This window comes from Paractinoplanes aksuensis (assembly GCF_024137025.1).
GTDB lineage: Bacteria > Actinomycetota > Actinomycetes > Mycobacteriales > Micromonosporaceae > Actinoplanes > Actinoplanes aksuensis.
Window position 1 is genome coordinate 1 of sequence record NZ_JAMYJR010000022.1, and the last position, 48,857, is coordinate 48,857.

Below are 48,857 nucleotides of genomic sequence, written 5' to 3' on the forward strand. Positions count from 1 at the left end.
CGACGCACGGCGAGACCGCACAAAGCGGCGCGACATACGGCGACGCGACATACGGCGCAGCGACGCGCGGCGAGAACACGCACAGCGAGACCACGCACGGTATAGACAGTGGGCCGGCTGAGGACGTGGAGACGACGCGGTCGTTGAGTGCGCCCGACCCGGATCGGACGCAGGCGATCGTCGTACGGGAATTGGCGGCGCCCCTCGATCTGCTGCCGCCGGAGCCGGCCGTTGACCTCGCGGATCATCCGGGGCGGGCGGCGGGGCAGAACACCGCCACGCTCAGCCACACCGGGGACATCGGTGGTGACGAGACCCAGGTGATCCGGCTCGATCCGGACCGTACGCAGGTGATCCGGCCGGGGACGGTCGAGCCGCCGGGTGAGCGGACCGAGATCATGCGGATCCCGGCCAAGGGCAAGGCCACCGTCCCGGCGCGTACCGCCGAGGACGGCACGATCTCCGTCCTGAGGGCCGAGGATGAGATCCCGGCCCAGCGTGAACCCAGTTGACCAGGGCAAAATCGTACAGATGATCGAAGAATGTAGTATCATCCGTCCATGTCTACGGACGGCGTGCCCCTGAGCAAGCGTCAACGGCAGATCCACTCGATGATCCGCGAGTGGATCGACCAGCATGGCTATCCACCGACCATCCGCGAGATCGGCGCCGCCGTCGGGCTCGAGTCGCCGTCGTCGGTGGCCCACCAGCTCAAGGTTCTCGAAGATCGGGGTTACATCCGGCGCGGCGCCCGCGGCTCGCGGGCGATCGATGTGCGCACCCCGGGTGAGCAGGCCAATGTGCCCGTTCCCGTGCTGGGCACGATCGCCGCCGGCACGCCGATCCTGGCCGACGAGCATGTCGACGAAGAGCTGAATCTGCCGTTGAGCCTGGTCGGCCACGGCACGCTGTTCGCCCTGAAGGTCAAGGGTGATTCGATGATCGAGGCGGCGATCTGCGACGGCGACACCGTTGTGGTGCGTCAGCAGCAGGTGGCCGACAACGGCGACATCGTGGCCGCGATGATCGACGGGGAGGCCACCGTCAAGGTCTTCCAGCGCAACGGCGGCCACATCGAACTGCAACCCCGCAACGCGGCGTACGAGATCATCCCGGGCGACGACGCCGTCATCCTCGGCAAAGTGGTGACGGTGCTACGCAGGGTATAAAAACGCGCTCGGGCCGCATCGTGGTTGATGCGGCCCGAGCACCGGGGTGGTTCTTGGTGCGAGATCGAGAGCGTGGACGGAACTCTCGACCCCGCTACCGGTCGATCGGGAAGGCTCCGGCCGCAACGGTTCGGGGCGTCGCGCCCGCGGAGCTTTCCGGGTGTTGCGCTACCGGAACGACCGGTCAGCGACGGTGGTGCCCGCCGTGGTGACCGTGCCCACCGTGACCGCGGCCGCCGCCGTGGCCCCAGTGGCCGCCGCCGCGCCAGTTCTGCTCGACCTCGAGGGCCCACAGGCCGCGCTTGAAGCCGAAGCGAACCCGGTCGCAGTCGTAGTCGTCCCAGCGGTCACGCCACTCACCGATGCGGCCGGCCTGCTCGCAGGCGCCCCGCGTCCGGAAGTAGCCGACGACCCGGTCCCGGTCCCCGTGCTTCTGGACCTTGGTCGTGGTCGCGGGCTTGGCGGCCGGCGCGTCCGCGGCGCCCGCAGCGAGCGCCGGGCCGGCGGCCATGGTCGCGCCCGCCATCAGGCCCAGGCCCATCATGGTGAACATCCGAGCTACCTTGCTCATCTCAACCTCCAAGTGGTTGCTGCCTTACGCCACAGATCGTGGCATATCGGACGCAAAGGACACCGTGAGGCTTATACGTACTTTCGGCTGATCTTGCCTGACCGTTTGTGTTGGCGGTCACATCCCCCGCAGGTGATATGAGCGCTACCGAGCGGCCAGCGCCACGGCCAGTGCGGTGGTGAAGTCGCTCAGCGTCTCGGGGCCCGGGGCATGGTCGGGGTTGATCTCGGTGACGACCACCGCGGCCAGGCGCGGGCTGCGGGCGAAGATCGACACGCTGGTCATCGCCTCGTGCAGCGACAGGCCGATCGGGTCGCCACCGGAGTCGGGAACGTCGGCGATCGGCATGTCGGCGAAGCGCAGCACGTCCACGTCGAAATGCAGGACGAAGGATTCGCCGGAGGCCGCAGCCAGCGCCGATGCCGCGGCCGCATGGGCGTCACGGTGTACGTCGCGGGCCGTGACACGGGTGATGGCCAACTCCCGCAGCAGGTCCAGTTCGACGTCGGGGCCCTCCTCGGGCAGAGCGTCCCCATAGGACACGACGCGGTCCGGCGTGATCGGCGGACCGGCCGCGGCCACCTCGGGCAGGTGGCCGGGCAGCCGCAGCAGGTGGGCCAGGCCCATCGCGTCCAGGTTGCCGTTCGCCCTGGTCGCGGGCGTGAACAGGTCGGGCCCGCCGTCCATGTAGAGCAGGGCCGGATCCCGTGCGGCGCGGGCGAACCCGGCCATCACGCCGACGGTGATGCTGCAGTCGCCGCCCACGACCAGCGGCGTACGGCCCTGGGCCAGAACGACCGCCACGGCCGCTGCCACGTCATCGGCGACGGCGGCCACCGCCGGAGCGTTCTGGCCGTTCTGGTGTTGCGGGTCGGGGCGCCACCGGAAGCCCGGCACGTCACCGTGGTCGTCGACGTCGAGCCCGGCCGCCCGCAGATCGCTGAGCAGCCCGGCCGCCCGCAACGCGGCCGGCCCCTGCTCCACGCCGGGCGTGTGGGCCCCGGCGCTCGACGGAACTCCCAGCACGGACCATTGACGGCTCATGGCCCCATTCTGGCAAGAAGATCACGGCTCCGGGTACCGGGCCAGCCGCAGCCGCCACTGGAAGACGGCCCAAGTGCCGCCGGCACAGATCAGCCAGGTGACGCCCGCGTGGGCCAGCCCGTGGCCCACCATGTCGAGACTGCCCCCGTCCACGGCGTACGTGCCGATCTCGCGGGCCGACCAGAACGGCATCAGCTTGGCCGTGAGACCCGCGGGGTCGGCCAGCATCTGCACCGCCACCACGCTGAACAGGGCCAGCGCGCCCTCGAGCTCGCGGGGCAGCAGCGCGCCGATCAGGCTGCCCAGCGGGGCCGCGACGACGGCCGAGACCAGCATCATCAGCGCGGCCGCCCACGGGTGCAAGACGTCCTGATCGACCCAGGTCAGCGCCCAGTAACCGGCGGCCAGCGCGACGCCGACCCCGGTCATCGCCAGCAGCCGGCCGCCGATGATGCTGAGCACCGACGCGCCGGTGAGGCGCAGCCGCGGATCGACGCTGCGGGAGGCGTTGACGACGAACAGGGTCAGCGTCGAGATCGCCCAGCCGATGCCGAGCGTCAGCATGCGCATGGACTGACCGGTGGCGTCCCGGCGTACCAGGTAGAACCAGAACGGCAGGGCGATCACCAGGGCCAGCGCGGCCCAGCGCCGCCCCACCTCACGGGCCGAGAGCGTGGCCACCACGAGTGTCGTCATCGCTCCCCCAGATCGAGCACGTGGTCGACGTTCTGCAGGTCGTGCAGCAGGTGGGTGACCACCACGACGGCCCGGCCGGCGTCGCGCCAGGCGAAGACCTGCTGCCAGAAGTCCACATAGGTGCCTTGATCGAAGCCCTGGTAGGGCTCGTCGAGCAGCAGCAGATCGGGCGCGTGGAGTTCGCCCAGCACGAGGTTGAGCTTCTGCCGCGTGCCACCGGACATGTGCTGGACGCGCTGGGCCGCCGGCCGCCAGGCCAGGCGGGTGGCCAGGTGGACGCCGGTGGACTGGGCCCGGCCCGGCACCATGCCCGCGGCCGCGCCGAACAGGGTGAAATGCTCCTCGGCGGTCAGCCAGCCCGCGGTCCCGCCGTCCTGCGGCACGAAGCCGACCCGCCTGGTGCGCTTCACGGTGCCGCCGCTGGGCCTGGTCAGGCCGGCACAGATGCGCAGCAGGGTGGACTTGCCGCAGCCGTTGGCGCCGACGATGGCGGCCACCTCGCCGCCGCGCACGGTCAGGTCGACACCGGTGAAAACCGTCTGGCGGCGATAGCGCTTACTGACGCCGGTCAGGCTCAGCAGCACCGGTCCGGCCTCGAATTTCGTACGCGGGGAGGCCGCCACCGGCGCGCTGAGCTCAGCCACCAGATGGCGGGCGTAGAGATGCGCGGGCCCGAACACCTCCCCCGGCGCGGTGGCGGTCTCGGCCGCCTGCTGGGACGTGTCGTCGGCGAGGCGGCGGGCCCGGGCCGGCTGCACACCGAGACGCAACAGCTCGGCCTCGAACGCGGAGGGCCAGTCAGTCATGCGGCACCTCGCTCGCGCTCAACAGCGAGTCGACGCCGTCACGGAACCGCCGCCAGTCGTCGGCCTGCCCGTCGAGCAGCTCGCGACCGGCGTCGGTGATCGCGTAGTACTTGCGGCGGGGCCCGGCCTCGGACGGTGCCCAACTAGGCGTGGCGAGGCCTTGCTCCTCGAGCCGGAGCAGCGCCGGGTACAGCGTGCCCCCGGGCACGTCGGCGACGCCGGCCGACGCGAGCCGCTGCGACAGCCCGTACCCGTAATCGGGTCTCTCCCGCAGCATCGCCAGCAGACAGAGGTCTAGGAAGCCGTGCAGCCACGGCCGTGGAGTCATGGCTAGGCAGGCTACCTGGTTAGTAGACAGGCTGACTACCAGGCTCTGCGGTGAGGACCACACTTGCCTTCACATCGATGTGAATGTTGGAGCCTGGCTGGGTGAACAACACCACGAGCACAGCCCTGGAGTCGATCAAGGTCGATGTCTGGTCCGACATCGCCTGCCCCTGGTGCTACATCGGGAAGAAGAAGTTCGAGGTGACCCCGGCTAACGGTTCTCCACAGCCTCCGGATAGGCATCAAGAGCCTGCGGATTCCGAGTCAGAGCCTCGGCCCGGGTCGCCATCCGATCCCTAGCTACGTTGGCCGGACCAAGCCTGCCACAGGACGGCGTACGGGCCGGGCTCGTCGACCAGGGCCGCGTGCGGCCCGTTCTGAACGACGCGGCCGTTCTCGAGGACGACCACGCGGTCGGCGGTGACGGCCTGGGTCAGGCGGTGGGCGACGATCACGGCGGTCCGGCCCTCGAGGGCGGCCGCGGCCACGCGTTCCAGCAGGCGGGCCCCGGCGCTGCCGGCTTCGGCCGTGGCCTCGTCGAGGATGGCCACCGGCGGGTCGGCCAGGATCAGGCGGGCGAAGGCCAGCTGCTGCGACTGCGCGGCCGTCAACGTGTGGCCGCCCGCGCCGACCTCGGTGTCCAGGCCCTCGGGCAGCTGGGCGGCCCAGTCCAGCGCGTCCACGGCGGCCAGCGCCGCTTCCAGCTCTTGCTCGGTGGCGCCGGGGCGGGCCAGCCGCAGGTCCTCGGCCAGGGGGCCGGCGAAGACGTGGACCTCCTGGGTGATCAGGGCCACCTCGCCGGCCGGGACCGTGACCGTGCCGCGGTCGGGGTCGTGGACGCCGGCTATCACCTTGGCCAGGCTGGTCTTTCCGGCGCCGGTCGAGCCGACCACGGCCACCCGCTCGCCGCGGGCCACGGTCAGGTCCACCTCGTGCAGCACCGGGCGGGCGGGGTCGTAGCCGAACACGAGGCCGCGGACCTCGATGGCCGACGGCGCATCAGACACCGCATGCAAAGAGCGGGCCGGGGTGGTCAGCGAGGCCACGCCGACCAGGCGGTTCAGGCCCGAGGCGGCGGCCTGGGCGTCGTCGACCAGGGCCAGGGCCACGTTGACCGGATTGAACAAGCCGTGGAAGTACAACGCGGCGGCAGTGGCCGTGCCGATGCTGACGGCGTCCCCGCGTACGAGGAAGAAGCCGGTGGCCAGCACGGCCGCGAGACCCGCGAATTCGGCGACGTGGAGCCGGGCGTAGAAGCGGGTCTGCAACGCCACACCCTGGAGCAGCAGGTCGACGGCCTGCTGCGAGCGGGCGGCCACGCGACCGCTGTGTTCGCCGGCGACGCGGAAGGCGCGGATCGTCGGCGCGCCGTCGATGGTGGCCAGCAGATGGTGCTGCTGGGCGCCGACGGCCACCCGCTGCTTGGCATAGAGCGGCACGGCCCGGCGCGCGTACCAGCGGACCGTGTACGCCTGCACCGGCACCGCGATCAGCGCCGCCACCAGGAAGCGCCAGTCGAGCACGGCCAGGCCACCGAGGGTCAGCACGATGGTCAGCAGGGCGCGGGTGAACTCGGGCAGCGCGGTGCGGGCGGCCTCGGCCACCACTGACACGTCGTTGGTGACGCGGGACGTGAGGTCGCCCGCGCCCGCCTTCTCGACCTGTTCCAGCGGCAGCCGCAACGCCGATTCGACGAACCGTTCGCGCAGGCGGGCCAGGGTGTCCTCGCCGACCTGGGCCAGCAGGGCGACGCCGAGGCCGGCCAGGGCCGCTTCGAGCAGGGCGGCGGCGACCAGGCCGACGCCGGCCAGCACGAAGTCGCCGGTGCTGCCGCCGCGGGTCGCGAGGTCGACGATGTGGCCGAGCAGCGGGGGCGCGACCAGGCCGGCGATCGTGCCCGCGACCAGCAGCGTGAGCGCGCCGGCGAGCCGGGCCCGCTGCGGGCGGAGGAAACCGAGGACGACCGAGCGCGTACGGGCTCCGGTCGCGATCGGGAGCAGGGTGGTCGTCATGCCAGCACCGTCTCCCGGTACGTCGCGTCGGCCGCGGCCAGGTCGCCGTGCGTGCCGTCGGCGCGGACCGCGCCCTCGTGCAGGAACACCACCCGGTCGGTGACCGCGAGCAGGGCCGGGCTGGTGGTGACCAGGATCGTCGTGCGTCCGTCGCGCATCGCGCGCAGCCGGGTGGCGATCCGGGCCTCGGTCACGGCGTCGACGGCCGTGGTCGGGTCGTGCAGCACGAGCACCGGCGCCTCGGTGGCCAGGGCCCGGGCCAGCGCGATCCGCTGCCGCTGGCCGCCGGACAGGGTGCGGGCGCCGTCGCCCAGCACCGCGTCGAGGCCGTCGGGCAGGGTGCGGGCCACCTCGTCGGCGTCGGCCGCGGCCATCGCGGCGTCGACCGTGCCCGGGTCGGCCCGGTCGAGCGAGACGGCCGCGCGCAGGGTGCCGTCGAACAGGTCGGTGTGGTGCTCGACGGCCAGGACGGCGGCGCGCAGGTCTTCCGGTTCGAGCGCGGCCAGCGTCACGCCGTCGAGTTCGACCACGCCGTCGGCCGGGTCGGACGACCGGCCGAGCAACTGCAGCAGTTCGGCCGCGGCGGCCGCGTCGGTGGCGACGATCCCGACGGTTTCGCCGGGGGCGATTTTGACGGTCACATCCCGTACGCGCAGATCGATCTGGCCTTTGACCGGAGTGACCGGAACGGCATCACCGCCGGTGACCGCCACCGGCGCCGACAGCACCGCCTCGATGCGCCGGGACGACGCGCGGGCCTGGGCGAAGTCGGCGCCGACCCAGCCGAAGGTCGACAGTGGACCGACCAGGAACTGCGCGAGCCCGACGGACGAGATCAGCTGGCCCACGGTGATGTCGCCGCGCACGGCCAGGATGCCGCCGACGACAGCTATCACGGCCAGGAAGAGTCCACTGACGGTGAGAACCACGCCTTGGTAGGCCGCCTCGGTGCGGGCGGCCCGCACGGTGGCCGTCAGCGCGACCTGACTGCGCTGCCGGTAACGGGAGACCGCGGCCTCCTCGGCCCGCAGGCCCTTGACCACACGCAGCCCCTCGACCAGGTCGGCCGCGACCCCGGAGGCCTCGGCCGCGTGTTCCTGCTCGGTCTCGCTGCGCTCCTCCAGCGGCTGGCCGATGCGCTGGCCCAGCCACATCAGCGGCGGCAGGCCGAGCAGCACCAGCAGGCCGAGCGGGATCGAGATCCAGAGCAGCAGCACGGCGGTGAAGACGACGGCGACCACGGCCGCGGTGCCGTAGACGATGGCCACCGCGACCCCACCGACCCGGGCCGTGTCGCTGGTGGCGATCGAGACCAGGGCGCCGGGCAGCCGGCCCTCCTCGGCCCCGCCGCGGTTGTGCAGCACCCGGCGGGTCACTTGCAGGCGCAGGTCGTGGGCGGCCTGTTCGGAGGCGCGGGCGCCGGCCCGCGCGCCGTAACGGAAGCTGTAGCTGAGTCCGATGTAGACGCCGCCGAGCACGCCGAGCCACAGGAACAGGTCGCCGACACCGCCGTCGACCGCGCGGTCGATGATGACGCCGATCAGGAACGGGACGGACACCTCGCCCGCCTGGTGCAGGGTGGCCAGCAGCGCGCCGGTGCCGATCAGGCGACGCTGCCTCGTGAGCGCTGCCTTCACGCGCGGGCTGCTTCCGGCGTACGGGAACCGCGCCGGCGCTGCCGGTCGGCCGGAACCACCATCGGGGTTCCGGTCTCGGGGTCGTCGATGACCCGGCACGGCATCGCGAAGACGTCCTCGACGCACTGGGCCGTCATCACCTCGGCCGGCGGGCCCTGGGCCACGACCTCACCGGCTTTCATCACGATGAGCTCGGTCGCATAACGGCAGGCGTGATTGAGGTCGTGCAGCACGGCTACGATCGTGCGGCCCTGCTCGTGCAGTTCGGCACAAAGGTCGAGCACCTCGAACTGGTGCGACAGGTCGAGGAACGTGGTCGGCTCGTCGAGCAGCAGGATCGGCGTCTGCTGGGCCAGGGCCATGGCCAGCCAGACCCGCTGCCGCTGACCGCCGGAGAGCTCGTCGACGAACCGGTCGGCCAGGTCGGCCACCTCGGTCAGCCGCATCGCCTCGGTCACCGCGACCTCGTCCTCGGGCGACCACTGCCGCAGCAGGCGCTGGTGGGCGAAGCGGCCGCGGGCGACCAGTTCCTCGACCACGATGCCGCCGGGCACGATCGGCGACTGCGGCAGCATGCCCAGCTGCTTCGCGACCTGCTTGGACGGGTACGAGGCGATCGCCTGCCCGTCCAGCCAGACCGCCCCGGCCTGCGGCTTGAGCACCCGCGCGAGGGCCTTGAGCAGTGTCGACTTGCCGCACGCGTTGGGGCCGACGATGACCGTGAACGAGCCATCGGTGATCCCGACGTCGAGTTTCTCGGCCACGACCCGCTTGTCGTAGGCGAGTGTCAGGTCCTCGGCCCGCAGGCGGGGATCGGTCATCGTCTCGCTCCTCGTTCGCGGAACAGCAACCAGGTCAGATAGACGCCGCCGAGCGCCGCGGTGATCACGCCGACCGGGATGTCGTTGCCGGGCAGGGCGTTCTGCGCGGCCCAGTCGCCGGCCGACAGCAGCATCGCGCCCATCATGGCCGCGGGCAGGATGCCGGCGTTGGGCGAACGGCTCAACCGGGCGGCCAGCGGCGGCGCGGCCAGGGCCACGAAGGCGATCGGGCCGGCGGCGGCGGTCGCCCCGGCCGACAGCCCGACGGCGGCCAGGGCCAGGATGGCCCGGCTGCGCTCGACCGGAACCCCCTGCAGGACGGCCATCTCGTCGCCCAGGGCCAGCAGCTTGAGGTGCCGTCCGAAGTAGACGACAGTGGGCAGCAGCAGGACCACGGTGACGCCGGCGATGATCACCTCGGTCCAGCCCCGGCCGTTCACGCTGCCGATCAGCCACACCTGCGCGGCGATGGCCTCGTTGAGGCGGGCGCGATAGATCAGGTACGAGTTCAGGGCCTCGAGCAGCGCCGAGACGCCGATTCCCATGAGTACGAGCCGGAACGGCTGCACACCGCGGCGGAACGCCAGCAGATAAATGACCACGGCGGTGATCACACAGCCGACGATCGCGCCCACGCCGACCTGCGCCCCGCCGCCGCCGGCGATGAGCATCACGATGAGCGCGCCGCTGGCCGCGCCGGTGGTCAGGCCGATGAAGTCGGGGCTGCCGAGCGGGTTGCGGGTGAGGCTCTGGAACACCGCTCCGCTCGCGCCCAGGGCCGCGCCGACCAGCAGGGTGACCAGCACTCGGGGCAGGCGCAGCTCGTAGACGATGAAGTCGGTGCCGGCGTCGCCTTTACCGGCCAGGCTCTTCAACACGTCGGCCACCGGCACCGGGAAGTCGCCCGTGGTCAGGTTGACCAGCGCGACGGCGAGCGCGGCGGCGAGCAGCAGCACGCCGACGATCAGGGCGCGCGGGTAGATCCGCACCGAGAGGCCGGCGCCTCGGACCACTGTCCTCACAGTGAACTCAACCGGCGTCGGCGGCACAGCGCGATGAACAACGGCGCGCCCAGGAAAGCGGTGACCACGCCGACCGGGAGCTCGGCCGGGGTCACCAGCACCCGGCCCAGCACGTCGGCCCCCAGGATCAGGGCGGGACCGATGATCACGGCATAGGCCAGGATCCAGCGGTAGTCGGAGCCGACGATCATGCGGGCCGCGTACGGCACGGCCAGCCCGAGGAACCAGATCGGACCGGCGGCGGCCGTGGCGGCCCCGCACAGCAGGGTCACGGCCAGCAGGCCGAGGGCCCGGATGCGTACGGGATGGGCCCCGACCGCGGTGGCCGAGTCGTCGCCCAGGCTGAGCGCGTTGAGCTGCCGCCCCAGGATCAGCGCGAGCACGATGCCGACCGCGAGGAAGGGCAGGATCCGCAGGACAGTGCCCGAGTCGCGGTCGGAGAACGAGCCGACGTCCCAGTGCCGGTAGCGGTCGAACGCCTCACGGCGCAGCACCAGGATCACCCAGACGAACGCGCCGAGCACCGCCGTGATCGAGACCCCGGCCAGAATCTGCCGCTCGGGGGTCGGATGCCGCCCGGCCCCGCCCAGCGCGAAGACGGCGGCCGAGGTGAGCGCGGCCCCGAGGAAGGCGAACCAGACGTAGCCGGAGGCGGTGGTCACACCGAGGAAAGCGATCGCGACGACCACGAGGGTCGAGGCGCCCATGTTCACGCCGAGCAGCCCCGGTTCGGCCAAGGGGTTGCGGGTGAGCGCCTGCATGACCGTGCCGGCCAGCCCCAGCGCGGCGCCGACCCCGAGCCCGAGCAGCGTCCGGGGTAGACGCAGGTCATGGACGATGGCCGATTCCGGCGAGTTGTCGGGGTGCCACAGCACCTGCCACACCGTCGACAGCTCGATCGTGCGGCTGCCGATCGCGATGCTCACAGCTATCACGACAAATAGGACAGCCAGGGCCGCCACGAAGCCGATCCAGCGCCGCTTCGCCCGATTCTGGTGCGCGCTGGAGGGCGGGGCCGCAATGACGGCGGTCAACGTGGGCTCCATGGGTTCTGCGTTTAGGTGAGGCTAACCTACACTCGCGGTCGAGGTCACCCGTCCCGGGGCCCTCGCGTTTTTCAGAAGGGAACAGCCCGTGCGGCTCATCAATATCCGGCGGACTGCCACTGTGGCGGCGGCCGGGCTCCTCCTCGCGCTGACCGCGTGCGGACCGAACAGCGAGAACGACGAGCCGGCCACCGCCGGCAGCGCCTCGGCCGGCGTCGACGCCGCCGCCTTCCCCGTGTCCATCGCCCACAAGTTCGGCACGGCCGAGATCAAGGCCGAGCCCAAGCGGATCGTCACCGTCGGCCTGGTCGAGCAGGACGCCCTGCTCGCGCTGGGTGTCGTCCCGGTCGCGACCACCGAGTGGTTCGGCGAGAAGCCGGGCGCGATCTGGCCCTGGGCCACCGCCGCGCTGGGCTCGGCCGAGAAGCCGCAGGTGCTGACGTTCACCGACGGCATCCAGTTCGAGAAGGTCGCGGCGCTCAAGCCCGACCTCATCCTGGCCGTCTACTCCGGTCTGACCACCGAGGACTACGCCAAGCTGTCGAAGATGGCGCCGACCGTGGCCCAGCCCAAGGACCAGGTCGACTACGGCGTGAGCTGGCAGGAGTTGACCCGTACGGTCGGCGAGTCGGTCGGCCGCAAGGCGCAGGCCGAGAAGCTGGTCACCGACACCGAGGCCCTGTTCACCAAGGTCAAGGCGGACCACCCCGAGTTCGCGGGCAAGACCGGTCTGATGGCCACCACGTACGAGGGCTACTGGGTCTACGGCACGCAAGACCCCCGCGGACGCCTGCTCACCGACCTCGGCTTCACGCTGCCGGCCGGCCTCGACGAGATCACCGGCAAGGAGTTCGGCGCCAACCTGTCCAAGGAGCGCACCGACCTGCTCGACGTCGACATGCTGGTCTGGATCGTCGACAAGCACGACGCCGACAAGGCGAAGGTGCAGGCCGACCCGCTCTACAGCAAGCTGAAGGTCAAGACCGAGGCCCGCGACCTCTACGTCGAGAACCTCGAGCAGGTCGGCGCGGCCACCTCGTTCATCTCGGTGCTGAGCCTGCCCTACCTGCTCGACAAGCTGGTGCCCCAGATCGCCGCCGCCGTCGACGGCGACCCGGCCACCGCGGTCGTCCGCGCTTCCTGAGAAACGCTGTGGCCCGTCAGTCCTTGAGCAGCTGGCGGGCCATGACGACACGCTGCACCTGGTTGGTGCCCTCGTAGATCTGGGTGATCTTGGCGTCGCGCATCATGCGCTCGACCGGGTAGTCACGGGTGTAGCCGTACCCACCCAGCAGCTGGACGGCGTCGGTGGTGATCTCCATCGCGGCGTCGGAGGCGAAGCACTTGGCGGCGGCGCCGAAGTAGGTCAGGTCGGCGTCGCCGCGCTCGCTCTTGCCGGCCGCGACGTAGGTGAGCTGCCGCGCCGCCTCGAGCTTCATGCCCATGTCGGCCAGCATGAACTGAACGCCTTGGAAGTCGGCCACCGGCTTGCCGAACTGCTTGCGCTCCTTCACATAGCCCTTCGCGAAGTCGAGCGCGCCCTGGGCGATGCCCAGCGCCTGGGCCGCGATCGTGACGCGGGTGTGGTCGAGCGTCTTCATCGCCGTCGCGAAGCCGGTGCCCTCGTCGCCGATCATGCGGTCGGCCGGGATGCGGACGTTGTCGAAGTAGACCTCGCGGGTCGGCGAGCCCTTGATGCCGAGCTTCTTCTCGGGCGCGCCGAAGCTGACCCCGGCGTCGGACTTCTCGACCACGAAGGCCGAGATGCCCTTGGAGCGCTTGGTCGGGTCGGTGACCGCGAAGACCGTGTAGTACTCCGAAACGCCCGCGTTGGTGATCCAGCGCTTGACGCCGTTGAGCACCCAGTGATCACCGTCACGTACGGCCTTGGTCGTCATCGACGCCGCGTCCGAACCGGCCTCGGGCTCGGACAGGCAGTACGAGAACATGGCCTCACCCGAGGCGACCTTGGGCAGGTACTTCCGCTTCAGCTCTTCCGAGGCGGCGATCAGCAGCGGCATCGTGCCCAGCTTGTTGACCGCGGGGATCAGCGAGGACGAGCCGCAGGCGCGGGCCACCTCCTCGATCACGATGGCGGTGGCCAGGGCGTCGGCGCCGGCCCCGCCGTACTCGACCGGGATGTGCGGCGCGTGGAAATCACTGCTGCGCAGGGCGTCGTACGAAGCCTTGGGGAATTCCCCGGTCTCGTCGGCCTCGGCCGCATTCGGCGCCACCCGCGCGTCGCACACCTCGCGCACCGCGGCGCGGATGGTCTCGTGGTCCTCCGGCAGCTGGTAGACGTCGAACTCGCTCATAGCCTGGCCCCTTCACTCCAACAGTCCCGCCGCTATGTTACTGGCGCGTAGCGTACGCCGACCAGAGGCTGAGCGGCCGCGGGCGTTTTCTATAGATGTCGGCCCCCGTGAGCCTGTTCTAATGAGGTGTCGGACCGGCATGCTCTAGGCAAGGCGTGGCGGCAGGTCGAGGAGGTTCCGTGGCGCAGGCTGAACAGCCCGACAGCTACGACGATGAGCTGTCCCGCATCGAGGCCTCGATCGCGGACCTCAAGATCCGTGACATGGCCGCGGCCAAGGAGCGCACGCAGATCGCCGCCAAGATCCAGGCGGCGCAGTTCCAGCGCGACATCCTGGCCCACGCCAACACCAAGAAAAAGGCCACCAAACCCACCAAGAGCCGTCGCGTACGCCGTCGCGAGCCCGACGAGTTCCCGCCGCCGCCCCCGCCGACCGGCGGCCCCGCCGAAGAGCCGCCACCGCCCCCACCGCCCTCTTCGAAGCGCACCGGGCCGCGACCCGACTGGGCGCCACCCGGGTCGGCCCACACCGGCCCGCCCGGGGTCGCCACCGACGGCGTGACCATGCTCGTCGACGACCCGCCGCCGACCGAGCGGGTCGCCCCGCCGCCGCGCCGCTCGGCCGGGTTCACCGGGGCCGAGCACCACCCGCCCGAGGCGTCCTCCCAGTCGGTGCAGAACATCCTGCTCGCGCTGGGCGCCCTGCTCATCGGCGTGGCCGCGGTGGTCTTCGCCGGGGTCGCGGTCAGCAACCCGTTCGCCCGGGCCCTGATCCTGGCCCTGGCCACCACGACCGCCCTGGTCGCCGCGCCCGGCATCGCCCGGCGCGGCCTCAGCTCGACCGGCGAGACCGTGGCCTGGGTCGGCCTCATCCTTCTTCCGCTCACCCTGTTCGCCCTGCACGGCAGCGAGCTGACCGGCGGCGCGAGCGTGCCCGTCCCGCTCTATCTGGGCATCACCTTCGCCATCACGGCGGTGGCCAGCTTCGCGTACGCCGGGGCCACCCGCCTCGCCGCGCCGCGTTACGCCACCGTCGTGGCCGCGCAGCCGGTGCCACTGCTGCTGGCCGAGCCGATGATCCAGAGCCCGGCCGGCTGGGGCATGGCGCTGACCGTGGTCGCCGTGCTCGACCTGCTGCTGCTGACCACCGTCATCCGCCGGGGCCGGCTGGTGCCGCAGTGGCCGTGGGGCCGCCCGGTGGCCGCCGACCGCGAGCACCAGGATCCGGTGCTGCTGGCCGAGGACGCCCCGGAGCGCCCGGAATCGGCCCGCGAGGAGCCCGACCTCATCCTGCACGGCACCACCGAACGACGGCGCAAGGGCTGGTTGCGCACCCGCATCTTCCCCGGCCCGCGCCCGGCCGGCGCCCCCGCCGCCGGTTCGGTCCCGATCGCGCCCCCGGCCGCCCCGCCGTCGGCCGATTGGCTGCGCGAGCTGACGTTCGCGCTGCTGTGCGTGGCCAGCGCGGGCGCCCTGCTCTATTCGTCGGTGGCGTTGCTGCAGGCCCGGGTGCTGCCCGACGCGCTGCGGTCCGGGCTGGTGCTGGTGCTGGCCGCGCTCACCGCGTTCGCCGCGGCCTGGCTGCTCGACAACCTGACCGCCCGCAACATCGCCGGCGCCGTGCTGGCCCTGTCCGTGATCGGCGCGACGGCCCGCATCGCCGACGTCGTGTCGCCACCCTGGACGCTGGCCGTGGCGGCCGCCGCGATCGCGGTCACCGGCGCCGTCGTGACCCTGGTGCCGCCCGAGGTGCGCCGGGGCCCGCAGATCGCCTCGGCCGTCGCGCTCGCCCTGATCAGCCTGATCCTGGTGCTCGACTGCCTGCGCGCCGCCTTCCTGCCGCTGCAGGCGGCCCGGCCCGTCTGGCACGCCGACCCGGCGGTCTACACCCAGCGGATGGCCGAGGCCGCCGGCGACCTGGGCTGGCTGCTGGCCTTCAGCGCGCTGCTGGTCACGATCGCCGCCGCGCTCGCCCTGCCGCCCAGCGTGCGGCACGAGGGCGCGGTCGCCGGCATCGCGCTGACCGCCCTGGCCGTGCCCGCCTCGCTCGGCCTGGGCTGGTCCGGGGCGCCGTGGCCGCTGGTCATCGCCGCCGTCGGCATCGGCGCCGCCGGGCTGGCCGCCACCACCCGCCGCATCGCGATCGTGCACGTGGCCGCGGCCGGTGTGGTCGGCCTGTTCGGGGCGGGCGCCGCGCTGGGCGCGGCCTGGCTGACCGCCGCCGTGCTGACCGCGATCGCCGGGGCCGGCGTGATGATCGCCGTGGCCGCCCGGCAGATCCCCATCCGTCTCTACGCCTGGCTGGTCGGCGACTGGGCGTCCGGCGCGGCCGCGCTGGCCCTGCCCGGCGCCGTGGTGACGGCCGCGCTCGCCGTCGCCGACCAGGGCCAGGGCCCACCGGCCACCGAGGCGGTCACCGTGCCCGCGCTGGCCGTCGGCTTCCTGGCCGTGGCGGCCACGCTCAGCTACGCCGCGGTGTTCCAGGTGGCCCGGCGCGACATCAGCCTGCCGCTGACCGTCGGCACCGGCCTGGGCGCCATCGCCCTGGCGTTGGCCGCTCTGCTCGCCCCGGGGGCCACTGCGCCCGACGTCTGGGTCGGCGCGCTGCTGCTGGTCGCGGCCGGGCTGCTGTTCTTCTCGAAATCGATCGACAACGGGCGCCGCAGCGACCGGGTGCTCGACGGTCCCGACATCGCCGCCGCGGCCGCCACCGTCGCGATCTGCGGCGCGCTGGCCCGCGTGTTCGCGCTCGCCTTCCCGGCGGCCCCGCTGGCCGTGGCCGGTGTGGTGGTGCTCATCGTGGCGCTCGGCGTGGCCGTGCTGCCCGAGGAGTGGAGCCGCGGCCCCAACCGCGGCCTGGCCGTGGCCGGCGTGGTCGTCGGCGCGATCGCCGGTTACCTGGCCCTGGCCGGCGCGATCCGCATGCTGGGCGTCTCGGCCGACCTGTGGGACGCCGACCTGAGCCGCTTCCCGGCGCCCGCTCCGGGGGCCTGGCAGGCGCCGTTCGCCCTGGTCGTGGTGTCGATCGCGGCGGCCCTGGCGGCCCCGCGCCCGTGGTCGCACCTGTTCTCGGCCATCGCCGGGGCGGCGGCCGCGATCGGCGCGCCGTTCGCGCTCGGACTGCCCTGGTGGTCGCCCCTGCTGATCGGGGGTGCGGTCGCCATTGCGTACGCGATGGCCGCCGTCGCCGCCCTCGAGCCCGCCGCCGCGCTGTGCCGGGCCGGCGCGGCCGCCGCCGTCCTGCTCCACGCTGTCCTGTCGTCGTTGGCCCGGCCCTGGTCGACCGCACTGGCCCTGCTGCTCGTGGTGATGATCGGCGCACTGACCGCGGTCATGGCCCGTACGCCGGTGGCCACCATCGAAAGCCCGCCGCCCGGCACTCCCCTGCCCCTGCCCGGCCGGTTCTGGTCGCCGTCGACCGTCTCCGAGGCCGACCTGGCCCGCGACGACACCGGCATGCCCCGCCACCGGGCCCAGATCGGCGGGGCCGCCACCGGCGCGATCATGCTGGCCCTGCCCGGCGTGCTGGCCTCGGTCGCGGCCGACCAGGGGCACGGGGCCCAGGTGTTGCTGACGGCCGCGCTCGCCGCGTCCAGCCTCAGCCTGGCCCTGCTCGCGCTGACCGGCCGCTACATCGCCCAGTTCCTGCCATGGGCCACGGTCGGCCTGGTCCTCGGCGCGACCATCACCGCCTTCGCGTCCATTCCCACCCCGTACCCGACCGCCCTCTACGCGGCCGCCGCGGCCCTGCTCGGCGTGCTGGCCGAGCTGCTGCGCGGCTCGATCCCCGCGCCCGGCATCACGCTGGCCCGCGAGGGCGTGTTCACCGGGGCCGGCCGCTACCCGGTCCGCCGCTGGACCACGGCCCGCCCACTGGGCCTGACCGGCCGCTGGCTGGTCGACCCGGCCACCAGCGCGGTCGTCCTGGCCCTGGTGCCGACGATCCTGGCCCTGTTCTCGATCGCCCCCGCGCTCAAGGCGGCGCTGGTCGACCCGCTGGGTCAGCTCTCGCGCATCTGGGACGGCCCGATCGCGGCGCTGGCCCAGCCCTCGTCGGGCAATGTCGACGGCACCAGCGTCCTCGCGATCGTGCTGCTCACCGGGGCGGCCGCGCTGGCCGCGGTCGGTTTCGGGGGCAAGGCGTCCGAGGCCGTGCCGGTGATCCTGCCCGGCCTGGCCATCACCATCCTGATCGCCCCGATCGCTCTGCACGCGTCCTACCCGACGGCCACCACGGCCGCCCTGGTCGTGTTCACGATCTCGATGCTCGGCCTGGCCCTGACCCCGCCGCCGGCCGGCCGCCGCTCGTCGCTGCTCGGCACGACCCGCACGATCGTCTTCGTGATCGGGCTGCTGGCCGGCAACGCGGGCCTGGCCGGCAGCCTCGCCCAGCAGCGGCTCACGCTGTTCACGCTGGGCAGCGCGATCCTGGTCGGGCTGGTCGCCGCGCTCGGCGGCCGCAGCCGCTTCGCCCGCATCCTGGGCTGGATCTTCGCCGCCGTGATGGGCCAGTTCTTCGTGCTGACCGCGGCCATCGCGGCCGGGGTCGAGCGTCCCTGGGCCGCGTTCGGGGTGCTGGCCGTCGGGGCCGCGCTGCTGATCCTCGAGGCCACGGTGCCCCGCCTCGGCCTGCCGCAATACCGCGCCGAGGCGTCCACTGTCGAATGGAGCGGCTACGCGTCGGCGCTGCTGGCCGGCGTGATGGCGTTCGACTCCCCCGCCCACCTGGCCGCGATGCTGGCCGCCTGGGGCGCCGTCCTCGGGCTGGCCGCGGCCCGTCTCGGCCGCCCGGCCAGCCAGCGGCGGGCGCTGTTCTGGACGGCGGTCGCCTTCGAGATCGTCGGCGTGTGGCTGTTCGTGGCGCTGGCCGACGTCGCGCTGCCCGAGGCGTACACGTTGCCGTTCGCCGCGCTGGCCCTGCTGGTCGGGGTCATCGAGTCGCGCGACCGCCCCGATCTGAGCAGTTGGGCCGCGTACGGTCCGGCCCTGCTGGCCGCGTTCGTGCCGACGATCGGCATCGTGCTGGCCGGCAACGGTGGCGAGCTGCGCGAGGTGCTGTTGTTGCTGGCCGCGGTGGCCACCCTGATCGTCGGTTCACGCAACCGCCAGCAGGCCCCGGTCGTCGTGGGCGCGGTGGCCACGATCTTCGCCGCCATCCACTTCGCCAGCACGCTGGTCGGCCCGTGGCTGGTGCTGGTGCCGCTCGGCGTGATCCTGCTCTGGGTCGGCGCCACCAACGAGAACCGCCGCCGCACCCGCGAAGGGTTGCGCGGGCGCCTGGCCGAGATGCGGTAGCGACACCGCGGCGGCCGTACATTAGCGGCGTGAGAATCATCCATGTCGTGACGCATCCCGAGGCGACCCACCACGTCGACGGGCTGGTCGGCGGCTGGTACGACTCCGACCTCACCCCACGTGGGCTGGCTCAGGCCGCGCGGATCGCTTCGCTGCTGGCTTCCGTGGCCCCGAAGCCTGAGATCTACTCGTCGGATCTGCTGCGCACGCGCCGTACGGCCGAGGTCATCGCGGCGAAGCTGGGCACGGTCGTGACACTCGACAGCGACCTGCGCGAGAAATCGTTCGGCGAGGCCGGCGGGAAACCGCAGTCCTGGTTGGACGAACGCTTCGTGCCCCCGCCCGAGTTCGGCGAGCGCATGCGCCACGACGAGGGCCTACCCGGCGCCGAGACGAAGTGGGACCTGGCCGTCCGCGTCTACGCGGCGGTGGAGCGCATCCTGAAGTCGGACGCGCCCCACCAGGTGATCGTCACGCACGGCATGGCCGCCACTTTTGTGCTGGCGGCCTGGATCGAGATGCCGCTGGAATCAGCGGGCCGGATGGCGTTCCGCTTCTCCCCCGGCGGCATCACGACCCTGCGCGAGGACGACCTGTTCCACAACCACGCGATCGTCGCGCTGAACGACGTCACGCATCTTTAGGACGAACACTCCCCAGCCCAGATAGCGGCGCTGGTAGCGGACGTAGTCGAGCGGAGCCGTGACACTCTGGGGCCAGCTCGTCGTCCGGGTTGGCGTCCAGCCAGGTGCGGATGGTCATCCACTGCGCCGCGACATAGCGGTCCCAGCTGTCCTCGTCGGCCAGCACCATCTCGACCAGATCCCAGCCCAGCCGCCCGAACAACTCGACCAGCCCGGGCAGGTCATGGAAGTCGGACCTGGCCTGCGCGTGACAGCCCCGGACGGCCTCGTCGCTGGGCGGATCCTCCCGCCAGAAGGGCTCGCCGACCAGCACCAGCCCACCCGGCCGCAGGCTACGAGCCAGAAGATCCAGAGTTCCCGGTACGCCACCACCGATCCAGGTCGCGCCGACGCACGCGGCGATGTCGACCGGCTCGGGCGCAACAAACCCGGCCGCGTCATCGTGCACAAAAGCGACGCGTTCGCCGACGCCCAACTCGCTTGCTCGCCGCCGGGCCTGCTCGCCGAAGACCGTACTGATGTCGACACCGAGACCGGTGATGCCGTGATCCCGGCTCCAGGTGCTCACCATCTCGCCGGTGCCACAGGCCAGATCGAGCATGCTCGCGCCGGCCGTCAGACGCAGCGCCCGCCCGAGGTCAGCCAGCTTGACCTCGGACAACGGATTGTGAATACGGTGATGCTGCTCGCGAACAACAAAACTACGTGGAAGATCCACTTCTGCTACCCCTCAGGCCGAAAACTCGAACAGTCCAAAGAATTCGACGAGAACCGGCATGTGAAGCACCTCCACAAAACGACACGAGACCCGGACCGTGCGCCGCGCCACGAACCATCACCATGGATTTCTCGCGGCCGTGGGCACAGTCCGACAGCGCGGCTGGCCGAACGCGGCAATCGGCTTGACCACCATCACCGGCGTCACCGCAGCAGCGATCCAGGCCCGCTCCACGGACGAGGCCGAGGCGATCGCGATCGGTCGACCCACCGCCCTTCGTCCGGGCCGTCGCGGCCCAGGTCAAGGCACGCGTGGTGCCGGTCTGGGCGCCGGTCTGGCCGCCCTGACCAACCGTGGAAATGGCTCGGTAGCTGAAGCCCTCTGGTTCACCGACCTGGTCGCTCGAGCCAAGACCGCCGTCCAGAAGTAGATGACAGACCCATTCACCCTGGGAGCGCGTCGTTCGCGCCCGGGTAGTTCGCCCACCACTTGTCGCGTCGGTGCTTGGTGAGGACGCCGTTCAGCCGGGACAGCAGCAGGATGTCGCCGTTGAAAGAGAACGCGGCATCCTCCGCTCCGGTCGCCAGCACGCGCCGGACGACCGTGAGCATGTTCGTCACCTGCCAGGCGACGTCGGGCACCTCTTTGTCCATGCGGAAACCGACCGAGGCGGCCGGTTCCGGTTCCCACTCCCACGAGCCTTGATCGGTCAGCACCTCGACGTACCGGCTGCCGCCGGACCTGATGGTGGCGGCAAAGCCGTACCGCTCGTTCACCACCGCCACAAGGAGTGGTCCGGGGCCATCCGGGCGTTCGTCGTGCTCGGGGAACGCCCGCGCCGCCACCTGCTCAGCGGGCGTGTCCCCGGCGAGAATCAAGTCGTACTCGATCGCCATGCTCACGCTCTCATTCGACTGTCGAGGGAAGATCAAGTTGAAGGATGCGGCCGTCGGCCGTGATGACCTTGGCTTCTTTGAGTCCCTCCATGGGCCAGCCGGCGAACTGCGCCTTCAACGCGGAGAGGTCGCCTCGCCAGTCCTCCAGATTGATTACCACTCGCTGGGTCTGGAGGGCGTCTATTTTCTCCTCCTGCACGAATCTCCAAATACCACGCGGCGTCTTCATTTCATTCGTCGGTGAGTAGCAGTCGAACACCCGGCCTTCGAGAAGAAAGTCCGGCTCCTTGAGCGGAGAACCTCGATCTCCGGCCTCCTGACGGGCGCGGGCAACCTCGTCGCTCGTCGGGTTCTGTTTGATCTGCCATCCCTTCGCCGCCAGTATGTCGGCGGCGGAGTTCTCCATCTCCAAGGACCGCCGGCCGCTCTCGTCGAGCCCTGGCCGAAGAACGGTTCGCCGCCCCTCGGGAGTGGCTCCCTCGGCACCCGAGCGATGGGTGATCAGATCGTCGTTCTGCATTCGGGCCGCGCCCACCCGGCCGGCGGGCATTGCCTTGGCGACGATCTCTTGTCCTTCGCGCACGCTCCGCGGAGGCTGCCTTTCGCCGTCGCCCCGTCTTCGCTTCGCCACAGCGCCGCTATTCGCCGCGCCGGCTCAAGTCGTCCACCACGGACCACTCCTCCCGCCGGGTGAGCCTTTCAGTTAAATCGACGAAGGCAAATCCCGGGTCAGGGGCGGGGTTCGGGGTGGCAGAGTTGGGGGTTGGCCAGTTCGGCGCAGGGGCGGTCGCCCTGGGCTCGGATGATGTCGGCGCCGTCCTGGGTGGTCAGGTAGCGCAGGAAGTCCGCCGCCACCTAGTGGGCGTCCGGGTCGCCGTGGGTGTAGCCGAGTTCGGTTTCCCACAACGGGTAGGTGCCGTGGTCGGCGTCGGGCACGGTGGCGGGGCGGCCGTCGATGCTGACCAGGGCCAGGCCCTCACGGTCCGTGGCGGCTCCCAGTTCGCTGTAACCGAGCGCGCCCGGCATGTCCGCCACGGCGCGTAGCACGTCGTCGGTGGAGTTGCGGGCGCAGCGCACGACGCCGGTCGGGGCACCCGGATCACGGTCGCGGCAGTTGTCGGAGTTGCTGCCGGGTTCGCGGGCGCCGCCGAGCACCCGGCGCTGGACCGCCGCTCTCGTGCCCGAGCCGGGGTTGCGGCTGATCAGGCGGACCGGCACGTCGCGACCGCCGATCTCTTCCCAATTGGTGATCTCGCCGCCGTACAGGCGCCGGAGCTGCGACGTGGTCAGGTCGCGGACGCCGGTGTCGGGGTTGACCACCAGTGTGAACAGCACGAATGCGGTTGGCCGGGCGACCAGGCCGGGTATGCCGTCCGGTTTGTCGCCGTCGGAGAAGGCCAGCACGGCCGCGTTCTCGCCGGCCCGGTCGAGCGCCAGCAGACCCTCGCCGCTGCCGCGCATCTCGAAGCTGAACGTCGCGTCGGTACAAACGTCCTGGTAGGACTGGGCGGCCTCGCGCACGACCGGTTCGAACGCGGTCGTGCCGGTCAGGGTCAGCGCTCCGGTCGCGCAGTCGATCGGTGTGCCGGTGTCGCTGCGGAAGAAGACCACCGACTGGGCGACGACCATCAGCGCCAGGAACGCGATCAAGGCCATCGCCCGTTTCGAGGATCCCGTACGGCTGCGGGTCTCGATGATCCGGCCGTCGCCCACGCCGCCCTTGATGGTGCCGACCACGATCGGATCGGGGTACGGCCCGTCGATCTTCCTGGTGCCGTCGGTGCTGTCCGGCGCGGCCAGCACCTTGTAGTGGTCGGCGCGGTTCATCGGCACTTTGGGCAGCTCGACCAGGTCGTCGCGCACGGTGAGACCGGCCAGGCTGGAGCGCAGGTTCTCGTCGCTGAGCTCGGTCACCACGAGTCCGACCACGCGCCGGCCGGGGAAGCTGACCCGGATGCCGGCCTTGTCGTCGTCGCCCACGGCGTAGTCGTGCTCGTCGATGTTCGTACGCCCGGTGTTCTCTTTTCCGCTGCAGCACGATGCTCGGATCCACGAGGGGGACGCCGTTGTTGCTCAGTTCACCGAGCGCGCCCGGCGCGGCGATCTCGCCGACGTCGTTGGCCGTGGTGTCCATCTGGACGCGGTAGCCGAGCCGCTTGCGCCCCTTGAACAGGAACTCGTAGATGGCCGCGATCGTGGGCACGCCCACACCCAGGGTCGCGAGCGCCATACTCCACCAGAAGTCGATGTCCCGAACTTAGGCGCGCCGTTTGAACGCTCAGTGAAGGTTTCGCACCAGCTGTGGTGAAGGGTTCACAAAGGACTCGTCGACGGTCACGACCGTGGGCACGGTCTCGTTGCCGTCGGCCACCGTCCGCACGGACGCTGCGCCGTCAGGGTCGCTCCAGATGTCGACCCAGTGGTAGCGGCCGGCCTGCCGGGCCAGCGAACCGCGCAGCCGCAGGCAGAACGGGCACCCCGGCCGCCAGTAGATGATGGGCCGGCCGTCGGCCGCTTGAGCGGCGCGCGCCTCGGCGTCGGTGACCGAGCGCGGGAAGGCGCGCGGCGAGACGATCGCCGCGGCCACGACCAGGACCACGAAGAACGCCAGACCGGGCAGCGAGCCGATCCAGAACCCGCCCAGGACGCCGACCGCGACCAGGAAGGCCGTCGGTTGCCAGCGCCGCGTCATCACCCCAGCAGTTTCTCACGTAGCGCGGCGTCCTTCTCGGCCACGAGTTGCTCGAGGCTCGCCTGGAAGTTCGCCATCTTCGTACGCAACAGAGGGTTGGCCGCGCCGAGGATGCGCACGGCGAGCAGGCCGGCGTTGCGCGCGCCGCCGATCGACACGGTCGCCACCGGCACCCCGGCCGGCATCTGCACGATCGAGAGCAGCGAGTCCATGCCGTCGAGGTGCTTGAGCGGCACCGGCACCCCGATCACCGGCAGCGGGGTCAGCGCGGCCACCATGCCCGGCAGGTGGGCGGCGCCCCCGGCCCCGGCGATGATCGCCTGCAGGCCCCGGCCGGCCGCGCTCTCGGCGTAGTCGACCATCTTGCGGACCGTACGGTGGGCCGAAACGACGCCGACCTCGAACGGCACCTCGAACTCGGCGAGGGCCAGCGCCGCCGCCTCCATCGTGGGCCAGTCCGAATCGCTGCCCATGATGATCCCGACGAGCGGTGCCATTTACCGGCCCTCCTGAAGCCATTGCGCGGCCCGAGCGGCGCGGGCGCGGACCGAAGTCATGTCGTCGCCGAGCACCGTGACGTGCCCGATCTTGCGGCCCGGGCGGACCAGCTTGCCGTACAGGTGCACGCGGGCGCCGGGGTCGGCCGCGAACAGGTGGTGCAGACGCTCGTCGATCGAGATGCCGCCCGGTTCGCCGCCGAGCACGTTGGCCATCACGACGGCGGGCGCGGTGAGCGACGTCTCACCCATCGGGTAGTCGAGCACGGCCCGCAGGTGCTGCTCGAACTGCGACGTCCGGGCGCCCTCGATGGTCCAGTGGCCGGAGTTGTGCGGACGCATGGCCAGCTCGTTGACCACGATGCCGTCGACGGTCTCGAACAGCTCGACGGCCAGCAGGCCGACCACGCCGAGCTCGTTCGCCAGGTCGATCGCGAGCTGCTGGGCCTTCAGGGCCAGCGCCTCGTTCAGGCCGGGCGCGGGCGCGAGCACCTCGACGCAGATGCCGTCCTTCTGCACCGTCTCGACCACCGGGTACGCCGCGACCTGCCCGAACGGCGAGCGCGCGACCAGGGCGGCCAGCTCGCGGCGCAGCGGCACGCGTTCCTCGACGATCAGCGGCGTGCCGGTGGCCACCAGCGCGGCCGCCTCGTCGGGCCCGGCCAGCATCCAGACGCCCTTGCCGTCGTACCCGCCGCGGGTGGCCTTGGCCACGACCGGCCAGACGCCGCCGGCGAAGGTCTCGACGTCCTCGGCCGACTCGACCCGGCCCCAGCGCGGCACCGGGGCGCCCAGCTCGGCCAAGCGCTCGCGCATAAGACCCTTGTCCTGCGCGAAGACCAGCGCCTTGGACCCGGGATAGATCTTGACGCCCTCGGCCTCGAGCGCCTTGATGTGCCCGGTCGGCACGTGCTCGTGGTCGAAGGTGACGGCCTCGCAGCCCTTGGCGAACTCGCGCAGCGCGGCCAGATCGGTATGGGTGCCGATCCGGACGTCGGCCGCGACCAGCGCGGCACTGTCATCGGGCGACACGCTCAGCACACGCAGTGACTGACCGAGAGAAATAGCAGCCTGGTGGGTCATGCGGGCCAGTTGGCCCCCGCCCACCATGCCGACCACAGGCAGACCGGTTCGGGTATCCATCGCCCGCCCAGCCTACCGACCGAGGCGCGCCACCAGATCGTCCGGGCTGGTCACCGGGCGGTCACAGACGAAACCCCGGCACACGTACGCCGTGGGGACGCCCGACTGCAGGGGCCGGTCGGCCAGCAGCGGAACGCCGGGCCGGTCGGGCTCGCCGGCCACGATGACCGTCCCCGGCGGCGCGTGGCGATGGGCCGCGGCCAGCAGCGGAGCCTCCAGCCCGGCCGGGGCCGCGATGGCGATCTCGTACGGTCCGGAGATCGCCGCCTCGGCCACCGCCGCCGAGTAGCCGGCGAACCTTGGGTGACCGCCGATCACCGGACCGGCCGTGGCCAGGGCCGCGTCGGCCGCCTCGCGATAGCTCGGCTCGCCGCTCAGGGCCGCGTACGCCACCAGCGCCGCACAGATCGCCGACAACCCCGACGGCGTGGCGTTGTCGGTGGGGTCGGCCGGCCGCGTGACCAGGCGTTCGGCGTCATCGGCGGTGTCGTAGAAGCCGCCCTCGCCGGTGCCGAAGTGGGCCAGCGCCACGTCGACCACCTCGCGGGCCCGCTCGAGCCACCCGCCGTCGGTGGTGAGCTGGTGCACGGCCAGGAACGCCTCGGCGACACAGCCGTAGTCGTCGAGCACGCCGGCCGGCTCCCCCACCACGCCGTCACGCGAGACCCGGCGCAGCCGCCCGTCGACCACGTGCCGTTCGGCCAGCACGGTGGCGATCTCGATCGCGGCCACCCGGGACGACTCGGCGCCGGTCAGGATGCCGTGCTCGGCCAGCGCGGTCACGGCCAGGCCGTTCCACGCGGCGACCACTTTGTCGTCGCGGGCCGGCTGCGGGCGCTCGGCCCGGGCCGCCAGCAACCTTTCCCGTACGTCACGCCAGCGCGCCACCAGGGCCGGGTCGGCGGCGTCGATGTCGCGGGCCAGCACCAGCACGCTGCGGCCGTGCTCGAACGTGCCGGCGGGGGTGACCGCGAACAGGTCGGCCGCCCACGCCCCGTCGTCGCCGAGGGCCGCGGTGAGCTCCTCGGGCTTCCAGGCGTACGTCAGACCTTCGACACCGGCCGCGTCGGCGTCCAGGGCCGAGGCCAGCCCACCGGCCGGGGTGCCCAGGTCACGCAGCAGGAACGCGGCCGTCTCGTCGGCGATCCGCCGGGCGAACGGGTCGTCGGTGAGCCGCCAGAGCTGCGTGTAGACCCGGAGCAGCAGGGCGTTGTCGTAGAGCATCTTCTCGAAGTGCGGCACCGTCCAGGTCGCGTCGACCGAGTACCGCGCGAACCCGCCCGCGAGCTGGTCGTAGAGGCCGCCCCGCCCCATCCGCTCGGCCGCGAACCGCACGGCCTCGAGAGCTTCCTCGGAGCCCGTACGCTGGAAATGGCGCAACAAGAAAAGCAGGCTCATGTGCGGCGGAAACTTCGGAGCGCCCCCGAAGCCGCCGTTGGTCGTGTCCTGCTCCTTGAGCAGCCCGGCGGCCGCCGCGGCCAGCAACTCGGCCGAGATCGGCGCCTTGGGCCCACCGACGAGCTGAGCCCCGCCGATCGCCTCGACCACGCTCGCCCCCTGCTGGACGACCTGTTCCCGCTGGTCACGCCAGGCGGTGGTGACCGAGTCGAGCAGGCGGGCGAAGTTGGCCCGGGGAAAATAGGTGCCGCAGAAGAACGGGTCACCGTCGGGCGTGGCAAAAACGGTCATCGGCCACCCGCCCTGCCCGGTCATGGCCTGGGTGGCGGTCATGTAGACGGCATCGACGTCGGGCCGTTCCTCGCGGTCGACCTTGATCGCCACGAACCCGTCGTTCATGAGCTTGGCCACAGCCTCGTCCTCGAAGGACTCGTGCGCCATCACGTGACACCAGTGGCAGGCCGCATAGCCGACCGAGATCAGCACCGGCACATCCCGCCGCTTCGCCTCGGCGAACGCCTCTTGCGACCACTCCCACCAGTCGACGGGATTGTCAGCATGCTGAAGCAGGTAGGGCGACGTAGCCCCGGCAAGACGGTTGGCCATGCCTCCACCTTCTCACCTACCCCCGCCCCCGGCCCGCGGGCAGGCCGATGTTGTGGACAACCCCGTCGAAGCATCCCCAAGCGGCTGACAGCGGGTGCTCCGAGGCCGGTCAAGCCGACTGCGTCGGGGACTTGCGAGAAGTTCTGAATAAGTTCAGAGTTGATCTGTGGATGGGACAAGGGAAGTGCAGTGGAGTGAGCTGCAGCGTGACCCCAAGAGCGTGGCGGCTCTGGCCGATGCCGGTGATGTCCGCGTTCGCCGCCGCGACGGCGCCGATCTTCTGCTGACCCGGGAAGATCGAGTGGCCGCCGCCGGCGAGGGGGCGATCGCGACGGTCCGCGCGCTACGCAACCTCTTGGCGCACGTGCCTGCGGAGACAGCTGAGGCGGCGTTGAACGAGGAGTTCCCCTGGCTCAGCCTCCTGCCTGCTGACGCTGTCGTCCAGTTCGTTGCCGAGTTCGTCAAGGCCGCACGGATCTCCGCGGAGCTGGGCCAGTGGTCGGTGCTGGCAGAGTTGCTCAGAGGCTGGAAGGCGACGGCCGTGGTCTACACCGATCCCGACCTTCTGCGTCAGCTGAGCGGCCCGTTGAACGACGATTTCGGGCCCGTCCCCGCGCCGGTGGAGGACGAGCCCTGATGGCCGCCAAGCGCGGCGACCGAGTCGCCCCGCCGGGGAAGCCCAGCGGGTGGGAGGCGAGGTTCGCCACCTCCGAGGCTGCGAAGGGCTGGGAGAGTCTGTGCCATACGGCCCGATCCAACACCTGGGAGGCATGGATCGTTCTGACCGAACGGCCGGCCACGCCGGTGAACCGCCGCATCGTATGGGTCGTCGCCGCGGCACCGTCGCACCCCAAAGCGACCGATTGATTCGAGCACGCCCCTCAGGAGGCGTCGTCGGCGCGGAGGGGGTGGATGTTGGCGGGGGCGGCTTCGGCCAGGGCGGTCAGGGCCTGCACGATCTTGTCGGCGGGCATGGGCTTGCAGAAGTGGTAGCCCTGGGCCGTGGGGCACTTGAGGGCGATGAGGGCGGCCCGCTGCTCCGTCGTCTCGACACCCTCGGCCACGACCCGGACGCCCAGGCGGGCGCCCAGTTCGACCGCGCCGCGGACCACGGCCTCGGCCGCCGAGGATTCGATCATGTCGTCGACGAAGGAGCGGTCGATCTTGATCTCGTCGACCGGGACGCGGGTGACGATGGCCAGCGAGGAGTAGCCGGTGCCGAAGTCGTCCAGGGAGAGCTGGACGCCCATGTCGCGCAGTTCGGCCAGCACCTCGTCCACGATGCGTTCCTGGCTGACCGCGACCGACTCGGTGATCTCGAGGACGAGATAGGAAGCGGGCGCACGGTGACGGCGCAGGGCCTCGCTGACCTGGCCCGGGAAGCCGGGGTCGAGCAGGCTGCGGGCCGACACGTTGACCGAGACCGGCACGTCGACGCCGGCCGCGTGCCAGCTGCACGCGGCGTCGAGGGCCAGGTCGAGCACCCGCGCCGTGAACGCTGTCTGCAACTCGGCCGAGTGCTCGACCGCGGGCACGAAATCGCCCGGTGACAGCTGGCCGCGGCGGGGGTGGCGCCAGCGTACGAGGGCCTCGACGCCCGTCGGCGCGGCCGTGATCAGGTCGACCGCGGGCTGCAGGTGCAGCAGGATCTGATCGTCGGCGGCCAGGGCGTCCTGCAGCTCGGCCAGTAGGGCGAGCGCGTCGGTGGTGACCGCGTCCAGGCCGGAGTCGAACGCGCTGACCGCCAGCTGCTGCCTCTTGGCCTGGTTGAGGGCGAGCGAGGCCCGGCGGATGAGCTCGCCCAGGTCGACCCGGCCGGCCGGGCTGACCGCGACCCCGACCGCCACCTCGACGGCGAGCCGCACCCCGGACACCTCCATCGGCCGGATGAGATGCTCGACCAGCTCGCGGGCCCGGCGCAGGGCCGCCGGCAGCGGGCTGGGCTGCTCGTGGGCCGGCGCGGCCGAGTCGGTGAGCGCGGCCACGGTCGGCACGAGCAGGGCGAACTCGTCGTCGCCGGTGCGGGCCACCAGTTCGCCGTCGCGGGCCAGCTCGGTCAGCCGCTCGGCCACGACCCGCAGCACCTCGTCGCCGTGGCGGTGCCCGAGGGTGCCGTTGACCTCGCGGAAGTCGTTGATGTCGAGCAGCAGCAGCGCCACCGGCCGGGTCCGGTCGAAGGAGCGCAGCAGCCGGTCGCCGTCGGTCAGCAGGGTGCTGCGGTTGAGCAAACCGGTCAGCCTGTCCTTGGTGAGGTCGTGGGTGATCTGCTGTTCGAGCCCGGCCACCCGGCTGCGGGTGGCCGCGTCGTGCAGCGCGCCGGCCAAGGCGTCGCCGAAGGCCGAGATGGCGGCTTCGTCGCGCGGGGCGGGCAGGGTCGGGCCGGACAGCCAGACGGTCAGCTCGCCGACCGGGTCACCGGCCACCGCCATGGTGCGGGTGATCGCGGGGCCGGGCAGTCCGGCGACCGCGTTGTCGAGGCCGGGGCCGTCCTCGGCGTAGCGGCGTTCGCCGTCGCGGCCGCGCACCTCGATCTCGACGCGGCGGGCGCCGAACACCTCGAGGGCCGCGGTCAGACCGGCCCGCGCGACCTCGGCCTCGGTGCCGCCGGGCAGGGTCGCCGTGGCCGCCGAGAACGACTCCCACATGCGGCGTTCCTCTTCGGCGCGCAGGTGGAAACGATAGGTGCGCTGGAGCAGCCAGAGCCCGGGCGCGAACGCGAGCAGCCACAGGGGGCCGCCGATGATGGCGTGGACCGCGGCCAGGCCGACCACCACGTTGCCGACGAACATCGGAATCTTCGCGTACGAGGCCCGCAGCAGGATCTGCCGGGCCGGGGCGTCCCGGTGCAGGGTGAGGGTCAGCGTGGCCAGCCCGAACGTGATGAGCAGGTAGGTCAGCGCGCCGGCCAGCAGCCCGGTCGTCGTACGCGTGCCGAGCACCGGCGCGTCACCCGCCACCAGGGCCGCGACCGCGGTGGCGCCGGCCGCGCCGAGGCTGAGCGAGGCGGCCAGGTGGGCCAGCTCGGCGGTGTTGCGGTGCGAGTCCCACCAGGACAGCAGCCCCCACGCGAGCACGGTGCCGATCAGCGTGGCCGCGGGCAGCCAGCCGGGCGGCGCCACCACGAAGCCGATGATGAAGGCGGCCTCGCCCCAGCTGACCGAGACCATGCCCCGGCCGAGCCGGAAGCGCAGCCGGGCCAGTTGACCGGCGATCACGACGGCCACGGCGAGCGCGACCCCGGCGACCGGAGTCAGTGGACGGTCGGCCGGCCGGTCGACCGGCAACAGGACACCGAGGACGGCCAGCAGGAGGGCCGAGCCGATCACCGTGGCGGTGAGCGCGCGGACCCCGCGGGAGCGACCGGCGAGGCCCACCACGGCGCTGAAGGAGCGACGCACCGGGGCCTCGGCGACCGGCCGGGCCGTCACGGAAAACGCCCTTTGAACAGCGGCACTGGCGGATGCACGTGCATCTGCAGTGGAGAAAACGGGGGGCGGGGATTGGTCATTTTCGGCGCCCCCTTCCGCGCAGGGATCAGGGGCGGTTAAGCCCCCGGCGGAAGGCTAAATCAATACCGATGAACAGAACAGGGCTTGACGCACGACGCGTATCGCCTTTAAGTCAGACCAATACGGTGTGTGTCGTCGACCGACAGACCTGAACCGCCCGCGACGTGGTCAAACGCGACGGTCGTCGCCGTCGGCGGACCCGCCGTCACTCTGAGTAGTAACGCCCGTGACCTCGTTATCCGTGGCGGCGCCGGCCGCCGAGGATCGACCCGCTTCGACGTCTGACGGGGCCTCACCGGCGCCGGAACGCTCGAGATCGGCATTGAGGCGAGCGATCTCGGCCTCACGCTGCGTCTGCCTTACGTCAGGAAAACTGTCGGGAAGCCGACGCAAGCGCTTGTTCATGTTGCGGATCAGCAGAACAGTCGCTATGGACATGAGCACGATGACGAACAACCCCATCGGGCCGGCCAGGCCGCCCGACCGGGTGTCGCCGAAGTTGTTGACCGCGACAAAGGTGTCCATGTCCATAGGGATGACTGTACGTCTCAGTGGGCTTCGACCGACTCGCGGATGCCCGCGAACAGGTCGGACTCGGGGACCGGGCTGTCGACCAGCGAGCGGGCCAACTCGAAGTCTTCGGTCGGCCACACCTTCTGCTGGAGCTCGAGCGGGATCTTGAACCAGAACCCGTCGGGGTCGACCTGGGTCGCGTGGGCCCGCAATGCGTCGTCGCGGACCTCGAAGTACTCGCCGCACTCGACCCGGGTGGTGATCTTGTCGCCCCGGTCCTCCCGGTCGTTCCATTTCTCGAGCCACTCGCCGTAGGGCGACTCGAGCCCGGCGGCCAGCATGCCCTCGTGCAGGGCGAGCATGCGCGCCCTGGTCCAGCCCGAGTTGTAATAGAGCTTGCGCGGCTGCCAGGGCTCGCCCAGCTCGGGGTAGGCCTCGGGGTCGCCCGCCTTGTCGAACGCCACCACCGACACGTTGTGGCACATGATGTGGTCGGGGTGGGGGTAGCCACCGTTCTCGTCATAGGTGGTCATGACGTGCGGGCGGAACTCACGGATCAGCTTGATCAGCGGGATCGCGGCCGTCTCGGGATCTTGCAGGCCGAAACAGCCCTCGGGCAGCGGGGGCAGCGGGTCGCCCTCGGGCAGGCCCGAGTCGACGAAGCCCAGCCACGACTGCTCGACGCCCAGGATCTCGCGCGCCTTGTCCATCTCGGCGCGGCGGATGGTGGTGATGTTCTCGAGCACGTCGGGGCGATCCATCTTGGGGTTGAGCACGCTGCCGCGCTCGCCGCCGGTACACGTCGCGACCATCACCCGGACGCCCTCGGCGACGTATCGCGCCATGGTGGCGGCACCCTTGCTGGACTCGTCGTCGGGGTGCGCGTGCACCGCCATGAGACGCAACTGCTCAGCCACTGAAACTCCTCGGACCTGACCCGCGGCAGGCGGGCCGGTGTCGGCTGCGAAGATGGACCCTGCCATTCTTGCGGATCCCCCCGACAAGAAACGCACGAGAGGTGCCCGAGGTGAGCGAGACGCGCACCACAGACCCGGTGTTCCCGCCGGGCCGTTACGGACGGCGCCGGTCCGGCCGCCGCCGGTCGGTGCTGCCGGTTCTCGTGCTGGTCGTCGTGGTGGCGGCCTCCCTGCTGATCTCGGTCCGGCTCTTCCAGCAGTTCGGCCGGACGGACTACGAGCCGCAGATCGTCGGCTGGTCGGAACCGTCGGACGCCGTGATGTCGATCGAGTTCAAGGTACGCGTCCCGGCCGGTCAACCCGCCGAGTGCGTGATCCGGGCCCGCGACTACGACGGCTTCGAGGTCGGGCGGCGCACGGTCGTCGTCCGCCCCAGCGGGAACGAAACGACAATCGACGCGAAGGAGACGGTGCCCACCACGGCCCGGGCCAGCGTCGGGGACGTCGTGAACTGCCGGCCACCGGCCTGAGGGAACCCGCACAAGATCGCACGAAACCGGCGCTGTGCATACCGCTGGTAAGGTTAGTGATTCGCTCCGTTCAGCATCCCGTCCAGGGGTGCTGGGCGTTTTCCATTTAATGACGTGCCCCCGTTCAGCAAGGAGATCGCGCATGGCCAGTTCAGAGGCGCCCAAGACCTGGCTTTCTCAGGACGCTCACGACCGGCTGCAGTCCGAGCTCGACGAGCTGATCGCCGCGCGTCCGGCCGTCGCCGCGGAGATCAACGCGCGCCGCGAGGAGGGCGACCTCCGCGAGAACGGTGGCTACCACGCGGCCCGCGAGGAGCAGAGCCGGCAAGAGGGCCGGATCCTGTACTTGAAGGAGTTCCTCCGCACCTCCGAGGTCGGCGAGGCCCAGACCGCCGACAAGGTCACGGCCGGTTCGGTCGTCACGATCTACTTCGACGACGACCAGAGTGACACCGAGACCTTCCTGCTCGGCTCGCGCGAGATCGCCTCCACCACCGACCTCACGGTCTACAGCCCCGAGTCGGCGCTCGGCACGGCCATCCTGGGCGCGTCCGAGGGTCAGACCGTCACCTACACGGCGCCCAGCGGCTCCGACATCAAGGTGACAGTGGTCAAGTTCGGCCCGTTCGGGGGCTGAGCCCCTTGATCGAAAGGCCCGCGGCGGTTCGCCGCGGGCCTTTTTGTCACGGGGTGTGGTCGGCCAGCAGCGCCACCCGGTAGCCGGAGTCGCGCAGGCTGCTGATCAGCGCGGCCGAGTGGTCCGGGCCGCGGGTCTCGACCGACAGCGCGACCTCGGCCTCGCCGAAGCTGAGCCGCGGGCTCTGCCGTGAGTGGGCCACGTCGACCACGTTGGCCCGCTGCCCGGCGATCCGGCCCAGCAGCCGGGCCAGCTCGCCCGGCCGGTCGGTGCAGCGCACGGCGAGCCGCAGGAAGCGGCCGGCCGAGGCCAGCCCGTGCTCGATGACCCGCAGCAACAGCATCGGGTCGATGTTGCCCCCGGACAGGACGGCCACCGCCGGGCCGTCGTCCAAGGGTGCGTACGCACCGGTCAGCAGGGCGGCCACGCCGGCCGCCCCGGCCGGCTCGACCACCGTCTTGTGCCGTTCCAGCAGCACCAGCAGGGCGGCCGACAGGTCCTCGTCGCTGACCGTCACGACCTCGTCGACGAGCTTGCTGACGTGGGCGAACGTGAGCTCACCGGGCCGCAGCACGTTGATGCCGTCGGCGATCGTGACGCCCCGCTCCAGCTTCTGCGGCGAGCCCGCGGCCAGCGAGGGCGGGAAGGCCGCAGCCCCGCTGGCCTGCACCCCGATCACCCGGATCTGCGGGCGCAGCGCCTTGGCGGCGACGGCCACCCCCGAGATCAGCCCGCCGCCGCCGACCGCGGTCACGATCGTCGTCACGTCGGGGCACTGCTCGAGGATCTCCAGGCCCACGGTGCCCTGACCGGCGATCACGTCGGGGTGGTCGAAGGGGTGGATCAGCACGGCCCCGGTGCGCTCGGCGAAGTCGCGCGCCGCCTCCAGCGAGTCGTCGACGGCCGTGCCCGCGTACTCGATCGCGGCGCCGTAGTTGCGGGTCGCGGTGACCTTGGGCAGTGGCGCCCCCTCGGGCATGAACACCGTGGCCTGGGCGCCGAGCAGCTCGGCAGCGAGCGCGACACCCTGCGCGTGGTTGCCGGCGCTGGCCGCGACGACCCCGCGGGCCCGCTCGGCGTCGGACAGCCGGGCGATCCGGGTGTACGCGCCACGCACCTTGTACGAGCCGGCGCGCTGCTGGTTCTCGCACTTGAGCCACACCGGGGTGCCGGTGATCTCGGACAGCGGGCGGGACGGGATCAGCGGGGTCCGCTTGGCCACGCCGGCCAGCAGCTCGCGCGCGGCCTCGATGTCGGCCGGTGCGAGCAGATCGAGCGGGTGGGGGGCACCATTCATTCCCCGAATGCTGCCACCCCTCTATATGAAGGCGTGCCGCTGCCAGGGATTGAGAACCTCGAACTGGCCCGCCACGGCCAGGAGCAGGGCTTCCGAGTCGGGCGGGCCGACCAGCTGGACGCCCAGGGGCAGTCCGTCGGGCCGGGTGCCGATCGGGACGACGAGGGCCGGCAGGCCCGCGACGTTCCAGGGAGCGGCGTACGGGGCGTACTTCATGCTGGCCGACATGTTCCGCCGCCACGAGCCGCCCGCGTGGCCCTCGGCGAGCGGGGGCGCCGCGGCCAGGGCCGGGGTGAGCAGAACGTCGAGCGAGTTGTCGGCGAAGAACCGGATGGCCGCCTCGCGGTACGCGTCCCGCTGCGACTGGCGCACCAGGCCGGCCCGCAGGGCCCACTTGCCGAGGCGGATGTGCTGCCGGGTCCGCGGCTGCAGCTGGGCCAGCTGGTAGTGCTCGGACTCGCGGTAGGCCGAGGCGAACCACGTGGCCAGGGTGCCGATGCCGAGCGTCTGCGGGTACGGCGGGTTGGCCGTCACCGTGTCGTGCCCGGCCTGCACCAGCAGCTTGGACGCGGTGGCCACGGCCGAGGTGTTGGGCTCGTCGGCCCGTACGCCGGCCAGGGGCGACCGCAACGAGACGCCGACCCGCAGCCGGCTCGGCTCGACCAGCTTGATCGGGTCGCGGCCGGCCAGCACCGAGAAGCCCAGGGCGGCGTCCGAGACCGTGGTGGTGAGCACGCCGTTCTCGACCAGCCCGTACCAGTTGGTGATGCCCAGGTCGGACGGGACGACGCCGCGCCCGGGCTTGAGGCCGACCAGACCGCAGCAGGCGGCGGGGATGCGGATCGAGCCGAGCCCGTCGTTGCACTGCGCGATCGGCACCAGGCCGGCCGCCACCGCGGCGGCGGCCCCGCCCGAGGAGCCGCCCGGCGTACGGTCGCGGTCCCAGGGGTTGCGGGTCGCGCCCTCGCCCTCGTCGGTGACCGCCCACAGGCCCATCTCGGGCATGCGCGTCGTGCCGACCACGACGGCGCCCGCGCCGCGCAGCCGCCGGACCACCTCGTGGTCGTCCTCGACGACCTCGGGCGTCCGCGCCGCCACCGACCCGTTCCAGGTCGGCATGCCCGCGACGGCCGTGTTCTCCTTGACCGCGACCGGCACCCCGGCCAGCGGCAGGTTGGCCAGATCCTCCTGGTCGTCGACCTTCTCGGCCTCGGCCAGGGCCTCGCCGCCCCGGATCACCCGGAAGGCGTCCAGGGTGGGGTCGGTGATCGAGATCTGCTCCAAGTGGTCGGCGACGACCTGGGTCGCGGACGCGTCACCACGCCGCACCGCACGGGAGATCTGCTTGGCTGTAGCGCCTACCCAGGTCGTACCGTCGCTCATTGCCTCTCCGTATGTATCTGTCAGCCCAGTGCCTGCTCGAGGTCGGCGAGCAGATCGTCAACGGTTTCGATGCCGACAGACAGTCGCACGAGATCGGCGGGGACTTCAAGCGCCGAACCCGCAGCGGACAGGTGTGTCATCTGGCCGGGGTGCTCGATGAGCGATTCGATGCCGCCCAGCGACTCCGCGAGCACGAAGAGCTTTGTCCGGTTGCAGACGTCGATGGCCTTTTCCATGCCGCCGGCCGCGCGGAACGACACCATGCCGCCGAAGCGCTGCATCTGCTTGGCCGCGATCTCGTGCCCCGGGTGCGTCTCGAGCCCCGGATAGAGCACCTCGGTGACGGCCGGGTGCTCGCTGAGGAAACCGACGATGCGCTCGGCGTTGTCGCAATGCCTTTCCATGCGTACGCCCAAGGTCTTGATGCCGCGCAGCGTGAGCCACGCGTCGAAGGGACCGTTGACCGCGCCCATCGCGTTCTGGTGGAACGCGAGCTGCTCGCCGAGCTCGTCGTCGGCGGTGATCAGCGCGCCGCCGACCACGTCGGAGTGCCCGCCCAGGTATTTGGTGGTCGAGTGCACGATCACGTCGGCGCCCAGGGTCAGCGGCTGCTGCAGATAGGGCGAGGCGAACGTGTTGTCGACCACGAGCATGGCGTCGTACTCGTGGGCCAGACCGGCCAGGGCCGCGATGTCGGCGATGTTGAGCAGCGGATTGGTCGGGGTCTCGGCCCAGATCAGCTTGGTCACCCCGGGCCGGAACGCGGCGCGCACCTGGTCGAGGTCGTCGAGGGCGACCGCGGTCCAGTCCAGACCCCAGTTCTCGGCCACCTTGGCGAAGAGCCGATAGGTTCCGCCGTACGCGTCGTCGGGGATCACCACGTGATCGCCGGGCCGGCACACCGCGCGCAGCAGCGTGTCCTCGGCGGCCAGACCGCTGGCGAAGGCCAGGCCGCGGCGGCCGCCCTCGATCGCGGCCAGGCACTCCTGCAGGGCGTCACGGGTGGGGTTGCCGGAACGGCTGTACTCGTAGCCGAGCCGGGGCGCGCCGACGGCGTCCTGGGCGTACGTGCTCGTCTGGTAGATCGGAGGCACGACCGCGCCGGTCCGGGGGTCCGGATCTTGGCCGGCGTGGATGGCGAGGGTGTCGAACCCGTAGTCGTTAGCCGTCATGCTCGGCAAGGCTAGTCTCACCTGGTGGCATCGTGCGTCTTCTGCGACATCGTGGCGGGCTCGGTGCCCGCCTTCAAGGTCGTCGACTCGCCGGACGGGGTCGGTTTCCTCGACACCCGCCCGGTTTTCAAGGGTCATGTGCTTTTGGTCCCACGCGCCCACGTGGTGACGTTGCCCGAATTGCCGGTTTCTGACTTGCCCGGATTTTTCGGACTCGTGCAACGAGTGTCAGCAGCCGTTCCGGCCGCCCTGGGGGCGCAGGGGACATTTGTGGCAAACAACAACATCGTCTCGCAGTCGGTGGCGCACCTGCACTTCCATGTCGTGCCACGAACCAAGGGCGACGGTCTACGCGGCTTCTTCTGGCCCCGGCACAAGTACGAGAGCGATGAAGAGGCGGCCTCATTTGCTTCGCGCATCGCGAAGGAACTCGGGTAAGGAAGAGGCCGCCCCCGGCGTTGTACCGGGCGGATGAAGGGAGTGACCGTGTTCCTGCGGCACAAGAAGCTCGAACTGATTACCCCCGACCAGGCCCTGCCGGGCCGCCCCCTCGAGATGCCGGTCGCCGACACGCACACCGTGCTCGGCACCCCGCTCAAGGGCCCGTGGCCGGCCGGCTACCAGGTCGCGGTCTTCGGAATGGGATGTTTCTGGGGCGCCGAGCGCATCTTCTGGCAGCTGCCCGGGGTCCACTCGACGTCGGTCGGCTACGCGGGCGGGTTCACCAAGAACCCGACCTACGAGGAGACCTGTTCCGGCTCGACCGGCCACGCCGAAGTGGTCCAGGTCGTCTACGACCCCAGCCGGATCCAGTACGAGGACCTGCTGAAGGCCTTCTGGGAGAACCACGACCCGACCCAGGGCATGCGCCAGGGCAACGACGTGGGCACCCAGTACCGCTCCGCGATCTACACGACCACGGACGACCAGGCCCGCATCGCCCAGCAGTCGCTGGACGCCTTCCAGCCGGTGGTCACCGCGGCCCGCCACGGCCAGATCACCACCGAGATCCGCCCGCTCGGCACGTACTTCTACGCCGAGAACTACCACCAGCAGTACCTGTCGGACTCCAAGAACCCGTACGGCTACTGCAACCACGGCCCCAACGGCATGACCTGCCCCGTGGGCGTGGCCCGCACCGCCTGACGATGCAACAGCGGGCCATCGGGCTCATGCCCGGTGGCCTGGTCACAAAAGTTTGTACAGACTTCGCGCCAGTCACTGCCTATACTTCGAGCATGACTGCCGTGCCGTTCACTGAAGCCCGCAATCGCCTGTCGGAACTCATCGACGAAGTGGCCGCCACACATGAGCGGATCGAGATCACGAGGCACGGTCACCCTGCCGCAGTGCTGATCTCGGCTGACGATCTGGCTGCGCTGGAAGAAACTCTGGACGTTCTGTCCAGCGCTGAGGCCATGCGCCAACTCGCCGACTCGAAAGCCGCGGTCGAAGCCGGTGATGTCCTCGACGCCGATGAACTCGCGGCTCTGATGGCAAAGCGGTCGAGGCAAGCACGGTGACCGATTCGGGCCCCGGCCGCTACCGCCTCCAGGTGGCCGGACCAGCGGCACGAACACTCGCCGGCCGACTGCCGGAGAAGATCGCCGCGGCTGTCTACGAGTTCATCACCACCGCCCTGCTCGACAACCCGCAACGCGTCGGCAAACGGCTGCTCCTACCACCTTTCGAAGGCACCTGGTCAGCCCGGCGCGGCACCTACCGCGTCCTCTACGAGATCGACGAAGACGAGCGCGTCGTGACCGTGACCGCAATCGAGCATCGCGCCGACGCTTACCGTTCGCGCTGAAACGACACAGGCGAGGCGGCCCGGATGACCGACGATGATTCACGCCTCGGAGTGGAAAAGATCGACATACCCCTACATCGTTCGCACACTGGGGTGATCAGCGCGGTGACGCGGGAGGTGAAGCATGCCGATTTTTTACAACGACGAGGAACGGCGCGCCTGGGGGCTGGCGGAGTCGCTGGCCGAGCAGGCCGAGGAGTCGATGCGCGAGGCTCAGCAAGCGCTCGAGACCTGGAAGACCGGTAAGGAGATGAACCGGCTGCGCTGCATCCGCAAGGGGATCAGCGAGTCGGACGCGGAGATCAGGTGGTCGGCCTCGACCACTGCCAAGAACGCCATTACCAACAACGGCTTCTATGTCGGGCTGGCCACCATGTATTACGGGGCCGCCTCGGCCCACTACTCCCGCGCGCTCTACCTGCGCAGCCTGGGCGGGCGGCCGATGGCGGCCTAGCTCTGCTCTTCGTCCGGAGCGGGGGCCGCCTGCGACTGGGCGGCCGGCGGGGGCGGCGCGGAGGAAGGCGCGGGGGCGGTCAACGCGAGACCGAGCACCGCGCCCGCACTGATCAGGCCGAGGCCGGCCAGCGAGACGGGTCGGCGGTCCGATTTCTCCATGGGAGCCAACGGTGCCAGCGTTTCCTGTGGCCCGGCTGTGCGGAAGCTGCCAAGAACTTGGCCTGTGTGATGGTCACCCGTTCGGGCAGTATTAACGGATGGAGATCGCGACCGAAACAGAGCGTAAATACGACGTGCCCGCCGAGTTCCGGTTGCCCGAGCTCACCGGCAAGGCGGGCATCGCCAGCGCCGCGGGCGCCGAGACGCAGGACCTCGACGCCACCTACTTCGACACCGACGATTTCGCTCTCATGCGCCACCGCCGCACGCTGCGGCGGCGCACCGGCGGCGGCGATGCCGGCTGGCATTTGAAGACGCCCGGCGAGGGGACGGATCGCAAGGAACATCGACTTCCCCTCAACGGCAAGCCGGAAAATGTGCCGGCCGAGCTGATCGGGCAGGTCCGCGCGATCGTGCGCCGCCAGGGGTTGCGGCCGATCGCCCGGCTGCGCACCCACCGGGTCGAGACCCCGTTGAAGGACGCCGACGGCAACACCCTCGCCCTGGTCGCGCAAGACCAGGTGACCGCCGAGACCGACGGCCGCGAGCAGCGCTGGCAAGAGGTCGAGGTCGAGCTGGTCGACGGCAGCCCCAAGGTGCTCGATGCCGTCGAGAAGTTGCTGTTCAAGGCGGGCGCCACCCCGGCCGAGGGCCCGTCCAAGGTGTCCCGCGCGGTCGGCGGCGCGCCTCAGCCGGCCCCGCCGAAAAAGGCCAAGAGCCCCGTTCTTCAGTACGTACGGGAGCAGCGCGACGCGATCACCGGCTACGACCCGGGCGTCCGTCGCGGCGATCCCGAGGCGGTGCACAAGATGCGCGTCGGCACCCGGCGTCTGCGCAGCACCCTCAAGACGTTCAAGCGCACGTTCGCCGAGGCCGGCGATCTCGGCAACGAGCTGAAGTGGCTGGCCGACCTGCTGGGTCAGGTGCGCGACGGCCAGGTGCAGGAGGGCAAGTTGCTGGCCGGGCTGGACGAGGCCGGCGAGCAGTTCCGCCCGGTCGCCGCCCGCATCCGCGAGCACCTCGACACCCAGGTCGCCGAGGGCCGCGCGGCGCTCGACGAGGCGCTCGAGGGCGAGCGCTACCTCACCCTGCTCGACCGCATCGATCAGCTCGCGGCGCGGGAGACGGTCGAGGCCGACCCGATCAAGCGGGCCGCCAAGAGCCTGGCCAAGGCCGACGGGCTGCTCGACGAGGCGCTGTTCCACGGCGAGGACCACGAATTGCACGACGCCCGCAAGGCCTACAAACGGGCCCGGTACGCCGTCGAGGTCTTCCAGCCGGCGGCCGGCAAACCGGCCAAGCAGCTGGTCGACGCGCTCACCGAGCTGCAGGACGTGCTGGGCGCCCACCAGGATTCGGTCGTCGCCCGCGAGCTGCTGCACGAGCTGGGGCAGGACAGCTTCTGGTTCGGTGTGCTGTGGGCCCGGCAGGAACAGGTGGGCAAGGACACGTACGCGCAATTACCGGTGGTTGTCGAAACCTCACGCAAGGGGCGCTTCCGGAAGTGGCTGGACTGATTGTTCACCTCCCGGCTCGTTGAGTAGTCACCCGAAACGGGTATGTAGTGAGGCATGCAATCCGAGGCGGAGCAGACGCAGCACAACGGGTTCGACGACGAGCTGACGACGAGCCCCTACGAGGGCCCGATCGCCGAGCTGGGCGGCTACCGGGTGGCCGACGACGATGACGACGACCCGGTGCTGCTCAACGCCGACGGCAGCCCGGTCGACACCTGGCGCCAGGACTACCCGTACGACGAGCGAATGGCCCGCCACGAGTACGACCAGCACAAGCGCCTGCTCCAGATCGAGCTGCTCAAGCTGCAGAACTGGTGCAAGAGCACCGGCGAGCGGCTGCTGATCCTCTTCGAGGGCCGTGACGCCGCGGGCAAGGGCGGCACGATCAAGCGGTTCATGGAACACCTGAACCCGCGGGGCGCCTCGGTGATCGCGCTCGAGAAGCCGAACGAGCGCGAGAGCACCCAGTGGTATTACCAGCGCTACATCAAGCACCTGCCGTCGGCGGGCGAGATCGTGCTGTTCGACCGCTCCTGGTACAACCGGGCCGGGGTCGAACGGGTCATGGGCTTCTGCACCCGCGCCGAGTATCTCGAGTTCATGCGCCAGACCCCGGAACTCGAGCGCATGCTCGTGCGCTCCGGCATCCACCTGGTCAAGTTCTGGTTCTCGGTGACCCAGGGCGAGCAGCGCACCCGCTTCGCCATCCGGCAGGTCGACCCCGTGCGGCAGTGGAAGCTCTCCCCCAACGACCTGGCGTCGCTCGACAAGTGGGGCGACTACACCGAGGCCAAGGAGGCGATGTTCTTCTACACCGACACCGCCGACGCGCCGTGGACCGTGGTGAAGAGCAACGACAAGAAGCGCGCGCGGCTCGAGGCGATGCGGCACGTGCTCAACCGCTTCGACTACGACAACAAGGACCCCGAGATCGTCGGCACCCCCGATCCGCTGATCGTCGGCCCGGCCTCGCTGGCCGTCGAGGGCACCGAGATGTCGCCCCGGGTATTCCCGCGTCTTTAGTGATTCAAAAAGTGTTGGCGAGCACCGCCCCCGGTGGTTAACGTGGCCGTACACGTGAAGGGAGGTGGTCCGAAGTTGTATAGCAACGGGACTCGTGAGGTGGCTGTCCGCTAGCCGCTGTCCTCGACAGCTTCGTCAGTAGTACGTCGAGACCGTGTGGCAGCGGTGCGGCGAATTCAAGACAGCCACCCGACCCCTGGGGATCCGGCCTTGTCCGACCGGACCGTGCATGCGTGCACGGAAGTCCCCAGGGGTCGCTTCATTTTCCGCGGGGGTTTCCGGTGCGCGAATTGGTGCTGTTGGGCACGGCCAGCCAGGTGCCGACCCGGCTGCGCAACCACAACGGCTACCTGCTGCGCTGGGACGACGAGGTCATCCTGTTCGACCCGGGCGAGGGCACCCAGCGCCAGATGCTGATGGCCGGCCTCGCGGTCACCCCGATCAAGCGCATCTGCATCACCCACTTCCACGGGGATCACAGCCTCGGCCTGCCCGGCATCCTGCAGCGCATCTCGCTCGACAAGGTCGCGCACCCGGTCACGGTCCACTACCCGGCGGCCGGCCAGGAGTTCTACGACCGGCTGCGCCACGCCACCAGCTACTGGGACAACGCCGAGATCGTGCCGGCACCGATCGAGGGCGCGAGCTATGCGCACCCGACCTCGGCCGGGCGCCTCACCGCGCTGCCACTACGGCACTCCCTTCCCACGTACGGCTATCGGCTCGACGAACCGGCCGGGCGCCGCATGGTCCCGTCCCGGCTGGCCGCGCTCGGCATCAGCGGGCCCGCGGTCGGCGTGCTCAACCGCACCGGCCGGCTCGGCGACGTCACGCTCGACCAGGTCAGCGTCGAGCGGCCCGGGCAGAGCTTCGCGTTCATCATGGACACCGGCCTCTGCGACTCCGTGTACGAGCTCGCGGCCGGGGTCGACCTGCTGGTCATCGAGTCGACGTTCCTCACCGAGGACGCCGAGATGGCGGCGATGGTCGGCCACCTGACGGCCGCGCAGGCCGGTGCGGTGGCGCAGGCTTCGGGCGTACGCAAGTTGGTTCTGACCCACTTCTCGCAGCGTTACCCCGATCCGTCGCGGTTCCTCGACGAAGCCCGGCAGTCGTTCGCGGGCGAGATCGTCGTCGCGGAAGACCTCGGACGGGTGCCGGTGCCCTTGCGGCGGGAGGCTACCGTCGGCTGATGCGCGTCTGTCTGCGTACGGCGGAAGAAGTTGACCTGATGGCGGTCGGCTCGGTGCACCAGCGCTCGCGGGTCGCGGCCTATGCCGGCCTGCTCTCGCCCGAGACTTTGCAACTGCGGACGGCCGAGGCGTTCGGCGAGTGGTGGACCGAGCGGTACCGCTGGGAGCGCGACACCCACGTGCTGACCGTGGCCGACCGGGATGGTGAGGTCGTCGGTTTCACGTACGTCGGACCGTCCGAGACGCCGGACGCGGCCGAGCTGTACGGGATCCACGTCGAGCCGTCGCTGGTCGGCGCGGGTGTGGGACGGCTGCTCATGGTCGACGCCATCCCGAAGCTGGCCGAGCTCGGCGGCTCGCGGGCGGTGCTGTGGGTGCTGGCGGGCAACTCGCGGGCGCGGCGCTTCTACGAGGCCGGAGGCTGGGTGGCCGACGGCACGACCCGCAACGAGCCGGTGAACGACGAGCCGGTGGATCAGGTCAGGTATTCGTTGACCTTCGCTCAAGCTTTGGTTAGCCTACCCTAACTACAGATGCCGCCCAGGCCGCCACACGACCGGGCGAAGTCGGTGGGCGATGCGTGCCGCTGTCACGGCCGGCGCATCGAATCGGCGCGCCCGGTCTTGCCGGGTCGGGCGCGCCGAACTCGACCTGTTCTTAATTGGGCGGGAGTGCGAGACCAAATGGAACGGGGGAACCTGCGGTCCCGCACTCCCGCCAACCTTCCCGCCCGAACCGGGGGTGCGTCTGGCCGGAGACGCAGGACCGACGGAGGCGTGCCGGTCCTTGATTCGGTTCGAGGGCGGGTCCTGCGGGCGGGAGATCGCGACGCTGGCGGGGCGCAACGGACTCACCGCCGGACGACGTCGACCGGGCCGGGTAGCCATGCCTGCCGGGGGAGGTCAAGCTGTCGGGCGACGTCGGTGGCTCTGTTCAGTTGTCGCTAGCTGAAGTAGCCGCGGTTGGGCGACGGTTGCCGGTACTCGTCGGGGCCACGCATGGCCCGCACGCTGTTCCAGTCATGGCGTACGGTCCAGGCCTCCCGCCACGGGCGACGGGACGCGACATCGGCCCGTTCGGCGAGCCGCCGCGGCGCACACGGCCAGCGCACTCCACACCAGACACAGTTGCCGTCGACGCCCGCCTCCGCGTGCCGCCCGAGCATCTGCTGGGCGTCCCGCCACAACAGGCGGTCCACAATGTCGGTCGGCGTCGTCTGGTCGGCGATGACCATTCCCCTACCCTTTCGTCGGCTTTGTGGGTGGCGGTCGGGTCGTCATACGTCCGTCACGACTCATACAACAGCGCACCGCCGGCCCCCGGTCGGACTTTCTGTGCGACTAACCGCAACCCAGCGTGACGAACACGTGTTCGCCCTGGGCGGACGGCAGGCGGGCATCGACGCCTCTCAGCTGACGTTGAATCGTCCATGGATACCGAACACACGGGTGTCGAATCACAGGCGCTCGATGCCTACAGCCGTGTGGTGACCGGCGTCGCCACCAGCCTGCTGCCGTCGGTCGCGGCCCTCTCCGTGCGCACGTCGCGCGGCCAGGGCGCCGGCTCGGCGGTCACCTTCACCGACGACGGATTCCTGCTCACCAACGCGCACGTGGTCGCCGGCGCGACCAGCGGCACGGCCGATTTCGCCGACGGCACCGAGACCCGCTTCGACATGGTCGGGGCCGACCCACTCTCCGACCTCGCGGTGGTGCGGGTGCATCATCCGGGCGCGCCGGCGGCGCCGCTCGGCAACGCCGACGACCTGAAGATCGGCCAGTTGGTCGTGGCCGTGGGCAACCCGATGGGCCTGGCCGGGTCGGTCACGGCCGGCGTCGTCTCCGGGCTGGGGCGCTCGCTGCCGGCCCGCGACGGGCGGCGCGTGCGCATCATCGACAACGTCATCCAGACCGATGCCGCCCTCAACCCGGGTAATTCCGGCGGGGCTCTGGCCGACTCGACCGGCACGGTCGTGGGGATCAACACCGCGGTGGCCGGGTACGGGTTGGGGCTGGCCGTGCCGATCAACGCCACCACCCGCGCCATCGTGGGTGACCTGGTGGCCAACGGACGCGTCCGGCGGGCCTGGCTGGGGGTGGCCGGGGTGCCGGCGCCGCTGCCGCCCGCGCTGGCCGAACGGCTGGGACAGAAGCTGGGGCTGCGCGTGGTCGAGGTGGTTCCGGGGAGCCCGGCGGGCAACGCCGGGATCTATCTGGGCGACATCCTGATCACGGCCGGTGGGCAGCCGACCACGACCGTCCAGGCCCTGCAGCGCCTCATGCTGGGCCCGGCGATCGGGGCCGACCTGCCGATCACCCTGCTGCGCAAGAACGCGCTGGTCGACGTCGTGACGGTCCCCGCCGAAATGAACTGACCCTCCCTCCCCGGGCCGGCTTCGCCGCGCCGGCCCCGCAGCGCCCGGGTGCTCCCCCGCCGAGTACCCGGGCGTTTCGCGTCGGCCGTCCGCCTGGTTGTCCACAGGGCTGGGATCGGGTCGCGCTTCCAGTGGTGCGGTGGCCTAGGTTGAGCTGGTGAGATCGAAGCTGAGCCGAAGCGTCGTCGTGCTGCTGGCCGCCCTGGGGGCGGTCGCGCTGCTGGCCCTGCCCGCGGCGGCCCAGGCCCCCGAGCGGCTCGCCACCCAGGTGACCGATCCGGGCGGCGTCCTGAGCGACCGGGCCGGCGTCGACACGGCCCTGGCCGAGCTGCAAGACCGCACCGGCATCCAGCTGTTCGTGGTCCTGGTCGACTCGTTCGACGGCACGCCGGCCCAGCAGTGGACCGACGAGACGGCCCGGCTCAGCGACCTCGGCAACCGGGACGCGCTGCTCGCGGTGGCCACCACCGACCGGGCGTACGGCTACTCGTTCCCCGAGGATTCCCGGCTCAGCGACCGCGAGCTGTCCGACGTCGCCGAGAACGACATCGAGCCCGCCCTGAGCCGCAGCGACTGGTCGGGTGCGGTGATCGCCGGCGCCCGTGGCTACGGCGACGCCGCCGCCGGCTCCAGCAGCTTCGGCTGGATCTTCCTGATCCTGGGCATCGTCGTCGTGGTCGCGCTGGCCTGGATGTGGCTGCGCAAACGCCGGGCCGCCGCCCACAGCAAGCCCACCGGTCCCGGCACGACGCCCGCCGCCCCCGTCGGCCCGACGACCGAAGAGCTCACCGCGAAAGCCAACGCCCTGCTCATCGAGCTCGACGACGACCTGCGGGCCGGCGAGCGCGAACTGGCCCTGGCCACGGCCCAGTACGGCGCGGAGGCCACCGCCCCGTTCCAGGCCGCTCTCGAATCCGCCCGGCAAGAGGTGGCCGAGGCGTTCCGCCTGCGCATGACCCTCGACGAGGTGCCCGCCCCCGACGCGACCCAGCGCCGCGACACGCTGATCCGGATCATCGCGCTCTGCGAGGCCGCCGACACCCGCCTCGACGACGAGTCGGAAGCCTTCGACCGCCTGCGCGACCTCGAAGGCCGGGCCGCCGAGGCGGCCACCGAGATCGACCAGCGCCGCGGCACGATCGAGGCTGCCCTGCCCGCCGCCGAGACCACCACCAAGCAGCTGACCGATGCCTACTCCGGCGGCACGGTCACCGCGATCAGCCCCAACGTCGACCAGGCCCGTGAACGCCTGACCTTCGCCGCGTCCGCCCTGACCGCCGCCCGTCAGGCCCTGACCGCCCCCAACGACGACCGCCCCGAGGCCGCCCTGGCCCTGCGCGCCGCCGAACAAGCCGTCGACCAGGCCGACCAACTGGTCGCCGCCGTCACCCGGGCCGCCGCCGACCTGCCCACGGCCCGGTCCGCCGCCGACGCCCTGATCAACGAGATCACCGGCGAGATCGCCGCCGCCCGGGCCGCCCTGACCGGCAACGCGACCGCTCCCGCCGGTCTGACCGCAGCCATCACCGGCGGCGAACAGGCCCTGGCCGAGGTCCGCGCGGCCTTCGCCACCGACCGCCCCGACCCGGTCGCGGCCGTCGCCACCCTGCAGACCGCCGACGCCGCCCTCGACGCGGCCCTGGCCGAGGCCCGCGACGTCGCCGAACGCCTGGCCCACGACCGCAGCCTGCTGGCCCAGGAACTCCCGGTGGCCCGAGCCGAGGTGGCAGCCACCAACGACTTCATCACCACCCGCCGCGGCGCCGTACGCTCCGAGGCCCGCGCCACCCTCTCCGAGGCCGCCCGCCACCTCTCAGTAGCCGAAAGCCTGGCCACCACCGACCCCGCCACGGCCCTGTCCGAGGCCCGCCAGGCCCGCCAACTGGCCGCCAACGCCAACCGCTCAGCCACCCTCGACGTCCAACGCTGGGGCAGCGGCCCCGGCGGCGGCTTCAGCGGCCCCAGCGGCTTCGGTGGCAGCCGCCCCCACCAGGGCGGCTTCGACGCAGGCGCCTTCGCCGGCGCAGTCCTGGGCGGCATCCTCTCCGGCAGCACCCGCTCCCGCGGCTCCTACCACGGCGGCGGCTTCGGCGGCAGCGCCTCCCGAGGCCGCCGCACAGGCGGCACCACCGGCGGTTCCCGCCGAGGCGGCGGCGGCCGCTTCTGAACCAACCGCAGCGAAGCCCGCCGACACACGAACTCCCGTCAGGCCGTCAAGCCGTAAGCAGTGAGCAGTGAGCAGTGAGCAGACCGACGATGTAGCCCATCGAGGCGGGCGTACGGTGCTGTGCGCTTCTTGCTCCCAGGTCTGTTGCCGCGCGCTTAGAACGACGTTTCGGACACTTCGATCACGCGAGTGGTAGGGGCGGCCGGCCCCAGTTGCTCGCGTAGAGCCAGACGCTCGGGGTCAACCATGAAGGCGTCGTAGCCGGCCCGGGACCGAAAGCGGATCATGTGGACTTCAGACCTCGCGTCCGTGCTGTGCAGGCGCGATTCGACCTCGCCGTCGTGCTTCGACAGCAGCGCCAGCACCGCGTCCTCGTAGCGCGCGCCCTCGGTGAGGTGGTCCGGTGCCATGTCCACGATGGCAACCAACAGCAGACTGCCCACCTCACCCCGCTCGCTCATGCCGCGAAGTATCGCACCGCCGCCTCCACCCAAGACGCATGCCCGCAACGAGCCACCCACCAACACAAGACGCTGAGCGGCAACAGCACAAACGCGCTGGACCTCGACATCGCGTAGTTGGCACAGCTAGAACTGCGACCATGATCGACACGGCACCAAGCCAAGGCCCGCAGACAGCACAAAAGACGTTGCGGACCCCACCATCGCGCAATCGGTGCGCCAAGTAGCGGCGAGAAGCCGAAGCCGCAGACAGCACAAACGCGTAATGAACATCGACATCACTCAACCGTCGCGGCCCGGAAGTGGCAGCCCGGAAGTGGCAGCCCGGAAGTGGCAGCCCGGAAGTGGCAGCCCGGAAGTGGCAGCCCGGAAGTGGCAGCCCGGA

General features: G+C 71.1%; 49 protein-coding genes. 20 read left to right on the plus strand and 29 right to left on the minus strand.

The annotated features are described in order from the left end of the window. The coding region (locus tag M1L60_RS20610) for a hypothetical protein (protein WP_253239090.1) at positions 1-512 on the plus strand (512 nt) is incomplete at its 5' end. A gap of 48 nt (positions 513-560) precedes the next feature. Beyond that, a complete protein-coding gene (gene lexA, locus M1L60_RS20615; RefSeq protein ID WP_253239091.1) occupies positions 561-1,169 on the plus strand; it encodes a transcriptional repressor LexA in 609 nt (202 codons plus the stop codon). Positions 1,170-1,353: 184 nt separating this feature from the next. Here lexA and M1L60_RS20620 read toward each other — a convergent pair whose 3' ends face one another. The 10 genes from M1L60_RS20620 to M1L60_RS20670 form a co-directional block, all read right to left on the minus strand. Beyond that, positions 1,354-1,740 (minus strand): hypothetical protein, encoded by a 387-nt coding sequence (locus tag M1L60_RS20620; protein WP_253239092.1) that lies wholly within the window; start codon positions 1,738-1,740, stop codon positions 1,354-1,356. A gap of 144 nt (positions 1,741-1,884) precedes the next feature. Continuing rightward, the gene (locus tag M1L60_RS20625; RefSeq protein WP_253239093.1) at positions 1,885-2,784 is read right to left on the minus strand and encodes an arginase family protein; all 900 of its coding nucleotides are present in this window, start codon (positions 2,782-2,784) and stop codon (positions 1,885-1,887) included. A gap of 21 nt (positions 2,785-2,805) precedes the next feature. Then, on the minus strand, positions 2,806-3,480 hold the full coding sequence (locus M1L60_RS20630) for a hypothetical protein (protein WP_253239094.1): 675 nt from the start codon (positions 3,478-3,480) through the stop codon (positions 2,806-2,808). Then, positions 3,477-4,286 (minus strand): ATP-binding cassette domain-containing protein, encoded by an 810-nt coding sequence (locus M1L60_RS20635; RefSeq protein WP_253239095.1) that lies wholly within the window; start codon positions 4,284-4,286, stop codon positions 3,477-3,479. The genes M1L60_RS20630 and M1L60_RS20635 overlap by 4 nt, the downstream gene beginning before the upstream one ends. After that, entirely contained in the window at positions 4,279-4,614 is a 336-nt protein-coding gene (locus M1L60_RS20640; protein WP_253239096.1) for a PadR family transcriptional regulator, read from the minus strand. The genes M1L60_RS20635 and M1L60_RS20640 overlap by 8 nt, the downstream gene beginning before the upstream one ends. A 295-nt stretch (positions 4,615-4,909) precedes the next feature. Next, positions 4,910-6,625, minus strand: a complete 1,716-nt coding sequence (locus M1L60_RS20650) for an ABC transporter ATP-binding protein (RefSeq protein WP_253239098.1) — start codon at positions 6,623-6,625, stop codon at positions 4,910-4,912. Then, positions 6,622-8,262 (minus strand): ABC transporter ATP-binding protein, encoded by a 1,641-nt coding sequence (locus M1L60_RS20655; protein ID WP_253239099.1) that lies wholly within the window; start codon positions 8,260-8,262, stop codon positions 6,622-6,624. The genes M1L60_RS20650 and M1L60_RS20655 overlap by 4 nt, the downstream gene beginning before the upstream one ends. Further along, positions 8,259-9,083: an ABC transporter ATP-binding protein gene (locus tag M1L60_RS20660; protein WP_253239100.1), complete on the minus strand. Its 825-nt coding sequence runs from the start codon at positions 9,081-9,083 to the stop codon at positions 8,259-8,261. Before M1L60_RS20660 ends, M1L60_RS20655 begins: the two co-directional genes overlap by 4 nt. Beyond that, on the minus strand, positions 9,080-10,096 hold the full coding sequence (locus M1L60_RS20665) for a FecCD family ABC transporter permease (RefSeq protein ID WP_253239101.1): 1,017 nt from the start codon (positions 10,094-10,096) through the stop codon (positions 9,080-9,082). Before M1L60_RS20665 ends, M1L60_RS20660 begins: the two co-directional genes overlap by 4 nt. Before the next feature lie 5 nt (positions 10,097-10,101). Beyond that, the gene (locus M1L60_RS20670; protein ID WP_253239102.1) at positions 10,102-11,151 is read right to left on the minus strand and encodes a FecCD family ABC transporter permease; all 1,050 of its coding nucleotides are present in this window, start codon (positions 11,149-11,151) and stop codon (positions 10,102-10,104) included. Between the two features lie 88 nt (positions 11,152-11,239). On the opposite strand from M1L60_RS20670, the gene M1L60_RS20675 reads away from it, so the two are divergent. Beyond that, positions 11,240-12,295, plus strand: coding sequence for an iron-siderophore ABC transporter substrate-binding protein (locus M1L60_RS20675; protein WP_253239103.1), 1,056 nt, complete (start codon positions 11,240-11,242; stop codon positions 12,293-12,295). Between the two features lie 16 nt (positions 12,296-12,311). Here M1L60_RS20675 and M1L60_RS20680 read toward each other — a convergent pair whose 3' ends face one another. After that, complete coding sequence (locus M1L60_RS20680; protein WP_253239104.1) at positions 12,312-13,466, minus strand: acyl-CoA dehydrogenase family protein; 1,155 nt, start codon at positions 13,464-13,466, stop codon at positions 12,312-12,314. Positions 13,467-13,645: 179 nt separating this feature from the next. Between M1L60_RS20680 and M1L60_RS20685 the strand changes: the two genes are divergently transcribed. Next, positions 13,646-18,760 (plus strand): SCO7613 C-terminal domain-containing membrane protein, encoded by a 5,115-nt coding sequence (locus tag M1L60_RS20685; RefSeq protein WP_253239105.1) that lies wholly within the window; start codon positions 13,646-13,648, stop codon positions 18,758-18,760. Positions 18,761-18,789: 29 nt separating this feature from the next. Continuing rightward, a complete protein-coding gene (locus M1L60_RS20690) occupies positions 18,790-19,404 on the plus strand; it encodes a histidine phosphatase family protein (RefSeq protein WP_253239106.1) in 615 nt (204 codons plus the stop codon). Here M1L60_RS20690 and M1L60_RS20695 read toward each other — a convergent pair. Then, positions 19,391-20,065 (minus strand): SAM-dependent methyltransferase, encoded by a 675-nt coding sequence (locus M1L60_RS20695; protein WP_253239107.1) that lies wholly within the window; start codon positions 20,063-20,065, stop codon positions 19,391-19,393. The two genes, M1L60_RS20690 and M1L60_RS20695, sit on opposite strands and share 14 nt — an antisense overlap. Before the next feature lie 241 nt (positions 20,066-20,306). Here M1L60_RS20695 and M1L60_RS20700 point away from each other — a divergent pair, with 241 nt between their 5' ends. Further along, positions 20,307-20,552: a hypothetical protein gene (locus M1L60_RS20700; protein ID WP_253239108.1), complete on the plus strand. Its 246-nt coding sequence runs from the start codon at positions 20,307-20,309 to the stop codon at positions 20,550-20,552. Between the two features lie 13 nt (positions 20,553-20,565). Here M1L60_RS20700 and M1L60_RS20705 read toward each other — a convergent pair whose 3' ends face one another. The 8 genes from M1L60_RS20705 to M1L60_RS20735 all read right to left on the minus strand — a co-directional run bounded on the left by M1L60_RS20705 (position 20,566) and on the right by M1L60_RS20735 (position 27,354). After that, complete coding sequence (locus M1L60_RS20705; RefSeq protein WP_253239133.1) at positions 20,566-21,018, minus strand: SitI3 family protein; 453 nt, start codon at positions 21,016-21,018, stop codon at positions 20,566-20,568. A 10-nt stretch (positions 21,019-21,028) separates the two neighbouring features. Further along, entirely contained in the window at positions 21,029-21,601 is a 573-nt protein-coding gene (locus M1L60_RS20710; protein ID WP_438862138.1) for a CdiA C-terminal domain-containing protein, read from the minus strand. A 146-nt stretch (positions 21,602-21,747) separates the two neighbouring features. Beyond that, a complete protein-coding gene (locus M1L60_RS47060; protein ID WP_256516788.1) occupies positions 21,748-21,873 on the minus strand; it encodes a hypothetical protein in 126 nt (41 codons plus the stop codon). Further along, the gene (locus tag M1L60_RS20715; protein WP_253239109.1) at positions 21,874-22,998 is read right to left on the minus strand and encodes a substrate-binding domain-containing protein; all 1,125 of its coding nucleotides are present in this window, start codon (positions 22,996-22,998) and stop codon (positions 21,874-21,876) included. A 298-nt stretch (positions 22,999-23,296) separates the two neighbouring features. Then, on the minus strand, positions 23,297-23,710 hold the full coding sequence (locus M1L60_RS20720; protein WP_253239135.1) for a glutaredoxin domain-containing protein: 414 nt from the start codon (positions 23,708-23,710) through the stop codon (positions 23,297-23,299). Next, complete coding sequence (gene purE / locus M1L60_RS20725; RefSeq protein WP_253239110.1) at positions 23,710-24,207, minus strand: 5-(carboxyamino)imidazole ribonucleotide mutase; 498 nt, start codon at positions 24,205-24,207, stop codon at positions 23,710-23,712. The genes M1L60_RS20720 and purE overlap by 1 nt, the downstream gene beginning before the upstream one ends. Continuing rightward, positions 24,208-25,350: a 5-(carboxyamino)imidazole ribonucleotide synthase gene (locus tag M1L60_RS20730; protein WP_253239111.1), complete on the minus strand. Its 1,143-nt coding sequence runs from the start codon at positions 25,348-25,350 to the stop codon at positions 24,208-24,210. It lies immediately after the preceding gene. Between the two features lie 12 nt (positions 25,351-25,362). Beyond that, the gene (locus tag M1L60_RS20735; RefSeq protein ID WP_253239112.1) at positions 25,363-27,354 is read right to left on the minus strand and encodes a thioredoxin domain-containing protein; all 1,992 of its coding nucleotides are present in this window, start codon (positions 27,352-27,354) and stop codon (positions 25,363-25,365) included. Positions 27,355-27,538: 184 nt separating this feature from the next. Between M1L60_RS20735 and M1L60_RS20740 the strand changes: the two genes are divergently transcribed. After that, positions 27,539-27,991: a hypothetical protein gene (locus M1L60_RS20740; RefSeq protein WP_253239113.1), complete on the plus strand. Its 453-nt coding sequence runs from the start codon at positions 27,539-27,541 to the stop codon at positions 27,989-27,991. 244 nt (positions 27,992-28,235) lie between these two features. On the opposite strand, the gene M1L60_RS20745 is transcribed toward M1L60_RS20740, so the two are convergent. The 3 genes from M1L60_RS20745 to mca form a co-directional block, all read right to left on the minus strand. Further along, on the minus strand, positions 28,236-30,782 hold the full coding sequence (locus M1L60_RS20745) for a putative bifunctional diguanylate cyclase/phosphodiesterase (RefSeq protein ID WP_253239114.1): 2,547 nt from the start codon (positions 30,780-30,782) through the stop codon (positions 28,236-28,238). A 249-nt stretch (positions 30,783-31,031) separates the two neighbouring features. Continuing rightward, positions 31,032-31,388 (minus strand): hypothetical protein, encoded by a 357-nt coding sequence (locus M1L60_RS20750; protein ID WP_253239136.1) that lies wholly within the window; start codon positions 31,386-31,388, stop codon positions 31,032-31,034. A 23-nt stretch (positions 31,389-31,411) separates the two neighbouring features. Then, positions 31,412-32,293, minus strand: coding sequence for a mycothiol conjugate amidase Mca (gene mca / locus M1L60_RS20755; protein WP_253239115.1), 882 nt, complete (start codon positions 32,291-32,293; stop codon positions 31,412-31,414). A gap of 110 nt (positions 32,294-32,403) precedes the next feature. Here mca and M1L60_RS20760 point away from each other — a divergent pair, with 110 nt between their 5' ends. After that, positions 32,404-32,823: a DUF4307 domain-containing protein gene (locus M1L60_RS20760; protein ID WP_253239116.1), complete on the plus strand. Its 420-nt coding sequence runs from the start codon at positions 32,404-32,406 to the stop codon at positions 32,821-32,823. 142 nt (positions 32,824-32,965) lie between these two features. After that, positions 32,966-33,460 carry a transcription elongation factor GreA gene (gene greA / locus M1L60_RS20765; RefSeq protein WP_253239117.1) on the plus strand — a complete coding sequence of 165 codons (495 nt, stop codon included), beginning with the start codon at positions 32,966-32,968 and terminating at the stop codon, positions 33,458-33,460. A 46-nt stretch (positions 33,461-33,506) separates the two neighbouring features. On the opposite strand, the gene ilvA is transcribed toward greA, so the two are convergent. Genes ilvA through M1L60_RS20780 form a run of 3 tightly spaced genes read right to left on the minus strand, consistent with a single transcriptional unit; the run spans position 33,507 to position 37,312 of the window. Beyond that, complete coding sequence (ilvA, locus tag M1L60_RS20770) at positions 33,507-34,757, minus strand: threonine ammonia-lyase (protein ID WP_253239118.1); 1,251 nt, start codon at positions 34,755-34,757, stop codon at positions 33,507-33,509. A gap of 21 nt (positions 34,758-34,778) precedes the next feature. Beyond that, a complete protein-coding gene (locus M1L60_RS20775; RefSeq protein WP_253239119.1) occupies positions 34,779-36,140 on the minus strand; it encodes an amidase in 1,362 nt (453 codons plus the stop codon). Between the two features lie 20 nt (positions 36,141-36,160). Continuing rightward, positions 36,161-37,312 carry a cystathionine gamma-synthase gene (locus M1L60_RS20780; protein WP_253239120.1) on the minus strand — a complete coding sequence of 384 codons (1,152 nt, stop codon included), beginning with the start codon at positions 37,310-37,312 and terminating at the stop codon, positions 36,161-36,163. Between the two features lie 24 nt (positions 37,313-37,336). On the opposite strand from M1L60_RS20780, the gene M1L60_RS20785 reads away from it, so the two are divergent. The 5 genes from M1L60_RS20785 to M1L60_RS20805 all read left to right on the plus strand — a co-directional run bounded on the left by M1L60_RS20785 (position 37,337) and on the right by M1L60_RS20805 (position 39,576). Beyond that, positions 37,337-37,750 carry an HIT family protein gene (locus M1L60_RS20785; protein ID WP_253239121.1) on the plus strand — a complete coding sequence of 138 codons (414 nt, stop codon included), beginning with the start codon at positions 37,337-37,339 and terminating at the stop codon, positions 37,748-37,750. 48 nt (positions 37,751-37,798) lie between these two features. Next, positions 37,799-38,458 (plus strand): peptide-methionine (S)-S-oxide reductase MsrA, encoded by a 660-nt coding sequence (msrA, locus tag M1L60_RS20790; protein ID WP_253239122.1) that lies wholly within the window; start codon positions 37,799-37,801, stop codon positions 38,456-38,458. Positions 38,459-38,550: 92 nt separating this feature from the next. After that, positions 38,551-38,835 (plus strand): type II toxin-antitoxin system Phd/YefM family antitoxin, encoded by a 285-nt coding sequence (locus M1L60_RS20795; RefSeq protein WP_253239123.1) that lies wholly within the window; start codon positions 38,551-38,553, stop codon positions 38,833-38,835. 32 nt (positions 38,836-38,867) lie between these two features. After that, positions 38,868-39,122: a type II toxin-antitoxin system RelE family toxin gene (locus tag M1L60_RS20800; protein ID WP_308208513.1), complete on the plus strand. Its 255-nt coding sequence runs from the start codon at positions 38,868-38,870 to the stop codon at positions 39,120-39,122. A gap of 124 nt (positions 39,123-39,246) precedes the next feature. Further along, complete coding sequence (locus tag M1L60_RS20805; protein WP_253239124.1) at positions 39,247-39,576, plus strand: hypothetical protein; 330 nt, start codon at positions 39,247-39,249, stop codon at positions 39,574-39,576. Here the strand turns inward: M1L60_RS20805 and M1L60_RS20810 are convergent. Beyond that, positions 39,573-39,737, minus strand: a complete 165-nt coding sequence (locus M1L60_RS20810; protein ID WP_253239125.1) for a hypothetical protein — start codon at positions 39,735-39,737, stop codon at positions 39,573-39,575. The two genes, M1L60_RS20805 and M1L60_RS20810, sit on opposite strands and share 4 nt — an antisense overlap. A gap of 98 nt (positions 39,738-39,835) precedes the next feature. Between M1L60_RS20810 and M1L60_RS20815 the strand changes: the two genes are divergently transcribed. From M1L60_RS20815 to M1L60_RS20830, 4 genes are all read left to right on the plus strand, one after another. Continuing rightward, entirely contained in the window at positions 39,836-41,254 is a 1,419-nt protein-coding gene (locus M1L60_RS20815) for a CYTH and CHAD domain-containing protein (RefSeq protein WP_253239126.1), read from the plus strand. 54 nt (positions 41,255-41,308) lie between these two features. Continuing rightward, positions 41,309-42,277 carry a polyphosphate kinase 2 gene (ppk2, locus tag M1L60_RS20820; protein ID WP_253239127.1) on the plus strand — a complete coding sequence of 323 codons (969 nt, stop codon included), beginning with the start codon at positions 41,309-41,311 and terminating at the stop codon, positions 42,275-42,277. A 281-nt stretch (positions 42,278-42,558) separates the two neighbouring features. Continuing rightward, positions 42,559-43,470: a ribonuclease Z gene (locus M1L60_RS20825; RefSeq protein WP_253239128.1), complete on the plus strand. Its 912-nt coding sequence runs from the start codon at positions 42,559-42,561 to the stop codon at positions 43,468-43,470. Beyond that, complete coding sequence (locus tag M1L60_RS20830; RefSeq protein ID WP_253239129.1) at positions 43,470-43,997, plus strand: GNAT family N-acetyltransferase; 528 nt, start codon at positions 43,470-43,472, stop codon at positions 43,995-43,997. Before M1L60_RS20825 ends, M1L60_RS20830 begins: the two co-directional genes overlap by 1 nt. Positions 43,998-44,413: 416 nt before the next feature. Here the strand turns inward: M1L60_RS20830 and M1L60_RS20835 are convergent, their stop codons facing one another. Further along, the gene (locus tag M1L60_RS20835) at positions 44,414-44,704 is read right to left on the minus strand and encodes a hypothetical protein (protein ID WP_253239130.1); all 291 of its coding nucleotides are present in this window, start codon (positions 44,702-44,704) and stop codon (positions 44,414-44,416) included. 195 nt (positions 44,705-44,899) lie between these two features. Between M1L60_RS20835 and M1L60_RS20840 the strand changes: the two genes are divergently transcribed. Together M1L60_RS20840 and M1L60_RS47065 are read left to right on the plus strand one after the other, a co-directional pair. Then, positions 44,900-45,844, plus strand: a complete 945-nt coding sequence (locus tag M1L60_RS20840) for a S1C family serine protease (RefSeq protein ID WP_253239131.1) — start codon at positions 44,900-44,902, stop codon at positions 45,842-45,844. 157 nt (positions 45,845-46,001) lie between these two features. After that, positions 46,002-48,011 (plus strand): TPM domain-containing protein, encoded by a 2,010-nt coding sequence (locus tag M1L60_RS47065; RefSeq protein ID WP_308208514.1) that lies wholly within the window; start codon positions 46,002-46,004, stop codon positions 48,009-48,011. Positions 48,012-48,166: 155 nt separating this feature from the next. Here the strand turns inward: M1L60_RS47065 and M1L60_RS20850 are convergent, their stop codons facing one another. Then, complete coding sequence (locus M1L60_RS20850) at positions 48,167-48,472, minus strand: hypothetical protein (protein ID WP_253239132.1); 306 nt, start codon at positions 48,470-48,472, stop codon at positions 48,167-48,169. Between the last annotated feature and the right edge of the window lie 385 nt (positions 48,473-48,857).

Excerpts from the sequence above, each read along its gene's own strand:
- M1L60_RS20705 (WP_253239133.1), bottom strand. The coding sequence starts at position 21,018 with ATGGCGATCGAGTACGACTTGATTCTCGCCGGGGACACGCCCGCTGAG.
- M1L60_RS20660 (WP_253239100.1), bottom strand. The coding sequence starts at position 9,083 with ATGACCGATCCCCGCCTGCGGGCCGAGGACCTGACACTCGCCTACGAC.
- ilvA (WP_253239118.1), bottom strand. The coding sequence starts at position 34,757 with ATGAATGGTGCCCCCCACCCGCTCGATCTGCTCGCACCGGCCGACATC.
- M1L60_RS20640 (WP_253239096.1), bottom strand. The coding sequence starts at position 4,614 with ATGACTCCACGGCCGTGGCTGCACGGCTTCCTAGACCTCTGTCTGCTG.
- greA (WP_253239117.1), top strand. The coding sequence starts at position 32,966 with ATGGCCAGTTCAGAGGCGCCCAAGACCTGGCTTTCTCAGGACGCTCAC.
- M1L60_RS20680 (WP_253239104.1), bottom strand. The coding sequence starts at position 13,466 with ATGAGCGAGTTCGACGTCTACCAGCTGCCGGAGGACCACGAGACCATC.
- purE (WP_253239110.1), bottom strand. The coding sequence starts at position 24,207 with ATGGCACCGCTCGTCGGGATCATCATGGGCAGCGATTCGGACTGGCCC.
- M1L60_RS20810 (WP_253239125.1), bottom strand. The coding sequence starts at position 39,737 with ATGGAGAAATCGGACCGCCGACCCGTCTCGCTGGCCGGCCTCGGCCTG.
- M1L60_RS20720 (WP_253239135.1), bottom strand. The coding sequence starts at position 23,710 with ATGACGCGGCGCTGGCAACCGACGGCCTTCCTGGTCGCGGTCGGCGTC.
- M1L60_RS20835 (WP_253239130.1), bottom strand. The coding sequence starts at position 44,704 with ATGGTCATCGCCGACCAGACGACGCCGACCGACATTGTGGACCGCCTG.
- M1L60_RS20650 (WP_253239098.1), bottom strand. The coding sequence starts at position 6,625 with ATGACGACCACCCTGCTCCCGATCGCGACCGGAGCCCGTACGCGCTCG.
- M1L60_RS20730 (WP_253239111.1), bottom strand. The coding sequence starts at position 25,350 with ATGGATACCCGAACCGGTCTGCCTGTGGTCGGCATGGTGGGCGGGGGC.
- M1L60_RS20830 (WP_253239129.1), top strand. The coding sequence starts at position 43,470 with ATGCGCGTCTGTCTGCGTACGGCGGAAGAAGTTGACCTGATGGCGGTC.
- M1L60_RS20750 (WP_253239136.1), bottom strand. The coding sequence starts at position 31,388 with ATGGACACCTTTGTCGCGGTCAACAACTTCGGCGACACCCGGTCGGGC.
- ppk2 (WP_253239127.1), top strand. The coding sequence starts at position 41,309 with ATGCAATCCGAGGCGGAGCAGACGCAGCACAACGGGTTCGACGACGAG.
- M1L60_RS20850 (WP_253239132.1), bottom strand. The coding sequence starts at position 48,472 with ATGAGCGAGCGGGGTGAGGTGGGCAGTCTGCTGTTGGTTGCCATCGTG.
- M1L60_RS20815 (WP_253239126.1), top strand. The coding sequence starts at position 39,836 with ATGGAGATCGCGACCGAAACAGAGCGTAAATACGACGTGCCCGCCGAG.
- M1L60_RS20630 (WP_253239094.1), bottom strand. The coding sequence starts at position 3,480 with ATGACGACACTCGTGGTGGCCACGCTCTCGGCCCGTGAGGTGGGGCGG.
- lexA (WP_253239091.1), top strand. The coding sequence starts at position 561 with ATGTCTACGGACGGCGTGCCCCTGAGCAAGCGTCAACGGCAGATCCAC.
- M1L60_RS20775 (WP_253239119.1), bottom strand. The coding sequence starts at position 36,140 with ATGAGCGACGGTACGACCTGGGTAGGCGCTACAGCCAAGCAGATCTCC.
- M1L60_RS20805 (WP_253239124.1), top strand. The coding sequence starts at position 39,247 with ATGCCGATTTTTTACAACGACGAGGAACGGCGCGCCTGGGGGCTGGCG.
- M1L60_RS20735 (WP_253239112.1), bottom strand. The coding sequence starts at position 27,354 with ATGGCCAACCGTCTTGCCGGGGCTACGTCGCCCTACCTGCTTCAGCAT.
- M1L60_RS20795 (WP_253239123.1), top strand. The coding sequence starts at position 38,551 with ATGACTGCCGTGCCGTTCACTGAAGCCCGCAATCGCCTGTCGGAACTC.
- M1L60_RS20625 (WP_253239093.1), bottom strand. The coding sequence starts at position 2,784 with ATGAGCCGTCAATGGTCCGTGCTGGGAGTTCCGTCGAGCGCCGGGGCC.
- M1L60_RS20620 (WP_253239092.1), bottom strand. The coding sequence starts at position 1,740 with ATGAGCAAGGTAGCTCGGATGTTCACCATGATGGGCCTGGGCCTGATG.
- M1L60_RS20670 (WP_253239102.1), bottom strand. The coding sequence starts at position 11,151 with ATGGAGCCCACGTTGACCGCCGTCATTGCGGCCCCGCCCTCCAGCGCG.
- M1L60_RS20780 (WP_253239120.1), bottom strand. The coding sequence starts at position 37,312 with ATGACGGCTAACGACTACGGGTTCGACACCCTCGCCATCCACGCCGGC.
- M1L60_RS20635 (WP_253239095.1), bottom strand. The coding sequence starts at position 4,286 with ATGACTGACTGGCCCTCCGCGTTCGAGGCCGAGCTGTTGCGTCTCGGT.
- M1L60_RS20840 (WP_253239131.1), top strand. The coding sequence starts at position 44,900 with ATGGATACCGAACACACGGGTGTCGAATCACAGGCGCTCGATGCCTAC.